The organism is Rhodoglobus galactosidasius, from assembly GCF_054957775.1.
In genome coordinates this window covers 1-57,671 of sequence record NZ_JBQIAV010000003.1, presented here as the reverse complement: position 1 = coordinate 57,671, position 57,671 = coordinate 1, and the positions used below count along the sequence as shown (strand labels likewise).

Here is a 57,671-nt window from a genome sequence, read left to right as displayed (position 1 = left end):
GACAAAGACGCAAAACCAGACTTCGGCTGGATGGATGTCGCGACTCGATCACTGGGCGAACACTTGACTCCCGGCACCCTCGTTTCCTACGAAACCACTCTGCCGGTTGGCACGACCCGAAACCGCTGGAAGCCACTGCTCGAAGAGGTCTCCGGCCTCACCGAGGGCAAAGACTTCCACCTCGTCTTCTCCCCCGAGCGCGTACTCACCGGGCGAGTCTTCGAAGACCTCCGCAAATACCCCAAACTCGTTGGTGGTCTTTCCGACGAAGGAGCCAAGCAGGCAACCGACTTCTACAACGCAGTACTTGACTTTGACGAGCGCCCCGACCTGGCTCGCGAAAACGGTGTCTGGGATCTCGGTTCGGCAGAAGCATCCGAACTCGCCAAATTGGCAGAAACCACCTACCGCGACGTCAACATTGGGCTGGCCAATCAGTTCGCTCGCTTCGCCGGCCAAAACGGCATCGACGTCTACGCGGTCATTCAGGCTACAAACTCGCAGCCGTTCAGCCACATCCACCAGCCAGGCATTGCCGTCGGTGGCCACTGCATCCCCGTCTATCCGCGTCTGTACCTCTGGAATGACCCTGACGCCACCATTGTGCGTGCCGCGCGCGAAGCGAACGCAGCAATGCCCGACTACACAATTGGCCTGCTCGAGGGCGCCCACGGCGACCTCACCGGTGCCCGCGTCGTCGTCCTCGGGGCTGCTTACCGCGGCGAAGTCAAAGAGACTGCATTCTCGGGCGTCTTCGCCGCTGTAGATGCGCTCAACACCCGCGGAGCAACCGTGCTCGTGCACGACCCGCTCTACACCGACGAAGAGCTCACCAAGCTTGGCTTCGCTCCGTACCATTACGGTGAGCCGATCGACGCTGCGGTAGTGCAGGCCGACCACAAGGAATACCGCACTCTGAGCGCCGAGCAGTTGCCCGGCATCCGCACCTTTGTTGACGGACGCCGTGTGAGCAGCGCCGAGCAGTGGCCCGGAGTTACCTACCGCGTTATCGGGAAGCCGACAGCTTAGTTTCTTCGCTGCTGTCGATCTCAGGTACCAGCGCCGCTGAGATCGACATCTCGCGCACCAGAATAAACACGAGACTTGCGAACGCAGCCGAGCCCACCGCCCACACGATCATTGGCGCGGGAGCTCCAGACCAGAACCATTCCGCACCGGAATTCAGGTTCCACCCGGGTACGTCATTGCCCGTGATGTAGCGCCGCATATTCATATGCAAGGCCACCAAATAGGCAGCGGCCAGCGACAAGACAACAGCTGCCGACTGAACGCGCCCGAGCACGAACCGCTTGCGTCCGGCTTGCAGAACTAAGAGGCCGCCAAGAAGCACAATCAGCGGCAGAATGTACCGAGGCTGAACCTGCTCCCCGACCTTATCGCCGCCCGCCGTCAACACATAGGCAGGAAGCGCCCAGAGCACAAACGCGACGCCCGCGACTACGAACGCCTTTCGGCCATTGAGCACGCTAAGACCGAGAAAGCCGACACCAATAAACACCGCCAACGCCAAAACCATGACGAGCGCGGGCATGGCAGTGTCGATCCACCCCAATCCCCAGCCTCCAAAAACGCCAGTCCACAATGACGGAACATTGAGGATGTTGTATGCCAGCAGACCGAAACCAGCCAAATTGTCGATGGTTTCCGCAGTGCTCGGGCCTCCGACAGAGGCGTTTGAACCACCGCTAAATCCCGTGAGGCCACTGGAAGTCTGACGCGAGGTGAGGAAGAAGACCACGCTTACGAGGAGCATGACCACAGGCAGCGCCGAACGCACGACAAACCGACGCGAGCGTTCAAACGCGAGCACCCCGACGACACCAATTGCTCCAGCGACATACAGTGCTGAGTCACCACGAGAACCGGCGGCCATGAATACTGCGAGCGCAAATAGAGCCCCGAGCGCAATAGTCTTGCCACGGCCCGTCGTCTCGTAATAGCCCAAAAGCGCGAGCCACGCAGTTCCGACCCCGGCGATTGCCCAACCACTGGGATTGTTCGATGCGATCAAGAACAGCCCGAGCGGCATCGTAGTGATCAGCCAGCCCCACACCAGTGCGGGGCGGCGCTGAATAGGAAGCAACACGTAGAGAGCAGTAGTTATCCCCACGAAAAGGAGGATGTTAAATAACCGCATCAGCATGACGGAAACAAGAATGTTGTCCCCCACGAATACACTCATCGCCGAGTAATACAGGGGTGGGTAGGCCCCGACAAAATTGCCGCGTGCGGTTTCAACGAGTGCGTCAGTCTCAAAATCGAGACCGTCCTGACACACAGCACTAGAGGTTGAGCGGAACGCATAACATGGCGATTCCAACACTGCTTCGGGGACAAAGCGCGACTTCTCGACCGAGCCGGGCTGACAGTAAGCGTCATCGCCCGTTGAACACCAAATACTCACCAGGTGGTAATCGTCATCAGGCGATGATCCCATCGGCGAGGCAAAAGCCCATGCCGATAGGGCGATGAGCGCCAGCACAGGAACAAGCACGATGAGACGAAGGCGCTTGAAAATTGGGGTGCGCACGGACGCAGGAGACGGTTGAGAGCGTCCGGGTACCATTCGTACAGGCTATATCAGAGAGCGCGAACGTGGTCGGAGGCCTCAGTGAGGTTTATGGGCTTGATGTCAGCGGTGATTCGGTGGCTCGGCAGGAGAACCGCAAGTGCGGCCGCGAAACACAGCGAACCAACAATCCAGGCGATGTTTGGAGTGATCAGTAGCGCCCACCACCATTCGCGCCCGGCGTCGAGATTCGCGTTTAGCGCGTCAATGCCGGTCACGTACCTGCGGATATTGAGGTGGAGCGCAATGAACTGTGCACCAGAAAGCGCCGAAACCACCAACCACACCTGTGCGCGCGACAATCGAATGGCCTGATCGCGCGAGGTGAAAAATACTGCGCCAATGAATACGATGATCAACGGAAGCAGGTATCGGGGCTGAAAATCTTCACCCACATCTTTGCCCGCGAGCACAAGCAGTGTCACCGGAACAGCGGCGAGAGCAGTCGCTCCCAAGATCATGACTATTGATTTGCGCAATGACGAGGCGCGGGCTGCGGCGAAACCAACACCAATAAGCGCAGCGAGCGCGCTCCCCCACACGAGTGAGGGCATCGAAGTATCGAGCCAGCCGAGGCCCCACGACTGACCAAAGATTCCGGTCCAGATCGAGGGCACCTCAGTGAGGTTGTATGCGATACGGGGAATGAGCACGCCAAGCGTCAATTGCTCGTCCAGACCACCCGTCACAACATCCACTGATCGTGACGAGCGAAATAGCACCGCACAAATTACAAAGCCCGCAACCGGCAGCAGCGACGACAGCCAGTAACGTCGCGTGCTCTGGAACGCGAGAATAGCTGCCGCGAACACCGCCAACACGAAGAAGATCGTGGCATCACTGCGAGAACCGGATGCCATCACCGCGGTGAGCAAGAACACCGCGCCCAGCCCAATCCGCTTTCTGCCGTATGCCTCATAGAAGCCGAGCAGCGCAAGCCAGCCGTATCCAATACCCATGAGAGCCCAGGCGCTCGGGTTATTGGACGACAGCACAAAGAGGCCAAGCGGTACGGTCGTGAGCGCCCACTGCCACACCAAAATTTGGCGACGGTTGACCGGCAACAGCAGGTAGAGGGCAACGCCGAGCCCCACAAAAAGTGTGATGTTTATGAGGCGCATCACGAGCACGGAGGCGTGGACATCCGACCCCACAAACAGGCTCATGGTGCCGTAGTAGACCACGGGATATCCGCCGGCGAAGTTGCCTCGTTCAGTCTCTTCTGTGGCGCCTGCGGTGAAGTCGATTCGGCTCTGGCATCCAGCGCTCTTGTCGGCGTCGTAGGCGAAGCATGCGGGGTCGGCGACGGGGGGTGGCACAAGTCTGGTGCCAGGGTCGCCACTGGGCGCGCAGTACTCAGAATCGCCTGTGGCGCACCAGATGCTGGTCAGATGAAAGTCATCATCGGGGCTAGAACCGACGGGCGACGAGAGCGCCCACGCCGCGAGCGCAGCGAACACCAGAAAGGGCGCCACGAGCAGGCCGATTCGACGGTCTGAGCGTGACAACACGGAGCGCACGCCAGTAAACATTGGATAAAGCTAACGCGAACAAACTCAGAGTCTGCTGTGAGCGACCGCTAACGGCGCAACCGCGCGAACGCTTTGTCTACTGTCGCCTTCACTCCGGTGTGCCGAAGGTGGTGCCACGCCATGCGCAGGTCGTGCAGAAGCCCATACGGTTTGCGCACTTTTTGGCCCAACGTGACGCCACGGCGACGAGTTGCTTCGTGGTCGGCCGCATGCTGCGGGTTGGCAACAAAATTCACAAGTGGAGCAAGTGTGCGCTGCCAGTAGAAGTCTTCACGCACTCGAGCGACATTGCGTTGGCACTCGACGATGAAGGCTTCGTCATAGAGCACGCGGTCGAGAGCTGCGGCAAGAGCATCCACATCCTGCGCGGGCACCGTGAGGCCGAGTCCTTCTGTTTCGATGAGGTCAGCAAAGCTGTCGCCCTCGGTAACCACCATGGGCAGTCCGGCCCAGAGGTAGTCGAGAATGCGCGTGCGAAACGAGAACGTGGTTTCGATATGCGACATGTGGGTGCTGACTCCGGCATCCGCTTCGGTCAGATAGTTCTGGCGGTCGGCGTAGTCGACCCACTCTTCGTTGAAGAACACCGATGTGTTGAGCGCACCGAGTCCACTAGCGAGATCGTGCGACTCACGCACGATGCCCATCTGGTCTACGCCCGGATGCCGGGTGCCCAGAAAATAGAGTTTGGCCGTGTCGCGAGTCTCAGCCAGTTTCGCAACCGCGCGGATCAGAGTTTTGGGATCAAACCAGCTGTAAACCCCGCCGCCCCAGATCATGAGTTTGTCATCGGCATCGATGCCCGGCAGCACGCCCTTGAGAGTGTCGCGGGTGTGAGCGGGCGGCGTGCCCTCGAGCCCAAACGGCACAACGCTGAGGAGGCCTTCGAGGTGCGGATCGTTCTCGTACGTTGCGGGGCTGAGCCGCCCCAGAGCGGCAAGCTGACCGAAGTAGAAGAGTCGTTGGCGCTCAGAGGCACACATAAAGAAATCGCCGAGGGCGAGTTGCTCGTTCAGCACCTCGGTTGCCGTTGTGACGCGCAGCTCCCAGGTCGCGCGCGCGAGCTCACGACCCTGTTCGAGCATTTCGAGGTGCATGGGGTCATAAATGTCGACGACGGTGACCTTGTCGGTCGTGCGCAACACTTCAAACTGGCGCATTGCGTGACCCTGGAATACGACTACGTCGCACCACTGTTCACGCTTTGCGAACGCGTCGTTCTCCCCCGGAGTTACGAGCGTGAGCTCGAAGGGGGCATCCACCTGCTGAAGCTTGGTGGTGGTCATGAGCGTGACCTCGTTGCCCGCTTCTGCGAGCGCGAGCGCCATATTCCACGACCGGATGGCCGGGCCTGCCATCCGCGGCCCGATGGGGTCACCCGTGATGATCAGTACGCGAGTCACCGTGCGGCCGCCAGCAGTCCTTCGAGGTATACGCCGTAGCCGCTCTTGACGAGGGGTGCTGCGAGGGCGGCGAGCTGGTCATCCGTGATCCACCCGGCACGCCACGCGATTTCTTCGATGCAGCCAATCTTGTAGCCCTGGCGGTCTTCGATGACGCGCACGAACTCGGTGGCCTGCACCATTGACTCGAACGTTCCGGTGTCGAGCCATGCAGTACCGCGATCGAGCACGTTCACTTGCAACTGACCACGGTTGAGGTAGTGCTCGTTAATGGTCGAGATCTCGAGCTCGCCGCGAGCACTTGGCGTGATCGACTTGGCGATCTCGATGACCGAGTTGTCGTAGAAATAGAGGCCGGGTACCGCGTAGTTGCTCTTCGGCTCGAGCGGCTTCTCTTCGATCGACTGAGCAATGAAGTTCTCGTTGAACTCAACAACGCCATAGGCGCGCGGGTTGCGTACGTGGTATGCGAAGATCAGGGAACCGTCGACGTCGTTGTGCGTGCGCAGATTCGATCCGAGTCCAACGCCGTGAAAGATGTTGTCACCAAGAACGAGGGCAACCTTTTCGTCGCCGATGAACTCTTCACCAATGATGAACGCCTGAGCCAGACCATCGGGTGACGGCTGTACGGCATACGTCAACTCGATGCCGAGTTCGCTGCCATCGCCCAGCAGCCGCTGGAACTGGGACTGGTCATCCGGTGTCGTGATGATCAAAATTTCGCGGATGCCCGCACTCATCAGAGTCGACAGGGGGTAGTAGACCATTGGCTTGTCGTAGATCGGCATGAGTTGCTTCGAGATGCCCTTGGTGATTGGCCAGAGGCGTGTTCCACTGCCGCCGGCCAGAATGATTCCGCGCATTAGTTGCGTTCCTTTCGGTTCGCCTCGTAGTGCTCCGTGACCGCAGCGTAGGACGGCAACGAGCCGTCTGTTAGTCGCTGGGCGAGAGTGGGCGCTACTTTGTCTTTGGGTGAGAGCACGAGGTCGCCAAGTTCTGGCGGAAATTCAAGACCGATCTCGGGGTCGAGCACGTTTATGTCGTGTTCGGCACCCGGCTTGTAGACATCACTCACGAGATAGGTGAGAGTGGCGTCGTCGGTGAGCGCAATAAAGGCATGGCCGAGGCCCTCAGCGACGTACACGGCACGACGATCAACAGTGTCAAGAATGACCGAGTCCCACTGGCCAAATGTGGGCGAACCCACACGAATGTCGACCACGAAGTCGATGCCGGCACCGTGCGTCACGGTGACGTACTTGCCCTGCCCGGGAGGAACATCCGCATAGTGGATGCCCCGCACAACGCCGCGCTGAGAGACCGAAGTGTTGGCCTGCCGAAGGTCGAGCGAGTGGCCAACTATCTCTTCGAGTTTGTCGAAGCGGTACCACTCCAAGAAAACGCCGCGGTCGTCAGCGAATTGTTTGGGGGTGATTTCGTAGGAATCAGGCACCGAGAGTTCACGTATCTGCACACCCGGAATCCTACCCGGCGAGCCTTGGAAGTCAGTTCAGGACGCCCACGGAGCCAGTTCTGCGGCGCAAGGCGTCAATCGAGGTCAGCCCCCGCGTCAGTCGACGGGCTGCAGAACGTCGCGCACGGCGTCGAGCGTGCCACGCGAGAAGTGACCGTAATCGCCGGCGAAGTAAGCGCGAGCAACGGCGGGAATTCGCCGCATCCGAGTTTCGGGCAGAGCGTTGCGCATTCGTTCGTGATCAAGCTTGGCCAGCGCGCGGTGAACTTTGTCATCGCTCACGCGCGAACCGAGTCGCTGCAGCCGGTCGACCAGCACCGAGATATTGGTTTCGAGCCGAGCGTTACGGGCGCGACGAGGCTCCATCATGCGCCCGAACTTGCCCCCAAGCGTCAGCTTCGTCGCACCGATCTGGTTGGCCCCATGCTGGCGATAGTCAATGGTGGGCTGCTCGATAAAGTCGGTCGAGGCGACTGCTGCGGCGATCAGGCCCAGCCATTCGTCGTGAACCCACGACGAAGGGAACGGTGCCGCATACTCCACGAGGCTCCGACGAAACACAGTGCAGGCGCCCGTCACTAGGTTGCGGCGAAGCAGTGCCGAGAACGCGTCGCCGTTGTGGATGCTCGCCACCTCGCCTCCGCTCACACCGAGTGCCTCGGCGAGCGTGTGGCCGAGCGGCCGCCCCACGGCATCGACGAGTCGTGCATCACTGTGAAGGAGGGCGACTGTGGGCCGCATGGCAAACCCTGCCTCAAACAGCGCAAGCCGCCCCACATGCCACACGTCATCCTGATCGCTCAACGCGATGAGATCGCCGGTGCACGCACGAATTGCTTGCTCAAAGTTCTTGGTCACGCCACGTGGCGTGGTGTTTTCGAAAACCGTGAGTTCAACGGCGGGATAGCGTGCCGCAACCTCGCGAACGCGCGCAATAGTGTCGTCGCTGGAGGCGTCATCCGACACCACAAGCTGCTGCGGCGCTGGCACTTGCTCGAGGATGCTGACGAGCTGTTCTTCAATGTAGGTGACGCCATTGTGTGTGCACAAAGCCACCGAGATGCTGGGGGTGGGCTCGGGCGCGCTCATTGCTCCAGCCTACGGTGGGGAGGGTGCAGCATTGCGCAACGCCAAGCCAACTATCATTGTGGAGTTATGCCTGCCGATTCCTCCTCCGGAGTTCTCCCCCGCGTCGCAGTGCTGCTGGCGACCCACAACGGTCGCCGTTGGCTTCCCGAGCAACTCGACAGTGTGCTCGCGCAGTCCGGGGTAGAAGTCGAAGTGTTCGCTCGCGATGATGCCTCGACTGATGGCACCGCCGAGTGGCTTGCCGAATGTGCCGCCTCCGAGCCCCGCCTGACAGTCATCCCGAGCGATGGTGCTTCGGGCAGCGCCGCCGCCAACTTCTATCGCCTCATTCAGTTGGTGCCTGCTGATCGCGAGTTCTACGCGTTCTGTGATCAGGATGACATTTGGGTGCCCACAAAGCTTGCGTCACATGTTCGATTGAGTGCCGCGCTCGCGGTTGACGGTGTCTCGTCGAATGTCATGTCATTCACGCCAGACGGCGAGCAGAGTCTCGTAAAGAAAGACTTTCCGCAGCGCCGCTTCGACTACCTACTTGAGAGCCCTGGGCCCGGCTCGACCTTCCTGATGTCGAATCGACTTATTGCGTTGGCCCGCGACTACCTCAACTCCCCCGAGACGACTAAGCCGCCGCAGTACCACGACTGGTTGCTGTACGTGTTGGCGCGGGCACACGGTTGGATGTGGCACATCGACTCGGTGCCAACCGTTGAGTACCGCCAACACGACGCCAACGTTATGGGTGCCAATGTCGACGCCCGCTCCGCCTTCTCGCGGCTCGCACTCGTACGCGAACAATGGCACCGCGGTCAGGCGCGCCTCTTGGCACGCATCGCCCTCAGTGTGGCCGACAACGAACTTCGCCCAGAACTGCTCCGGATGCGCGACCTCGTCGATCAGCGAAACCTTCGTGCTCGCTTTGCTTTGGCTCGTCGCGCGTCACAACTCAGGCGACGCCCAAGAGATCAGTGGATAATTGCGCTATTGATTGGCGCTGGTGTGTGGTGAACGGACAATCTGACGTGAATGGGCAATCTGTCGGGAACGGACAAGGCAATTCTATGAAGATTCTCGTCGTCGGCGGCAGTGGCTTTATCGGCACTCGCCTCCTCGAAACCCTGCACGAGCAGGGGCACGAATTCACCAACTTTGACCGTCATGTGTCACCACGCTTTCCCGAGCAATCAGTGACCGGGGATGTGCGCTCTGCCGAAGAACTTACTGCAGCAGGCGCCGGCCACGACGCGATCATCAACCTCGCTGCCGAGCACCACGACGACGTTTCTCCCCTGAGCCTCTACACCGAGGTCAACGTAGGTGGCGCACACGCTCTTGTCGCTGCAGCGGAAGCCAATGGCATCCAGCGCATCGTGTTTACAAGCACGGTTGCGCTATATGGGCTCGACAAGAACAATGCCTCAGAAGACTCGGTGCCCGAGCCGTTCAACGAATATGGCCGCTCGAAGCTCGCAGCCGAAGGTGTGTTTAGCGCATGGGCCAACGTGGATGCCGCACGCTCGCTGGCCATCGTTCGCCCCTCAGTTGTGTTCGGCGAGGGCAACCGCGGCAACGTCTATAACTTGGCAAAGCAGGTTTCTTCTGGCCGCTTCATCATGGTCGGCAAGGGCGGCAACAAGAAGTCAATGGCGTATGTCGGCAACATCGTCGGCTACATCGCCAGCCGTCTTGACGCACCTGCCGGTATCGAGATCCGCAACTTCGCTGACAAGCCCGACCTCTCATCGAGCGAGCTCATTGCAATCTTGCGGGAAGAAATGAACGTACACGGCGCCAGCGGCCTGCGTTTGCCACTCCCTCTGGGGATAGCTGCTGGCTACGTTTTCGATGCTGCGGCTAAAATCACCCGACGTACTTTTCCGATTAGTGCGGTGCGCATTCGCAAGTTTGCGGCCGACACCACGGTGAACACTGACCGTCTTCGCGACTCCGGCTACACCGCCACCTACAGCTTGCAAGAAGCACTCAAGCGAACACTCGCCTCAGAGTTTCCTGCCACCGGCGCTTCAGCACCGACCACAGGCTCACTACCCAATACCGACAGGAACCCTTCATGAAACTTCTCGTGACCGGTGGCGCCGGATTCATCGGCTCAAACTTTGTTCGACGCACCATCGAAGACACCTACCCCGGGCTCGCCGGTGCAGATGTCGTGGTGCTTGATGCGCTGACGTACTCGGGCAACCTCGAGAATCTCGCTCCCGTGGCCGACTCCCCCCGGTACACGTTCGTTGAGGGCGACATCCGCGATGCTGACCTGCTCGATCGGCTGCTCGGTGACATCGACGCCATTGTGCATTTCGCTGCGGAGTCACACGTCGACCGTTCGGTTCGCGATGCCAGCGCATTCGTAGAGACCAACGTGCTCGGCACCCAGCGCCTGCTCGATGCAGCGCTGCGTGCAAAAACCCCCCGTTTCGTTCACGTCTCTACTGACGAAGTGTACGGCTCGATCGCAGAAGGCTCCTGGGATGAACTACAGCCGCTTGAGCCCAACTCGCCATACTCTGCGTCGAAGGCCGGTAGCGATCTGCTTGCCCGCAGCTACTTCCGCACGCACGGCCTCAACCTGTCGATCACGCGCTGCTCTAACAACTACGGGCCGTACCACTTTCCTGAGAAGCTGATTCCGCTGTTCGTCACCAATCTGATCGACGGCAAGCACGTTCCCCTCTACGGCGAGGGCAACAACGTGCGTGACTGGCTGCATGTTGACGACCACTGCCGCGGCATTGCGCTAGTCGTTACCAGCGGTCGCGCTGGCGAGATCTACAACATCGGCGGCGGCACCGAGCTCACCAATAAAGAACTCACCCAGATGCTCCTCGATCACACCGGCACTGACTGGTCGTCCGTCGACCGCGTTGAAGACCGTCTCGGTCACGACCTCCGCTACAGCGTCGATATTTCCAAGATCAGCTCCGAACTCGGTTACGCACCCCAGGTGCCGTTCGAGACCGGGCTTACCGAGGCCGTGCAGTGGTACCGCGACAACCGCCAGTGGTGGGAGCCGCTGAAGGCTAAGGCTGCCCTGTGACCCGAATTGCAGTTGTCGGCGCCGGCGGAATGCTCGGCACCGACCTCATGCATGCGCTCAGCGGTCGCGACGCTACCGCGCTGACGCGCAACGAACTCGACATCACCGACCGTGAGGCCGCTCTCGACATTCTCAGTGGCTATAACGTCATCATCAACACCTCGGCGTACACCCGAGTGGATGACGCAGAAGCCGATGAAGAGAACGCCCACCTCGTCAATGCCGTTGGCCCTCACAATCTCGCCCTCGCTGCAGCTCAGCACGGGTCACGACTCGTGCAGCTCTCGACCGATTACGTATTCGACGGCACGGCCACAGAACCGTACGCGGAAGATGCACCACGGCATCCAGTGTCTGCCTATGGACGCACCAAGGCTGCGGGCGAACTGCTCGCGCTTGAGCACAACCCTGGTCGCACCGCAATCGTGCGCACGGCGTGGCTCTATGGCAAAAACGGCTCGAACTTTCCGCGCACCATGCTGCGGCTTGCTGCCGATCGCGACACCCTCGAAGTCGTTAACGACCAGAAGGGGCAACCCACGTGGACCGGCGATCTTGCCGCCCAACTGGTGGCTCTCGTCGATGCTGGCACTCCGTCGGGAATTTTCCACGGCACCAACGGCGGTCACGCAACGTGGTTCGACCTAGCGCAGGCAGTTTTCGTTTGTGCTGGACTTGATCCTGATAGGGTCAAGCCGACCGACAGTTCAGCTTTTCAGCGCCCTGCGCCCCGACCAAGCTTCTCTGTGTTGGGTCATCAAGCGTGGCTCGATGCGGGGATTGAACCAATGCGTAATTGGAAACAGGCGCTTCACTCCGCCTTTGATTCAGGAGCATTGACTGCAGAATGACCACTCTCCGCGTCATCATCGACGAGATGCTCTCGCCGACTCACGGCAGTGTCGCCCGGTATGCAGAAGAGTTGACACGGGGGCTCATCGCGAGTGCGCCAAGCAACTGTTTTGTTGAAGCATTTGTGTCGGCGTCGACCGAAGACGAGTACACACTCATCGCCGAGCGCCTGCCGAACCTCGCCAAGCTTCACAAGAGCGCCCTCGGCCGTCGCGAACTCCGCGCATCATGGCAACACGGGTTCACTAAGGTTCCCGGCAATGGGATGTTGCATGCACCCAGCTTGCTCGCTCCGCTCCGTCGCCACGATCGACTCAACCGCGGTGATCAGATCGTCGTAACCGTGCACGATACGGTGGCCTGGACTCGGCCGGAATCCCTGGGAAGCCGCCGGGCCGGGTGGAGTCGCGCGATGCTCAAGCGCGCAGAAAAGTATGCGGACGCAATTATCGTTCCCAGCCACACCGTCGCCCAACAGCTCGAGGGTATTGCAAATTTTGGCGACCGCGTACGTGTCATTAGCGGCGCGGCCAGCACGAGTCTGCATATCCCCGACAACGTGGATGAGCGCGCCAACGAACTCGACCTGCCATGGCGATTCCTGCTGGCCATCGGCGGGCTGGAGCCACACCGCGGAATCGATTACCTCATCCGTGCTCTTCACGAACTTGAGGACGATATTGCGCTGCTCCTCGTCGGTCCCGAGCCTGGCGACGAAACAGTTGCAGAATTTGTAGCAGCAGAGAAGATCAGCCCCGAACGCGTTCGTTGCATGGGCACGCTCAGCAACGACGATCTGTCGGTTGCCTTCGATCACGCCGCCGCCTTCGTTTACCCCAACCTCGATGTTGGCTTCGGAATGCCCGTGCTTGAGGCACTCTCGTTCGGTATTCCTGTCGTGCATTCTGATGCACCCGCGCTTGTGGAACTAGCTGCGGATGCCGGTGTTGTTGTAGAGCGAGAACCTGCTGAAGGCTACCCCGAGGCGCTTGCCGACGGCATCAGGCGTGTGCTCGATGACGCCCCATTCGCAGAACGCTTGTACTATGCGGGCCAGGATCGTGCTCGCGCGTTCAACTGGCGCATGTCTGCGGAGAAAGTCTGGCAGCTTCACGCCGACCTGTAGAAACGGGGCTAGCTATTCGGTGCTGTCGTCCACGACTGTGGGCGCTGTGGCTCCGGCAACGAGCTGACGAACGTAGTCAAAATCGGGGTACTCAGGATCGATGTCGTTTGCCGGAACCAGCTCAAGCGACCCGATGGGCAGTGCGCGGGTCTTGGAGGCGAGGTTCACGAAGTACCCGAGGCTTCCCTGCGGAATATCGGTCTTCACGACTTTCGCGCTGGCGGCGGCGATGGCCTGAACTTTGGTGAGCACGTTAGACGGCGTGAACTGCTCAATAACCGCCTGCTGCAGTTGCCGCTGGCGCTTCATGCGGTCGTAGTCGCTCGTGTCGTGCCGCGAGCGCGCGTACCAGAGGGCGTGGTAGCCATCCATGACCTGTACGCCCGCTGGAATCCATTCGGCGACGATCGTAAATTCGGCATCCGCGTGAATCGGCACGGCTTCTTCCACATTGATCGTGACACCACCGAGCGAATCGATGAGGTCTGAGAATCCCTGCATGTCGATGAGCGCGTAGTACTGGATGCCGAGCCCCGTAATGCCTTCAACGGCGTCGCGCATCGCCTCGATGCCGGGCGTACTGCCGTTGGCTACTGCGTCTGGGTACAGTTCTGGGGTTTTGAGTTCAACCTCGGTGTAGATAGAGTTGAGCATGCACACGTCGACGGCGCAACCGTATGCTCCATAGCCGTCAGGGTATATGTCCGCGAGCGGCGACCCTGCAACGAACGGGGCGAGCTGGATGTCGCGCGGAAGGCCGATCAGTACTGCCTCCCCGGTTTCAGCATCAATGCTCGCCACGGTAATGCTGTCGGGTCGCAGACCGTCCCGATCAACTCCGGCATCCCCACCGAGCAGCAAGATGTTGTAACGCCCATCGATGGGCTCTTTGGTCGGTGCAGCAATGAAGACGTCGCTGAGGAAGGAATTGGCGGTCGTCGCAACGTAGGCGCCATAGCCAGCGGTTCCTGCGACGACGACGAGAACCACGGCGCTGAAGGCGGCAACGGCCGAGCGGCCGACGGTCGTGGCACGCCCCAGGTTGGCCAGTGACCAAGCGTTGACGGTAAGAATGAGCCACAGAACTGCGTAGAAGGCCAAGATGAGCGCAATCGCTGACAGCCCGAGCGTGCTGCTGCCCACGGTAAGCAGCACCGTTGGTGCGGCAAAGGAAAGAACCACGCTGATGGCCACGATCAGCAGAAACAGAAAGCTTGCAACCACACCGAAGCGTCCGAGCTTTCGGTTGCCGGCGAGCAGTTGAGCCGAACCAGGAATGAGCACGTTGAGGCCGAGCAGCCACCACGCGCGTTTTGTCATCGTCTGCGGCGACCGATCGGCCGGCTGACGGAGGGAACTCGCTGCGCTCACAGGCTCGCGTTCAGTGCGGCGTTCTTGTCGTCAACGAGCGCGTCAAGTTGCGCTGCATATTCGGCAAGTTTTTGGGTGAGCTCTGCGTCACCAGATCCAAGAATCCGGGCGGCCAAGATTCCGGCATTGCGCGCGCCGCCGATCGACACCGTCGCAACAGGGATACCCGTGGGCATCTGCACAATCGACAACAGCGAATCCATACCATCGAGGCGAGCCAGCGGAACCGGAACACCAATAACGGGAAGTGTCGTCACCGAAGCCAGCATCCCGGGGAGATGAGCGGCACCACCGGCACCAGCAATGATGACCCGGATGCCGCGACCAGCCGCTTCTTTGCCGAACGCGATCATCTTCTCGGCACTGCGATGCGCAGAAACCACACTGACTTCGTGGGCGATACCAAAATCTTTGAGAGCAGCGGATGCCTCGACCATGATGTTCCAGTCAGAGTCTGATCCCATTACGACGGCTACTTGCGGTTGAGTCACGGAACCCATGCTAGGTGTCAATCCTTCAGAATCGCTGCTGCGGCACGCGCGCGGTAGACCACGTCATCGAGGTCGTCACCGCTCACATTGACGTGTCCAACCTTGCGGCCGGGGCGGGGCGCTTTGCCATATTCGTGAAACTTCGCGGTCGGCTGGTTGGCGAATGCTGCGGGGTAACGGTCGGCGATAGTTCCGGATGCTGGTCCCCCGAGAACGTTAATCATGACCGTCCACGGCGAGCGCGCATCGGTCGCACCGAGGGGCAGATCGAGCACGGCACGCAAGTGTTGTTCGAATTGGCTCGTCACCGCGCCATCCATTGTCCAATGTCCGCTGTTGTGGGGGCGCATCGCGAGTTCGTTGATGAGTAGGCGTCCGTCGGAGGTTTCGAAGAGTTCTACGGCCAGTACGCCGGTGACGCCCAGTTTATCGGCAACGGTGCGCGCGATGGTGGCTGCGGCATCCGTTAGCGACGCTGAAAGCGACGGTGCGGGTGCGATGACTTCGGCGCAGACCCCGTCTTGCTGAATCGACTCGACAAGCGGCCACAACGCGACTTCACCACCCGGGCTGCGGGCGGCCAATTGCGCGAGTTCACGGGTGAACGACACGAGTTCTTCAGCCAAGAGCGGGTTGCCTGCCTCGAACCAATCCGCGACCTCGCTTGCGGCTGACACCACGCGAACGCCTTTGCCGTCGTAACCGCCGCGAGGCGTCTTTACGATCACTCGTCCACCATTTGCAGCCAAGAATCCGTCAAGCTCGGCCGGCGTCGACACACTCGCCCACTCAGGAACCGGTAGGCCCAGTCGGGTCAACTCCTGGCGCATCAGAATCTTGTCTTGCGCAACAGCCAAAGGTGCTGGGCCCGGATGCACAGAAACTCCAGCCTCGATGAGCTGAGCCAGCACATCCTGAGGCACGTGTTCGTGGTCGAAAGTGATGACGTCAACATCGCGCGCAAAAGCGAGAACGGTGTCAGCATCCGTGTAATCGCCGACGGCCGTTGCCGCCAACTGCGCGGACATTCCGTCGCTCTCGGCAAGCACGCGAAGCTCAATACCGAGCTCGATTGCGCGCGGGATCATCATTCTGGCCAGCTGGCCTCCGCCAATTACGCCCACGATCGGTGGCACTAGTGACTCCTGCACTGTCTAAGATGATGCCCAGCTTCGGGCCTAGCTTGGCGGGTTAGACTTCCAACCGCCCTGCCCCATTCTTGTCTACTGCGGAGATCACATGCGAAAGCTGCTCGGCCAATTCTTACGTTTCGGCGTAGTGGGGCTCGGCGGGCTCGTGATCGATGTCGCAGTATTCAATCTGTTGCGGATCACAATTCTCTCACCGGACGTTCTTCACGAAGGACCAGTGATCGCCAAGATCATCTCGACGACTGTGGCGATCGGCGCCAACTGGGTGGGCAATCGTCGCTGGACTTTCGCTACTGCCGGGCGTACCCGTGCGGCTCGTGAGGGCGTTGAGTTTGCCATCGTCAGCGTTGCCGGGATGGCAATCGGCGTTCTGTGCCTGTGGGTGTCTCACTACGTGCTCGGTTACACCTCGCTGCTGGCCGACAACATCGCCACCAACGTTGTGGGCCTCGCTCTCGGTGCCTTCTTCCGTTTCGCCCTCTACCGCTGGTGGGTTTTCAGCCCCAGCCGTGGCGTACTCGCAGCCGAGGCAGCGCTAGGGGCGACCCAACGCGCGATAGGTCCAGCCGGCTTCACGCCACTGCACCGGGTTCAAGCAATTTCGACCGTCGAGGATCGCGCGCACCGAAACGACTGAGCCGAGTTCGCTCGGGTCGATGTCGCGATATTCTCGCCATTCGGTGAGCACTAGCACGACATCAGCATCGCGAGCCGCTTCCTCGGCGCTAGCGACGTAGTCGAGCTCGGGGCGTAGGCGGCGCGACGTGTCAATCGCCTGCGGATCGGTGGCCCGAACGTGCCCACCCAACTCGGCCAGGCGAGCCGCGACATCGAGTGCCGGGGAGTCGCGCACGTCGTCAGAGTCTGGCTTGAATGCGAGTCCGAGCACCGCGATCTTCGCACCTTCGATCGTTCCACCAAGCACTTCGCGACACAGGTCGACCATTCGTTCACGTCGACGGAGGTTAATCGCGTCAACTTCCCCAAGGAAGTTCAGGGCATCTCCGGCGCCGAGTTCCGAAGCACGCGCCATGAATCCGCGGATGTCCTTCGGCAGGCAGCCACCGCCGAAACCGAGGCCAGCATTGAGAAAACGGCGGCCAATGCGCTGGTCATAACCGATTGCATCTGCGAGCTGGGTGACGTCGGCTCCCGTAACCTCTGCTACTTCCGCCATTGCGTTAATGAATGAGATCTTGGTGGCCAGAAAGGCGTTGGCCGCAACTTTGACGAGCTCAGAAGTGGCGAAATCGGTGATCACGCGCGGAATGTCTTGAGCGAGCACCGTGGCGTACACCTCATCAAGCACGGAGACTGAGTGGTCGTCGCCGGGACGAACTCCATAGACGAGTCGATCGGGGCTAATGGTGTCCTTGACGGCATAGCCTTCGCGCAAGAATTCTGGATTCCACGCCAAGTGCGCGCCGACTGCCTCGATGCGTGCGGCGAGCCGCTGAGCGGTTCCGACTGGCACTGTCGATTTGCCGACTACGACATCGCCCGGTGAAAGGTGGGCAACAATTCCGTCGAATGCGGACTCGACCGCACTGAGATCTACCGCGTTTGAGTCTTCTTGTTGAGGGGTGCCCACCGCGATGAAGTGCACAGTTGCCCCGTGCGCGAGGCTCATGTCGGTACTGAAAGTGAGCTTGCCCGCTGCAAGCGTTTCGCTCAAGAGTTCTGGCAAGCCAGGCTCATAGAACGGGGCCTTGGCCAATGCCAAGAGGTCAACTTTTGCTTGGTCAATGTCGATGCCAACAACATCGTGGCCAAGTTTTGCAAGCGAGGATGCATGAACGGCACCGAGGTAACCACATCCGACAACTGAGATCTTCACGCTGCGCACCCTATCTGATCAGAGTTAATAGAAAGTAGCGTGCGGTCGCTCCAGAGTCGAGAAAACAATCTCCATGAGGGGCAACGATCCTAACGAGTGCCCCACACTGTGGTCTCGTCTGAGGCCTGAGACTCGTCGCGTTGGCGCCGCATCGAGACAATATTCTGGTTGTTCTCCATGAGGTCATGCAGTGCCGCTTGAGTGATCGATACGGAGGGAATGTCGCGCAAAATGACCGGGTAGTCATGACCGGCGTTGATCAAGAGGTCACCGCTGCCGAACATCCGCTGCACCCAATTTTGGCGCACCGTCACGTCATAGCCGCGGCTATGCAGCAGCTCTTGCCTGACACGAACGAACACCCCGCTCGAGAGCACTACTCGTCGTGTGGTGATTGTGTAGTTTCTGGCGAGCCACCCAAAGAACGGCAAAAACCAAGCCACCACACTGAGCAGAAGGCCGGCGGCAAGCACGGCAAGGTTCTGCCAATCTTCCGCGAAGCTGCCAAAGAAGTAGCCGAGGGCCGCTGCGGTCGCCACCAAAACGATGCCGGGAAAGATCAGCGAACGCGCGTGTGACCGAACACGGGCGACAATCGCCTCGCGTTGAACGCTCACCGTCTCATTTGGCATAGCTCATTCATACCGCAGGTGAGTGACGTCCCCTGCCGCGACGTGCTGCAAGCTGCCGTTCGCGTCCTCCCTCACCACCAACTGACCCTGGTCGTCGACGGTTTCTGCAGTGCCGAAAATGCGCCCACCGTCTGGAAGCTCTACTCGCACGCGTCGACCGATCGTTCCGCATTCGGCGCGCACGGCATCCGCAATTCCGCTGCGCACGGCATCGAGCCCGCCTCCGAGGTACTGCTCATAAAGACCGGTAAGTTCCGTCAGATAGCTACTGAGTGCCAGATCAACACCGGGATCGGTGCCCTCCAACAGCAAAGACGTCGATACGGATGTCGGCAGCTCGTCGCGCTCAATAGTGAGGTTCAGCCCCGCACCTACGATCACGCCCGAACCGTCCGCCACGAGTTCTGAGAGCAGCCCAGAAATCTTCATGCCTTCGATCTGAACATCGTTTGGCCACTTGAGGGTGACTTCGCGATCACGCACCAGACTGCGCACGGCTCGAGCCATCGCCAGACCGCCGAGAAGCGGCATCCACGCCAAGGATCCAATGGATGCCTCAGCCGGCGCCAGCAACACCGAGACAGCGAATGTCTTGCCTGGGGGCGCGATCCACTCCCGGCCGAGTCGGCCACGACCCGCAGTCTGATTTGTCGTCACCACAGCGGAGAGGTGTTGCGCTTCACCGCGCGCGGCTCGCGCCATCAGCTCCTGATTGGTCGATCCGACCTCATCGAGGTACTCAAGCAGCGGGAGAACAGCGGAACTCAATGGAAGGTGCATCGCTTCAGCGTAAGGGCAGCGATATGTCTCTAGTGTTTCCTCAATGAAACCGGCCTCAAACTTGTGGGTTCCGCCAACCACACAAGCGGTCGATGGGTGGGTAAAGTGACACAGTGACCGAAGACAATACGACTCCAGACATGTTCACGACCGCCGGCCGGATCGCCGATCTCAAGAACCGCTATCACGAAGCTGTGACTGCCAGCGGTGACGCGGCGATCGAAAAGCAGCACGCTAAGGGCAAGATGACTGCTCGCGAGCGCATCGAACAGTTGCTCGATCACGGTTCATTCGTCGAGCTCGATGAGTTTGTTCGTCACCGCACTCACGCCTTCGGCATGGAAAAGAATCGCCCCTATGGGGACGCGGTCGTCACCGGTACCGGCACGATCCACGGCCGTCAAGTTGCCGTCTACGCTCAAGACTTCACGATCTTTGGTGGCTCGCTTGGTGAGGTTGCCGGCGAGAAGATCATCAAGATTATGGATCACGCGATGAAGACGGGCGTTCCGATCATCGGCATGTTCGACTCTGGTGGAGCTCGCATTCAAGAGGGCGTTGTGGCTCTCGGCAAGTATGGCGAAATTTTCCGTCGCAACACTCAGGCGTCGGGCGTCATCCCGCAGATTTCTATCATCATGGGCCCGGCCGCCGGTGGAGCGGTCTACTCCCCTGCGCTGACCGACTTCATCATTATGGTCGACAAGACCAGCCAAATGTTTGTTACCGGGCCCGATGTCATCAAGACGGTTACCGGCGAAGACGTCGGCATGGAAGAGCTCGGTGGCGCGCTCACCCACAACAAGGTGTCGGGCGTTGCCCACTACCTGGCGAGCGATGAAGAGGATGCTCTCGACTACGCCCGCACCCTGGTCGGCTTCTTGCCAGACAACAACCTGTCGGATGCTCCCGTCTACGAGAGTGAAGTTGAGCTGGAAATTACGGATGAGGATCGCAAGCTCAACACGATCATTCCCGACAGCCCCAACCAGCCCTATGACGTGAAGACGATCATCGAGCACATCGTTGATAACGGCGACTTTCTCGAGACGCAGCCGTTGTTTGCGCCCAATATCGTCGTAGGTTTCGGTCGCGTCGAAGGGCGCTCGGTCGGAATCATCGCCAACCAGCCGCAAGCGATGGCAGGAACCCTCAACATCGAAGCTGGTGAGAAGGCCGCCCGCTTCGTTCGCTTCTGTGACGCTTTCAGCATCCCGATTCTTACTCTCGTGGATGTTCCCGGTTACCTTCCTGGCACCGACCAGGAGTGGACCGGCGTGATCCGCCGTGGGGCAAAGCTGCTCTATGCGTATGCCGAAGCAACCGTGCCGCTGGTTACCGTCATCACTCGTAAGGCGTATGGCGGGGCCTACATCGTGATGGGTTCCAAGCAGTTGGGTGCAGACCTCAACTACGCGTGGCCGACGGCTGAGATCGCTGTTATGGGCGGCCAGGGCGCCGTCAACATCTTGTACCGCGGTGAGATCAAAGCTGCAGAGGCCGCCGGCGAGGATGTCGCTGCCGTTCGCACGCGCCTCGCCAACGAGTACACCTACAACGTTGCGAGCCCGTTCTTGGCTGCGGAGCGAGGCGAGCTCGACGGAGTTATCGAGCCTGCTGCTACTCGTGTGCAGGTCGTGAAGGCTCTGCGCGCGCTCCGCACCAAGCGTGCGAGCATGCCACCCAAGAAACACGGGAACATTCCACTGTGACCGGCACAGAGTCGAACGACGAGCCAGCCGACATCCGCATCGTCTCCACCAGCGTCACTCCGGAGGAAATCGCGGCAGTCACCGCAGTCGTGCGTGCTGCTCTTGCAGAGTCCGCAGAGCTGGCCGGGGTGGATGAGACGGCACCGGTCTCTGCGTGGGCACGCAGCCAGCGCCCCATACGCGCACCGGTACATCTTGGACTGGGCGCCTGGAACGCAAGCGCCCGACGCTAAAGTTTCTCTGTTCGCGAGGGCCTGATCATTTCGCAGTCGTACCCCAATTGCGGGTCACGGAATTGGTTGATGTCCACAAAAATAGAGTGATTTCCGCACCGTTTCGAGAATATTGTCCCCCGAGAGTCCCCCAAAGAACCGACTTTGCACATCATGTTCTTAGTGCAGAATATTAAGTGCTAGGTGTCTCTCCATAGGAGTTACACCGCCAAAGGTTGGCCGACTAGGGTAAGCGGGCCAATTCTTTGGGGGCGGGTCAGGACGGTATTCGGGTTATCGTCCTGACCCGGGTTCTAGCGAAGAGTCGGAGAAGTGCTTCTATAGCCACTCCGGCTCTTCCGCCGTTAACCGACTCTACGCCCAGTTTGGTGACCAAGCCGGCTTGGTCACCAAGGTCAGTGCGTGAGCTAAGCGTCGTGTGCACTCGCTGAGCGGCGAGCTAAACAAGCGCGGCGTCGACGCGGGGAATCTCAAGCCAAATGTCGACGACATCCTCTTCAAGCGAATCCTGGCCGAGTGCTCTTGATTCGCCATCGCCAACGCTGTGGAGACCGACGACCGTAACTGCGACATCGGAGCCCTCTGGAACGGTACGGGCGATCACCCTGTCTGCGCTGGTGGATTGAATCGCTAGTGCCAGCCGATTGAGCACTCTGTCTAGATCGGCGTCAGACAGATCGTCGATGCCGCCCTCGTCGAGCAGGGTTACCGTCGCACCGCGACGTCGCGCAATCATCACCTGATCACGCACTGCGTCGTTGAGCAGCTTACGGCCGCGGATCTCATCCCGAATAGCGCCCTCAAGGTTGAGACACTCGCGGCGTTCTGCTTCAGAGAGGTCGCCATTGGACTCCCGAATGCGTTCAAGCATCGTCAAGGCCATCGCGCCAGTCTGTTCGAGCCGGAACTGCCGCTCATGCACATGGGCGTCTTGAGCCGCCTGCCACTCAGTTGCTTCCTGCTCAGCCAGAATGAAGCGCTGGGCGTCTTTGGACGCCTTGGCAAGGCCGCTGCTGAGTACGTGCGATACCGCGACCCACGATGCACTGCCGACGATACCCAGGCTGAATAGTCCTGCCGGACCAACTGGGCCAAGACTGAAGGTATGCGCGATCAGGAATCCGATGCCCAACCACGCGAAAGTGTGACGACCTCGAGTAGAGGTAATTGTGAGCAGCGTTCCACTGGCTGCGACGTACCACGTTGCGTACCCGGTGCCCCCCTCACGGTCGAAGTCGAGTTCGTTGGCTACGAGGAGAGTAATCGCAACGACCGTTGCAAAGTTGAAAGTTGCCATCCAGATCGGCATCCGGACCGTGCCGAACGGGAGAAGACTGATGATCGTTGCGACGCCGTAGAGCGCCATCGCAACGTAGATCGGGCCCGGTCGAGCGGGAACATCAATCGTATAGAGGGCCAACAGGATGTGGTACCCGGAGAACAGTGCGGCCATTCCGACGATGAGATAACGCGGTACTCCGATATTCATTGGGCACCTTCTTCGCCGATATCGTCAGGGCCCAGCGGCTCATCATTCTCGTTATCGTGCGGCCACTGAATACACACTTCGGTGCCAGCGCCCGGTATTGAAGCGATTGCGGTGCGACCACCAGCGTTTGCCACTCGCTCCACGATTGATACCCGCACGCCCAAACGCTCTTGTGGCACACGGTCAAGGTCGAATCCTCGGCCGGTATCTGTCACGAGAACTTCGATTCCGTTGCCTTCAAGCCCGCGCACTTCGATGCTGCGTTCGGTGCCCGCACCGCCGGCATGCTGGAGGCTGTTGACCATCGCTTGCACGGCAGCGGCATGAACGGCTTCGGCCGCGACTGCGGGTAGCGACCTGGCACCAACGCTTCGAACGGAGAACTGGAAGTTTGACGCGAGCAGTTCAGCCGATGTCACAATACGCTGGGCAAGCTCTGTCGCCTGCACTGTCGAGATGTCATCTGGCGAACTTGATGCTGCTTCCTTCAGGTGGCTGATGGCGTTTCCTGCCATCACCGCGCCGAGCCGCTGCGCCTCTGGCAGGTACGCTCGCGCAGCCGAAATCAGCGTGGTCAGCACACTGTCGTGCACAATCGAGTCGACCTGAACACGCTCCACTTCGGTGGCGTGTTGCCGCACCGCGTTGCCATAGCGCAGCAGCGCCGTTGCTTGTGCATTGTCGACGTTGGACGCAGCTTGGCGAAGCATCGTCACAATGATCATGATCGCGCTGCCCAAAATGAGTGCGTAGAAGGCTTCCAGCACAGCCAGCTGCCGGGGGGCATCGCCACCGACGGGAAGGTTTCGCACGATGAAATAAACGAGCGGAGCCGCGAGAAGGTAGATGGTGGCGAGCACTCGACCGAAGGCAATCGCTGCCATCGCGGTCCCAACGGTAATGAGGTAGTTGAGCCAGTGGATGCCGCTGAATACTTCGCCGTCAGGAATGACCGTGAATGGCCAGCTCAGCAGTGTCAAGAAATAGACAACAGCAAAGGTGCCATGCGCCCCTCGCACCCACCGATTCGAGAACGAGGCAATTGCCGCGAGAAGCAGCGACCCAAAGAGTGCTGGCACAAACAGCCACAGCCACCATGGCTCTGCGTGGTGCATTTGGTCGAGCAACCACGGCACGGTCTGTGCACCGAAAACGAGCCCAATCACAGCAACCGAACGCGAAATTACCCGTTCAACCTGTTTACGGCTGATCGGGTTTCGTGGCTGCTTCGCCGATGGCGGTTGGCGCGCCGAGACGAGGCTAGTGGCCATCGCCGCCTTCCGAGTCCAAGCCCGGAAGGATTCCGTCTTCGACGGCGCGACGCAGAAGATCGACCTTCGTCGGTGCGGGGCGGCCTACTTCGACGTACTTGACACGGATGCGGTCGAGATATTCGCGCGCAGTCGAGTAGCCAATTCCTAGTTGCTCTGCCGCAAGCTTGAGAGGCAAACCCGAAGCATAAAGGTGGAGAATCTCTCGTTCGCGGCGACCCAGTTGCGCTTTCGAGAAGTCGCGGTCTGCGTCGATCGCGGTTGCCCACTCAAGGTTGTTGAGCACGTCGCCGCGCGCAACCGTTGCTGCGGCTGCGAGCACAGTTTTGGTGGCAGACGATTTAGGGATCACTCCTGCCGCTCCCGCGGCGAGTGCCTCACGAACGCTGGCGACGCGGTCCGCAATGCTGTGCACGAGCACTGCCGAGCCTGTGGCTTGAACGTTCTTGACGTTGTCGGTGACGGTTGAGCCGTCGCCAAGTGAAAGGTCGAGCACGACAACGTCTATCTCGCGACCATTGAGACCATCAACGAGCTCTTTGACGGTCGCGGCGGCGAGAACGAAGTCGTAGCCTTCGTCGATAAAGGCTGCTTTGAGCCCGAGTCGAACGGATTCGTGATCGTCAACAACAGCAACGGTGATTTTGCTTTGCGCGCTTTCATTGGGCGATGCGGTCCCGGATGGTCCTGCCTGGGCCATGTGGCGTCCTCCTGAGTTTCTGCCCCCATCGTAGTCACGATACGGGGAAATCACGCCCGAATGGGGGCTAACACGCGCGCTTAGTTGCGCGTAAATGTCCCGACTGCTTCCACGTGATGCGTGTGCGGAAAGAGATCGAATGCCTGAACTTTAGCGAGTGTGTAGCCCTGTTCGCCGAAGAATGCGACATCCCGTGCGAACGCAACAGGGTCGCACGCCACATAGACCACTTGAGCGGGTTTCGCTGCGCCGACCAACTCAACCACTTCGCGGCCTGCTCCTGACCGCGGTGGGTCGAGCACAATGGTGGCGCGTTCCAGGCGAGCACGCTCGGTGCTCGTGGCGTTGCTGACCAGCTGACGAAGCCAGCGATCGACGCGGCCCGTCTCTGCATGTGCGCCTAACCATTCCGAGAGATTCTTGGCGGCGTGATCGGTAGCGGTGGACTCCGCTTCAACGGTGGTGATCTTGGTTGCGGGGCCAAACTTGTCACCCACCGCTGCAGCGAACAGGCCGACGCCACCATAGAGGTCCAAGTTGGATGCTGCTGGATCAAAAAGTTCGGGGTCGATCGCGTCTTGCACGGCAGCGGTCAGCACTTCGGCGGCGCCGTGGTGCACTTGCCAGAATCCGGAGTCGAGCAAAGAGAATTCGCGCTCCCCCACTAGCTCGGTGATCACTTGTGGCTTCTGCTTGCCCATGATGAGGCGTACTCCGCCGCTGCTGGGGTTGAGCACGTCTACGCGCTCGAAGCCGTCGAAGTTCTGGCTGAGCGGGGCTCCTGCAGAAAGTTCGGGGGTTGCCAGTGGAAGGTCGGCAACCGGGATTACCCGATGGGAGCGAGCCGCGAATGGGCCAACGTTGCCGTGTTCGTCGACGTGGAGGCTCACGCGGGTGCGCCATCCGAGTCCATTGCGTTCATCGTCCCCGGGGACAGCTTCAACGACGGGCGCAAGCGTGACTGCGGCCATGCGTTCAAGCGATTCGGCAAGAATTTGCGCTTTGAGGGCACGCTGGTGGTTGAGGTCGATGTGCCCGAACTCGGCACCACCGGCTCGGTTGCCTGGATCACGGTCGATGCTTGCCGCCGACCACACGTGGTCTCGACGGTGTTCACTCGCCGTAACAACTTTCACTGTTTCTGCGCGCCAGAACGACTTCTTCTTGTCGTCGGTGATGCGCACAAGTACGCGTTCACCGGGGATCGCGTCGGAAACAAAAACGACACGACCATCGTGACGCGCAACACTCACACCCCCGTGCGCAATGTTGGTAACGTCTACTTCGATCATTTGGCCAAGCCATTCACCCATCCCTAAAGCATAGGAGCCCTGTGCGCCTTTATCTTGCGTCAACCTCTCCCGCACGGCTCGCAACGTTGCGTGCCGCCGGTGTTGACCCGGTGCTCGTGGCCTCCGGCGTAGATGAAGAAACTGTTACTGCTGCAGCGCCTGGACCCCTCGACGGCCCCGCACTTGTTGAGTTATTGGCCCGCGCGAAGGCTGAGGCGGTCACCGATTCACGCATCAACGGTGAGCCGATTAACGGATTCATTCTCGGCGGAGATTCTGCGTTCGAATTAGATGGCGAATTGTTCGGAAAGCCGCACGAACCTGACATCGCTAAGCAGCGCTGGCGTGCACAGCGGGGGCGCACTGGTGTCTTGCACTCGGGACATTGGCTCATTGATCACCGTGGTGGCGAGATTCGCGGTGCGACAGGGGCGGTGTCAAGCGCGAGTGTCACGTTCGCTTCCAACATCACGGATGCCGAGATTGACGCCTATGTCGCGACGGGCGAGCCGCTGAAGGTCGCCGGAGCGTTCACTATCGACAGCTTGGGCGCCGCGTTCATCACGAGCATTGAGGGTGACCCGCACGCTGTTGTCGGGCTTTCTGTCTCGCTGCTGCGCCAACTCATGCGCGAGTTCAATGCGGAATGGACTGATCTCTGGAACATGGAGCGCCCCAGTCTGTAGGCATCCACAGTGCTTGCCCTCTTTTTTTGTGGGCAATACCTCAAGGCTTCGGCCGTAACCCCCTTAAGCTAGGTCACTATGGCTCGTATTACGAAGGTACTCATCGCCAACCGCGGAGAGATCGCCGTTCGCGTTATCCGCGCGGCTAAAGACAGCGGCATCGGTTCTGTAGCGGTATACGCCGATCAGGATCGGGATGCTCGGCACGTCAAGCTCGCCGATGAGGCATATGCACTAGATGGCGCTACGAGCGGCGAAACGTATCTCGTGATCGACAAGATCTTGTCGATCGCTCGCCGTTCCGGTGCTGACGCGATCCACCCCGGTTATGGTTTCTTGGCCGAGAACGCAGAGTTCGCCCGCGCCGTCATTGACGCTGGCATCATCTGGATCGGTCCATCACCTGAAGCGATCGAGAAGTTGGGCGACAAAGTTTCTGCCCGCCACATCGCCGAGAAGGTTGGCGCACCGCTAGCCCCCGGAACCCTGAACCCCGTTTCTGGTGCCGCCGAGGTACTCGACTTTGTTGATATCCATGGTCTTCCCGTTGCCATCAAGGCAGCGTTTGGTGGCGGGGGCCGTGGCCTCAAGGTTGCGCGCACTCGCGAAGAGATTCCCGAGCTGTTCGATTCGGCGACCCGTGAAGCCGTTGCGGCTTTCGGTCGTGGCGAGTGCTTCGTTGAGAAGTACCTCGACCAGCCTCGCCACGTCGAAACCCAGTGTCTTGCGGATGCTCACGGCAATGTTGTTGTGATCTCCACCCGCGACTGCTCGCTGCAGCGTCGTCACCAGAAGCTTGTTGAAGAGGCTCCGGCGCCGTTCCTCAGCAATGAGCAGAACAAGGCCCTCTACGAGTCTTCTAAGGCCATCCTGCGCGAGGTGGGCTACCTCGGCGCCGGCACGTGTGAGTTCTTGGTTGCCAAGGACGGCACCATTTCCTTCCTCGAGGTCAACACTCGCCTGCAGGTTGAGCACCCCGTGTCTGAAGAAGTCACCGGTATCGACCTGGTTCGCGAGCAGTTCCGCATTGCTGAGGGTGGAGTGCTCGACTACGACGACCCCATCCCGCGCGGTCACTCTTTCGAATTCCGTATCAATGGTGAGGATGCCGGACTCAACTTCATGCCATCGCCCGGCCCCGTACACGTTCTGCGCATGCCAGGCGGCCCCGGCATCCGTGTCGATAGCGGTGTCACGACGGGTGACGAAATCAGTGACGCATTCGATTCGCTGCTCGCCAAGCTCATCGTCACTGGTTCGAGCCGTGAGGATGCCCTCGAGCGTTCGCGTCGGGCCCTTGACGAGTTTGAGGTTACTGGCCTTCCCACGGTGCTGCCGTTCCACCGAAAGATCGTTCGCGATCCTGCCTTCACGAGCAGCCCGTTCACGATTTACACGCGTTGGATCGAGACCGAGTTCGATAATGACATCGAACCGTGGACCGGCTCGCTCGGTGAACCCACAGTTGCTGCTGCACGCCACAACGTTGTTGTCGAAGTTGGGGGTAAGCGGGTTCAGGTGAACTTGCCGTCGAAGCTCGTTCCGAGCACCTCAACGGGAGCAACCCTTTCGGCTGCGCCCAAGCGTCGCACCGCATCAGCGGTCAACACGATCACGGGTGACTCAGTGAAGGCGCCGATGCAGGCAACAATTGTGAAACTCGCTGTGGCTGAGGGTGACAAGGTCGTCAAAGGCGATCTGATCATCGTGCTCGAGGCAATGAAAATGGAGCAGCCGCTCGTAGCGCACAAGGACGGCGTTGTTGCGTCGATGAACGCAAGCATCGGCTTGACGGTGTCGTCAGGTCATCTACTTCTGAACATCGCCGACTAGGTTCTCCTCGCGGCGCTAGCTGTACTGAGTCATGGGGTTGGCGACGGATGCGCCAACGAAAGGATCAGCGGAACCAGGCCTGTGCCCGGGAGACCGGGGAGGGGCGTGTATAGTTTCTCCTAGTCTTCTTCTGGTGAGGCCGGGCCGATGCCAGTGAGACATAGTCGGCGATACCGATCACAGGGGGTCTGGGGTCTCGCGCCCTACTCGAAACGGAGCACTGCCGTGTTCAAGAAGACCGCGCTCATGCTGCTCGCATCCGCATCCGTGTTTCCCCTGTTGCTTACCGGGGTTGCTGCTCAGGCAAATCCACCTCAATTCGGCACAGACAGTGCCATAGAGGATGCCCCGCCCGTGGCGTTGCCCCCGATCATGGACACATATCCGCTGAGTGACTTCGTGGCAGCCGGGAAAGAACTGCCCGATGCGCTCGTGGAAGCCATCTATCGTGATCTGGACCAGAGCGCAGAAGAGTACCTCGCCGAGGCCGCGGCAGCGGTCGATGCCGCGACTTTGCTCACGACTCTGATCTCCCGAGGTGTTGACGTCGAGGGCTCGGACCTCGCCGGCGTCGAACTTCGCGTCTTCGTGAGTGACCCTGCCGATGCAGAGATTGTCGAGGCGCTGGGGGCCAGTGTTGTCGTTGGAGTGCCACCGGTAGTTGATTTCAGCGACGTGGATTTCACCCCGATGGCGGATCTGCGTGGTGGGCAGGCATTTTATGTGCCAGTCGATGACAAAGGAGGTAACCGATGTTCAGTGGGGTTCAACGGCTACAGCCAAATAGCAGGGGGTCGACAGTTTGTTGCGGCAGGCCACTGTTACGCACCACCGCCTACAGGCGATGCAAACTATGTATCGCTCAGCCAGGCGAGCCCAACCATTACGGGCGCTACGCTCACTTCTTCTGACTCCATCGGCACCGCGTACGCGGCAAGCGTGAAGTTCGGCGGCGGCTATGACTCGATGATGGTGAACATAACGAACTCCAGCCTGACGTCGAAAAATGAGGTGCTCACCTGGGGTGGAGGGCAGGGTGCCCCCCTTGCATCTACTCCGCTAGCGGTTCGTGACACTATTGTCGGGGTGCCAGGGGCACCAGTCTGTAAGTCGGGATCCACAACCGGATGGACCTGTGGGCAGATTCTGGCTGTTGACCGGACCGTTTCGCTCACCACGGGTGAAACGGTCAATGTTGTCATCGCGGATTTGTGCATGTTGCCTGGTGACAGCGGTGGGCCGGGGATCGTGGGAAGCTCAGCTTTGGGCATCAACTCTTCGGGCAGTTGGACGACCAGTTGCCAGGCTGCCGATCAAGTAGATCCCAACCCAGTCTCAGCGTTCTTCCCCATGGACTCCACAAGCTCAACCAAGCCGTCAATCGCGCGCTACGGAAATACCACGTGGGAGCTCGGCGTTGACGTCGCAGCGCCAGTCGTGACGTCGCCAGCCGGTGGCGCTGGTGCCATCAGCTCCAACGGCTCGATTTCGGGAACGCTCGCGTACGGTAATACCCGCCACAGGGTGCGCGTCTTCATCGATGGGAAAATGACAAAAACGACTGCCCCAGTGAACCCGGACGGCACATGGTCGACGAGTCTCGTCGGGTACGCTCCAGGGCAGCACACTTACCAGCTTCAAGCCGAGTGGGGCCAAACGTCCAAGTCGACGCTGGTATCTGGCTCGTTTAGCATCAGCGCCCCACCAACTGATCGCATTACGGGACAAGACCGCTATGAGGTAGCGATCAATGTTTCGAAGCGGTTGTACCCGAATGCTGCGATCGATTCGCCTAGCGTTGTCTATGTGGTGACAGGTTCGGACTACCCGGATGCGCTGAGCGCGGCTCCGGCCGCGGTGAGCGAGGGCGCGCCCCTGCTGCTGACGCGCCCAACCCTGCTGCCCGCGGCCGTGAAAGCGGAGCTACAAAGACTTAGTCCTCAGAAGATTGTCGTGGTTGGGGGAACAGGTGCGGTCACGTCGGCGGTGTTCTCCCAGTTGCAGGCGATCGCTCCTCAGGTCCTGCGGCTGGGTGGTGCGGATCGCTATATCTCGGCGCGAACTGTGGTGGACTACGCGTTCGTTAGCGCAACTACGGCCTATGTCGCTACCGGGCAGAACTTCCCAGACGCCCTGGCTGCCAGCGCCGCCGGTGGCGCAATCGGCGCCCCGGTGATTCTCGTGAGAGGAGGGCTGACCACACTTGATGCCTCGACTCGGAATCTGCTTATTTCGCTGGGGGTCACTCAGATCAAGATTGCTGGCGGCCCGGGTGTCGTATCGTCCGGCATCGCTAACGCGCTTGCCTCGATCGCGCCGGTGACGCGCTTGGGTGGGGCAGACCGTTTCCTCACCTCCGATGCCATCAACAGTGATGCGTATACGAGTGCATCGCGTGTCTACCTGACGACGGGCTACAACTTCCCGGATGCACTTGCTGGGGCTGCTCTCGCCGGCAAAGAAGCTGTGCCCATGTATTCAGTCAAGACCGCCTGCATTCCCAGCTATGTCTTGGCCGATATTGCGGCGCTTGGCGCTGGCACGGTGACACTGCTGGGTGGACCAGGAGCACTCACTCAGGCCGTGGCAAACCTCACACCCTGTTAGCGTTCAGCCGCAGGCGACGATCGCGTAGAGCCCGACCGTGCAATTCGACGGAGTGAAGTCTATGACCGTCGGGCCTTAGACCGCGGGTGGCGGGCGTTCGAAGCACGACATTAACCCTACCTGCGGGTGAAACTAGTGGTGGACCCTAGGAGATTTGAACTCCTGACCTCCTCGATGCGAACGAGGCGCGCTACCAACTGCGCCAAGGGCCCGTACTGCTGAACCAACAATATCACTCAGTGTTCGCCGAGGGGGACGTGCCGATGTCGCTCGCCACACTCCACTTTCGCTAGGGCAGGTACCCGTGTTTTCGGGCGATTGCTACCGCCGCGAAGCGCGACGAAGCATCGAGCTTTTTCATTGCGCTGCTGAGATACCCCTTAACAGTTTGCTCAGTGAGAGAGAGCAACGCCGCTGTACGAGCGTTGCTGTAGCCGAGCGCTACACACGAGAGCACATCTGTCTCTCGTGGCGACAGCCGGAGAGTCGCAGCCGTGGTTGGGAGACCCTCTGTCTGGACCCTCAGAACGTCGGCAAGTCCTCGGCTGATGTTTCGAAGCTTCTGCCTGACATCTTTATCCGAGACATGAGCAGCGAGTTGGCGAATCTGGGCAAACTGTTCACGCAGATGCTCTTCTGCCGCGGGAGAAAAGCCACCACCCTGCGTCGACCGCAACGCGACCATTCGACGCGTCACCTCATCCCGGATTGCGAGTTCTTTGCCCAGTGCATCGGCAATGGCTACAGCGGGGCGAGCGGCGAGAGTGTCTGGCATGACAAGCGAGTGAGAACCTGCATAGATCAACCCACGCAACGTTCCTGAAGCAACGATCGGAATAGCCAGAAGGGACACGACTCCTTCACCGAGCACCGGGCCGTCATAATCATGAGTGATATGCGGAGAGTTCTCGTAGTCGCGCGTGAACCGGGGGCTTCTCTGAGCCATTGCGAGCCCGCCAAGCCCGCGCTCTTTTCGCACCCGCAAGCCGTCAAGTCTGCCCGTTCGGGCCCCACTAAAGGCACTGACGGTGAGTTCGGTGCCCGAGATGAGGCCACCAAACGACAGGCTAAATCCAGTGCTGGCGGCGACCTCTCGAGTGGCTTGCTGGATCAGATCGAAGTCACTCGATTCAGATATCGGCGTCATTGCGGATTCCCAACTTTCGGGGGTATTTCGTGCGGTACACCCTCCGTAACCTGACATTAGCACGGGAATTTCTACCCCAGCAGAAATCCCACATCACACATTTCAAGGGAGAAATTGATGTCAGCTGCCCCTTTAACGGAGCGAATCTCTTCACAGGAACCTGCATCGTGCGCGCGCCAGCAAAACAACTCTTTCGCCGAAATCCAGGCCCATGCAACTCACGATCCGAACGGTTTTTGGCTGCAGCAAGCGGAACGCATCGACTGGTTCATCCCACCAACCCTTGCCACTCCCGAACAAGCCACCCAGCCAGGGAGCGACCAAGGCTGCTGGTTTGCGGACGGAACGCTCAACATGAGCGTCAACGCTCTCGACCGCCATGTGGCCGCCGGCCGAGGGGACCAACCAGCGCTCATCTCCGATTCGGCAATGACGGGGGAACAGGGTGTCGTGAGCTACGCCCAACTCCTCGAACGCGTGCGCAAATTTGCCGGAGCATTGCGCGAACTCGGAGTCGGAGCAGGTGATCGCGTGTTGATCTACCTGCCGATGATCCCTGAAGCGGTCGTGGCGATGCTTGCTTGCGCTCGAATCGGCGCCATCCACTCCGTCGTGTTCGGTGGCTTTGCCGCAAGCGAACTAGCGGTGCGGATCAACGATGCCACGCCATCCGTCATCGTCACCGCAACCGGCGGTCTCGAGCCATCCCGTGCGGTGGAGTACCTCCCGATCGTGCATCAAGCGATCGCTCTGAGCGCCGGTAGCATTCGCTACGTTGTCGTCAAAGACCGCCCTCAACTCGACGGCGATATCGCCGAATACGCCAACGGTGCCACCAGCAGAGGCTCTGTCGATGTGGCGTGGCTCGATTGGGATGAGCTCGAGGCGGCGGCACTGCCTGCCGATGCTGTCGAGATGCGTGCCCAAGATCCGCTCTACATTTTGTACACCTCAGGTACCACCGGCAGCCCCAAAGGGGTGGTCCGCGATACCGGCGGCTACGCGGTGGCTCTCCAGTGGGCCATGAGCCACATCTACGGAATCGACAACCAACACACAATCTTTACCGCTTCGGATGTTGGCTGGGTCGTTGGCCATTCCTTCATTGTCTATGGTCCGTTGATTGCCGGCGCGGCGACAGTTTTGTACGAAGGTAAGCCCATCGGCACACCCGATGCTGGCACGTTCTGGCGGCTCATTCAGGACTACAAGGTCGACGTGCTCTACACCGCACCGACAGCGCTGCGCGCCATCCGCAGAGAGGATCCCACACTCGACGAACTCGGCAAATACGACACCTCCAGTTTGCAAGCGGTCTACCTCGCGGGCGAGCGCCTCGACACCGAGACCTGGCACTGGGCCAACAACGGCATCCGTGTTCCCATCATCGATCACTGGTGGCAGACAGAGACCGGATGGCCGATCTGCGCGAACCCTCGTGGCGTGCAGCAACTCCCCTCGAAAGCGGGATCGACCGGTGTGCCGATGCCGGGCTTCGTTCCGCGGATCCTCGATCGCGAAGGCAATGACGTCACGAAGCCAGGCACAGAGGGAAACATCGCCATTCGGCTGCCCCTACCTCCTGGTGCCCTCATCGGGCTATGGGGAAGCCCGGAAAGGTTCGCGGGCTCATACCTCGAAGAATTCCCGGGCTACTACTCGACGGGCGACGCCGGCTATTTCGATGACGAGGGCTATCTCTTCGTGATGGGCCGCACCGATGATGTGATCAACGTGGCCGGGCACCGCCTCTCGACAGGATCACTCGAAGAAGTTCTCGCACAGCATCCGGATGTCGCAGAGTGTGCCGTTCTCGGTCTACGCGATGAGTTGAAAGGCCAACGCGCGGCAGGTTTCGTCACGGTGAAGCATGGTCACAACCGGATAGAAAGCGATCTCGCTAGAGAACTTGTGGCACTCGTGCGTGAGGTCATTGGCCCGGTGGCAGCATTCCGCGACGTGATGATTGTCGAGAGACTGCCGAAGACGCGTTCCGGAAAGATCCTCCGCAAAACCATTCGACAAATCTTCGATGGCGACGAAGTACGGGTTCCGCCGACCATCGAAGACGTCACGGTGCTAGATCCCCTGTTTGTCGCTGCCGGACGCACTCGCTCTCAGTAGCTCTCGATTCATCCATCCCATTAACCAATTGTTTGAGGCAAGGAGGCCCCAGATGTCTGATGAAAACTCCCCCACCAGGGACGCAACTCCCCCACCCAGCGAGCCCGCACACGCGCACGGCGTGACCGCAGGGCTCAACTACCAAGAGGAGGAGAAAGACCCTGCATTTGTGGAACTCAAACGGCGACACCGCTCGTTTGTGTTCCCCCTCACGATCGTCTTTCTGCTGTGGTATTTCGGCTACGTGATTCTGGCTGCTTACGCCCATGACTTCATGTCCACCCCGGTCTTCGGAGTTATCAACGTCGGGCTACTACTCGGCTTTGGCCAGTTCATCAGCACGTTCGTGATCACCATGACCTACGTGTCATTCGCCAACCGTCGGCTAGACCCTCTCGCCGCCCAGATCAGAGCAGACCTTGAGTCGAAGGAGTCAGCAGCATGATCGCCCTCAGCCTGAGCACACTTGCCACCGCCGTAGATGCCGAGTCCCAGAGCAATCCGGTTCTCAATATTTCGATCTTCATCGCATTTGTCGGAATCACCCTGTTCATCGTGATCCGTGCCAGTCGAAACAACGCGACCGCTGCGGACTACTACGCGGGAGGTCGCTCGTTCACAGGCCCACAAAACGGGTTCGCGATCACCGGTGACTACCTGTCGGCAGCATCCTTCCTTGGCATCGTCGGGGCGATCGCGATCAATGGATACGACGGATTCTTGTACTCCATCGGCTTCCTCGTCGCCTGGCTCGTCGCCCTGCTGCTGGTTGCCGAACTCATGCGCAACACCGGCAAGTTCACGATGGCGGATGTTCTTTCCTTCCGTCTGCAGCAACGTCCGGTCAGGATGGCGGCCGCGGCAACAACGCTCGCGGTCTGCTTCTTCTATCTGCTGGCGCAGATGGCCGGAGCGGGAGGCTTGGTCTCTCTGCTCTTGGGAATCGACGACAAGATCGGTCAATCGATTGTGGTTGCCGTCGTCGGCGGTCTCATGATTCTTTACGTGCTGATCGGCGGGATGAAGGGCACCACCTGGGTGCAAATTGTGAAGGCGTTCCTGCTGGTGGGGGCCGCAATAGCGATGACCATCTGGGTGCTCATTCTCAATGGCTTCGACCTCTCGCGCGTGCTGCAGAGTGCCGTCGACAACTCCGTGGCGACACCCGCCGACGCGATCCTTGCGCCGGGGCTCAAATACGGTTCGAATCCGCTGGACTTCATCTCGCTGTCGATTGCGCTCGTGCTCGGTACGGCGGGTTTGCCACACGTGCTCATGCGCTTCTACACGGTGCCGACAGCGAAAGAAGCACGACGGTCTGTGGTGTGGGCGATCTGGCTCATCGGTGGCTTCTACCTACTCACGCTCGTACTTGGCTACGGCGCTGCAGCCCTGGTGGGTTCCGAAACGATTCAGAATGCCCCGGGCGGCGTGAACTCCGCGGCGCCGTTGCTGGCGCTCGAACTCGGCGGGCCGCTGCTGCTCGGCTTCGTCTCGGCGATCGCATTCGCGACGATCCTCGCGGTGGTGGCCGGGCTCACGATCACGGCGGCGGCATCTTTCGCTCACGACATCTACTCGAACGTGATCAAGAAGGGCAAGGGAGACCCCGATGCCGAGGTCAAGATCGCTCGACGCACCGTCGTAGTGATCGGTGTGCTCGCGGTAGCTGGAGGCATCGGTGTTCAAGGTCAGAACATCGCCTTCCTCGTGGCTCTTGCGTTCGCGGTTGCGGCAAGCGCGAACCTCCCGACGATCCTGTACTCGCTGTACTGGAAGCGGTTCAACACTCGCGGTGCGGTGTGGAGCATGGTCGGAGGCCTCGCGGCGGCGGTTCTGCTGATCGTGTTCTCGCCCGTGATGAGCGGTACGCCGACATCGATGTTGGGAGCGGATGTGAACTTCGCGATCTTCCCCCTCCAGAATCCCGGAATCGTCTCTATTCCGCTCGGGTTTGCGCTTGGCTGGCTCGGAACGGTCACCTCACGGCGACAGGAGGACCCTGAGCTTGCAGCCGAGATGGATGTACGCTCGCTCACCGGGCACGGCGCTGAGGCTGCAACAGAACACTAGAGCGACGACGGGGCGTGCGGCTTGGAATCACCGCACGCCCCGTCGCTATGCGCACATAGGACGAGTGCCCGAGAGCTCGCGCTCCACCAACAGGAGACAACGCCTTCTGCATCAACTGCGTGGCACGCTAGCTGGCGCGACGACGACGAGCGAGTGCAGCATCCAGATCGGGTGCGCTGCCATCGATGTCGACGATGCCCATGCCTGCAAATCGGCTAGGGACGGCAGCAGCAGGAACCGCGATGGGCTTCGCCGGTGCCAGCTTGGCTTCGCGGGCAAGCTCTGCTTCGCGGGTCGCTGCGGCCATCGCGACGGTGTTGGCGCGCAGCACTTGTTCGGCAGATTCTGCCGCGGCACGAAGCTCGGTGTCGATGTCGGCAGCGTGACGTGCGGCGGCCACTGCTGCTGCTGGGGTGTTGCTGCGCGTCAGGTACATGGGTTTGGGTACGGGAACCGGGGTCCAGCTGACCTTGGAAGTGACGTCTTCTATGGGAGCCTCAGACGAGAGCACGATACGGCGACGCGGCGCGGCTGTGCGCACAGCCGCGCCGCTTTCGGCCCTTCGGGCACGCGAGCGTTCAGCGAGCCGGGAGAGCATGGCACTCGCACTGATTCCGGCGATCGTCGCGGTGGCGAGAACCAGCCAGGCACCGGAAACGATTGCAGCACCCGAGGTCACGATCAACGAGAGCTGCACCCCAACAACAATGACGCTGGCGAGGAGCACGAGAGCGGTGAGTGCTCGGGTGCGGCGAAGGCGTCGAACCGAGAGCGCGAGCACCTGCTCGCGAGTGGGCGGCGTCACAGCGCGCCCCACAGCAACAGGACCCTGCAGTGCGCGAGCTTTGGCCAGCTCAGCGGCATGACGGGCAACGGTCTCGGCACGCACTTCTTCGGGCAACTCAGAGGTCTGTGCGAGAACCCGGATCGTCTGCTGCAGTCGAACGGCATTGCGCTCGGTAGCGAGGTATTCGCGGTTCTTTAACCAGTTAGGAACCAAGTACACCAGCCAGAGCCCTGCTGCGAGCGCGATCATTACGCCGCCGCCGATGCTGGTGAATTCCATGGCTATACGGTACGAGCATCCGCGCAAGACTTGCTGTCGGCACGCGGCAGTGGAATCAAAATATGCTGAGAATTCCCCCGAATGCCCGTCGGCCGATGCCGCGAACGGATACCGCGAGCGGATGCCGTCAGCGGCGAGGAGGGGTCAGCGGGTTTGCTGCACGTGTGCGATCCACTGTCGGAATGTGGGCGTCGCCTTCTGGGGCGTCGCCTGCCTGCCAGCGACGCAGCACCCCTTGGGCAACCTCTTCAACGGTGAGCGCGAAACAGAAATGGTCGCGCCAGTCGCCGTCAATGTGGATGAAGCGACGCCTCAAGCCTTCATAGCGAAAGCCGAGCTTCTCGACGACGCGCAAGCTGGGTGCGTTCTCGGGCCGAATACAGATCTCCATTCGGTGCAAGCCGAGTTGGAAGAAGCAGTAGTCAGTGGCCAACGCCACAGCGGTTGGCGTGAGTCCTTTGCCCGCAAAGCGTTGAGAAACCCAGTACCCGATTGTGGCCGAAGCAAGCGAACCGTACGTGATCGACGACACATTGATCTGCCCGGCGACGTCACCGGCGTGCTCAATCACAAACGGGAGCCCAGCACCGGCACGAGACTGCTGCAGCAGACCCCGGATGCTCGACTTCACGTCAAAACTGACCGGCCCAACCGGGCTCGTGGCCTCCCACTGGCGAAGCCACCCTCGGTTATCGCGGAGTTCTTTCTCTAACGCACGCGCATCTCGCACCCGAATGGGTCGAATGCTGATCTCTCCGTCGCTGAGCGTCGGAATGCCATACGCCACTTATTAGTCCAGGGTTGAGCTGAACTGCTTGAGCCACGGGCGCAGATCGGGGCCCAGGTCTTCACGCTCAACAGCGAGCTGCACGATCGCCTTGATGTAGTCGAGGCGATCTCCGGTGTCATAGCGGCGGCCGCGGAACACAACACCGTAGACGCCTCCGGCAACATCGTTCTGGGTCATCTCGAGCAGGGCATCCGTCAACTGGATTTCGCCGCCCTTGCCCGGATCGGTGCGTTCGAGGATCTCGAAGATTTCGGGGCGCAGAACGTAGCGACCGATGATGGCGAGGTTGGACGGTGCAGTGCCCTGCGCGGGCTTCTCTACCAAGCCAGTGATGCGCACAACGTCGTCATCGTCGGTCGGCTCGACCGTCGCGATGCCATACATGTGGCTTTGAGCGGGGTCAACCTCCATGAGGGCGATTATCGTTGCGTTGCGGCCGTACTGTTCCTCAAGCATGCGCGAGAGCAGAACATCGCGATCATCGATGAGGTCGTCACCCAGCAGCACAGCAAAGGGCTCCTTGCCGACGTGCATCTTTGCTCGCAACACGGCATGGCCGAGACCGCGCGGGTCTCCCTGACGCACATAGTGCATATCGGCGAGGTCGTTGGAGAACTCAACCTTGGAGAGACGATCGATGTCGCCCTTTTGCTCGAGAGTGGCCTCAAGCTCGGTCATCCGGTCGAAATGGTTTTCGAGTGCGTTCTTGTTGCGCCCCGTGATCATCAACACGTCGGTGAGTCCAGCGGCAACTGCTTCTTCTACGACATATTGGATGGCCGGCTTATCAACAACCGGCAACATCTCCTTCGGCATAGCCTTCGTTGCCGGCAAGAATCGGGTGCCAAGACCTGCAGCAGGAATCACCGCTTTAGTAATCTTCGTAGCCATAGGTACAGCGTAGTCGGCCAGTCTCGTAGAATGGTTGAATGACCGACGACGTCAGTCACGATAAACGTGCACTCCGGGCCGAATTACGCGAACGCCGACGCATCTGCACCGCCAAAGAGCGGGAAGAGTCTGAAGCAGGTGTCACCGCGAATCTTGTAGAACTCGCTACACGGCTGGGATCCACCTCGGTTGCCGCCTACCTCTCCACCACTGACGAACCCCAAACTCGCGGATTCCTTCGCTGGGCGTGCGAACACGACATCACCGTGCTGCTTCCCATCTCCCGCGCAGATGGCCTGCTCGATTGGGCGCCCTATGACGGCGAAGAAGAAGACGAAGACCTCATCGGCATGCCAGCACCCACCAGCGAGGTGCTTGGCCCGATCGCTATCAACGACGTCGACCTGATCATTGTGCCCGCGGCATCCGTGGATCGCACCGGCATGCGCATGGGCTGGGGTCGCGGCTACTTCGACAAAACGCTCGGCTCCATGGAGACGAAACCTCCCGTCTACGCCGTCATTTTCGATAACGAATATGTGGAAACCGTACCCACAGAAATTCATGACCAACCAGTCAATGGCATAGTCACCCCCTCGGGAATTGTGACCATTACCGAGCACAACTAAGGATCTAGTGCCTACCTATTCCTACCGCTGTACCGAATGCGACAACGCTTTCGATATTCAGCAGTCGTTCACCGATGATTCATTGACGATCTGCCCTGCCTGCGAAGGCAAGCTGCGCAAGGTGTTCTCTGCTGTCGGTGTCACCTTCAACGGCTCTGGCTTCTACCGCAATGATTCGCGGGCCGCCAAGAGCTCGAGCGACTCAAGTTCGAGCTCGTCAAGCTCGTCGTCGGGGTCTTCGTCGGATTCGTCATCATCAGTATCTTCGGGCTCCAGCTCATCCGGCTCGACTTCGTCTTCTTCGTCGTCATCCTCGTTACCTGCGGCGGCAAAAGCGTCATAGGTGACTTATACCCACACCGAAGGAGCATGAGTGATTAGCGGATTCAGAACGTTTATTTTACGTGGCAACGTCATCGACCTTGCGGTTGCTGTTGTCATTGGTGCTGCGTTCACTGCAGTTGTTAACACCATCGTTGAGGCAGTCTTCAATCCGCTGATCGGCGCACTCTTCAATGCCGAGAACCTCGCCACGGCGCTGCCGGTGGCCATCCCCAACGCCGGTGGAGAAGATGCCGTCATCTACTTCGGTGCAGTTATTGCGGCACTCATTCAGTTCCTGCTCATCGCAGTCGTTGTCTACTTCGCGATCGTGGCCCCCATGAACTACGCCAACAAGCTGGCTGAAGCTCGCAAGCCCACGGTCATCGAGCCCGAAGCAGGCCCGACCGAAGCCGAGCTTCTCCTTCAGATCCGCGACCTACTCGCTCGAAAGAGTGTTTAGCAGCAGTCGTACACAACGCCCCACTATCGACGGGCGGCCAAAGCACTAACCCCAATGCGGAGGTTTGTCGCCCTTGAGTCGCTCGTCGTTCTCGTTAACGGGATGCCGTGGAGATTCCCCGGTCGGATGAGTGTCTGAACCCTCGGGAGGAGCAGTCGTCACGCGACGGCGCTTCTTGCCCTTCGCCGGTTGCTCGGGCGCGGGCTCGTCGTGCTGCTCGCTCGTACGCGAGTCGTCAGTGCCGCACACGAGCTACTGCTCGGGACGCGTGGCAGGGATGATCGCAATGGGCTCGGTGTCGGGAGCAGCTTCTGCTCCGAGCATCCGCGCCACCTTGTCGGCCACCTGGTCGGGATCGCTGAAGAGCTCGAAGGCGTGCACGCGCAGGTAGTGCCAGCCGAGTCGACGCAGCAGCTCGGGACGCAGACGCAGCGACTCTCGCAGGCTTGACTCGTGCACCATGGCGTCGGTTTCGATGGTGCCACAACGACCGCCGCGAGAGGCAACAAGCCCGAGCTTGGCGCGGTGGCCAAGAGCTACGCGCAGTCCACGCTTCTCGAGACGACGCGCGAGGTCAACGAGCATCGGGTCGCTGTCGTCGGGCACCGGAACTTCGGCGTAGCGGGCATCCACTTCGTCCAGCACCTCAGCGAGGGCAACGGCACCATGCTTCATGCGACCGTCGTCGAGGTCTTCTGAACGGAACGAGGTCACAATTTCGAGCGAACGGCGAGCACGCGTCATTGCGACAGCGAGTAGGCGCTCTCCCCCGGGCTCGCCGAGCGAACCGAAGTCAGAGAGCACGCGACCGTGTGGCGTGCGGCCGTATCCGATAGAGAAAATAACCCGATCGCGGCTTTGGGCCACAGCCTGATCGATCGTGGTGACCGTGAACGGTTCAGCGCGATCGCCGATGATGACATCGAGTAGCTCGGGGCGACGGCGGCTGACAGCATCCAACACTGACTGCATAACCCGAACCGAGTGCAGCGGGCTTGCCGTAATGACCATGAGCGACTCTTGTGGCCGTTTGGTGGCGTGCTCGAGCACGAGTTCAACGACGCGAGAAACCTCGGCGTCGGGGCTCTCTACAGCTCCGGAGTCGGGATCAGGCATTCCGACACCGTCTGCGACATAGCTGACAGCGAGGCTACCGTGCCCGAGAAAACTTCCTGCCCAGGGCAAGGATTCGATCTGGCCGCCGTAGAAGCGACGGTTCACGAGCTCTGCAAGCTCTTCGCCACCCGGTCGGTAGCTGCGAGTCAAGGTGAGGGTCGGCAGGAGGCCACTCAGGCGAGCGAACGCCGAATCTTCGACGAGAGCCTCGCGCACCTCATCGTCGATCGGCGGCGGCGCATCAGCAGTCGCATCGCGCACCGCAATCTCAAACGGGGTGGGCGACTGGATGACGGGGTCGCCAACAACAACAACCTGCTTCGAGCGGCGAATAGCTCCAGCCACTTCGGCCACGGTCATCGCGCCGGCATCAACGAGGAACACCGTGTCGAACGGCATCGTGTCGACGACTGAGTCGATCTCGTAGGGCGAGGCGAGCCAGACGGGGGCAATAGTGCGAGAAAGGTGAGGTGCCGACGTCTGAACGTCGAACGAGGTGAGCCGCTCTTTGGCGAGCGCGCGCTTGAGGGCGCTCGCTTCGTCGGGCCAGTCAACGAGCCCAATCTTCCAGTTTTCGGCGATCTGCCACGAAAGTTGCTTCGCGTTTGCCGAAGCGTGGGCTTCGTCAACAAGGCGGAAGTCGGCTTCAAGGCGATCCACGACGGAGGTGTTGGCGTTGAGCAGTGCTCGGTCCAGTTCGAGCATGGAGTCGAGCGCTGATTTCCACCATGACAGTTCGAGCTCCGCGGCAACCTGATCTTCGGGCACGTGTCGCCTGGCCAAGTCGTCAATCAGCGGGCTGAGCTTCAGTTCGCGCAGGCTACCCATGAGGGCTGTGCGCTCCTGCAGATTGTTGAGCACATCAGATTCTGCCGCGAGCGCCGTAACCTTTTCGAGCAAGAAGGGGATGGGCAGGCTCGACAGGTTGACGTGTGAGTCCGCAATGCCCAGCGGAATGTCGAGCGCGGCAAGGTCTTCAGACACCTGCTGGTACGAACGCTGAACTTCGCCAATGCCCACGGGTACAGCGGGGCTTGCACCTTCGGCTACGAAGCGGTGCCACAGCACGCGCTGCTTCTGGATGCGGATGAGGGCGGCATGCATGTCGTTCACACGCACGCCGGGGCGCACGTATTCGAGGGCCAGCTTCTTGAGGCGACGACGGTTCGCGCTCGTCATGTCGGGAAAGTCGCGACGCGGTGCTGTGGCAGCGATCAGTTCGGTGATCGCGCGGTCGAAAACTGTTGGCACGAATCGGTCGAGCGTTTCCCGCAGATCCACGAGAAGGCGCAGGTAAACGCCCAATTCTTCGATGCTTTGGAACGGTCGCATACGGGTGTTTGATACCAGACGGTTGGCGACGCCCAATAGCTCTGACAGCTGAGCGTCGGTGCGCTTGGCAATCTCGTGTGCCTTGAGCGCTTCGTCACCGTTGGCGAACTGCGCTCCGTACCAGGGCGAATCCCCCGGTCCGTACTTGAACTCGCCGAGCTTGGCTGCGGCAATAATCACTCCGGTCGCGGAGGTGCGATCCTTGGCAAGCTTCTCAACGGCTTCGCGCGACAATCGCGCGGTAGTCGATGGTGGGCTGGGCAGCAGTGCAAGCCGGCTGAGCTCAGAAACACAATCGAGAACCGAGACACCGAGCACATCGTCGGCGACAGACATCGACCCGCGGTAATCGAGCATGATCTTGCGCAGGCGCAGCAGGGCCTCATCCACATCTTCAATTTGTGGTCGTGACGCTTTTTCACTGCGAGAAATGGACCGGATGATGTCGCGACGCAGGGTGCGCGGTGCCACAGCAAGCCCCGGCAGACCGATGTCGCCAAAGCGGTCAGCGATCGAGTGCAGCGAAGCACGGCGCGGGGTCACCACGAGCACACGCTTGTTCTGCGCGACGAGTGCACCAACAGCGTTGACGATCGTTTGCGTTCCGCCGGTGCCTGGCAGCGTGCGCACAACCAGCGAGTTACCTGCTTCGATCTGCGCGATCACATTTTCTTGCTCAGCATCGGCGTCGAGCAGCAGGTTGTCAGTCTGCGGCGAGCGTTCATCTGCCGACAGCGCTGGTACGGGAGAGTAACCCTCCTTGATGGTCCACGCCGCTGCGGTGTTGCCAGCCAAGGCGTCGAGGATCGGATGCTGCAGCTCGGCGGCATCGTCGGCCAGACCGGGCGCGACATCCGCAAAGGATGACACCACAAGTCGTGGGCTGACAGCGAAGTTCGTGAGGTGCGAGGTGAGACCGCGCAGACGATCGATCACCGGGTTCGGCTTGAACGTGCCATCGGCATCCGTGAGTGCGACAAACGATTCGGCATCGAGGCGCAAGTGGAACTGCTCATCGAGTGCGCGAGCAAACTCTGGGTTGAGGTAGGTGCCGCCGCGCAGCTTCAGTTCAAAGTCACGACCGTGCCGACGGATGGCGAGGGGGCGCAAGAGCACTGGGGCGCAGTACTCAACGTCGTCGTGGTTCCAGCGCGCAATGCCGATGCCCAAGTGAACGGAGTCGATTCCGCGGGCCGTCGAGAGCTCAAGGCCCTTCGCGGCAACAGCACCGGCTGCGACCTTGGCCGAGCGCAAAGCAACATCGTCACGAATCAAACTCGACAGCAGTGTGCGCTTGCCGGTGATGAACTGGGCTAAACCCCCCGGATGAGTCGTAGACAGCTCAACACGAGTGCGAGGCGAATCTACGAAGTGCAGGAGCGGAGACTGACCGCCAAGCTCTGACAATTGCGAACGCCACTGCGTCCACACGGGTTCTGCAACGTTTCCGGCCATGATGTTCGGCTCACCAAAACTCAGCGTATGAGGCGCTGTTACCTGAATGTGGGGATGTGAGTGCTGGATTTCGGCGTCGTCGACGTTCTCGTCAACCGAATCTGGGTCGACCGAGAAATCATCTGAAACTTTATCTACACGCCACACACCGCCACCTTAAGCGTCTAACGGCAATAAATGGTGCAACAAGCACGAGTTTCGTCAGACTCATTCACCGGCCGTGCCCCAGTTCTCGCGGCACACCGCCGTAGAATACGAGTCATGGTGCCCCTCGCCCTCCCCCTATCGGCCGCCACCGATGCCGCCGAACTTGCTCGCGGCACCACGATCGCGGTCGTTGCGTTGCTCGTGCTTGTGCTGGCGCTAGGAGTTGGGGCCTTCATTGTTCTGTTCCGTCGCGGGGGTGATCGCGGCCGTCGTGGCACAACCTCGCAGGCAGCTCTCGACGCCCAGGCTGCCGCGTTGCTCGTGAGTTTGGATGACCGGGTGCGTAGCGCCGAAAACGAGGTCGGTTTTGCGATCGCCCAGTTTGGGGTCGAGAGCGCCCGAGATTTTGACAGTGCTCTCGCCGAAGCACGGCTGAAACTGACGGAAGCGTTTCGTTTAGGCCAGCAGCGCGACACCGCCGCGAGCGATGCCGACCAGTTACGTCGCCGCAATACCCTGCAGATGATTGCGCTGTGCGACAAAGCGTTGGCGAGTCTCGACCGGTTCGAAAGTTCGTTTGCTGAACGGCGGCGCACCGAAGTGGATGCCGCACAGACCGCCCGCGCATTGCTGGCCCGGCTGAGTGCGCTGCGGGGTCGGCTATCGAATCAGCGGCAACGTCGCGCCGAGGCGGCGGAACACTACGCCGAGGTCGTGCTCGCTGTGGCGACACGGCAGCACGTGCAAGCCGAAGCATTTCTTGAGCATGCCGAGCAGGAGTTGGATGCCGTCTCCCCCGAGATCAGCCCGACCGGCGTCAACGCCGTCGCAGACAGATTGCATGTCGCAGCTTCTGATCTGCATCTGGCAGACCAACACCTGGCGGCATCCGAACTCTCGTTGATGGAGCTGGCAGATGCCGAGGTCGCTGTAGAGCGGATGCGGGACACGAGCGCCGGCGACCTACGCGAAGCCCGTGTGGCACTGAAGCGTGCGCCCGATCCGAACTCGGGAGCCACAATCGTGGCGGCGATTGCTGCCGTGGAGACAGCTCTCACGGCGACCGCTGTGGTTCCGGGCAGCCAGAGCGATCCGTTTCGACAACTGGTAGTTCTCGGCGATGCCGCCGCCGATTTGGATGCCGCACTTGCGACGGCGCGCAACCAGCAGCAGAGGCTCGAGCATGCCCGCGCGGCCTACCGCGGAACATTGATCGCGGCCCGAAGTCAGATCAGTGTTGTACGAGAACTGATCGGGCGGGGTGGTGCAAGCGCGAGTGCGCGCACTCGACTAGCGGAGGCGGAGCGCCAACTCATGATCGCTGAAGCTGAGACAGACGCCGTGGAGGCGTTGGATGCCATCCGCCGGTCGGTGACTCATGCTCGAGATGCTGACGCTCTCGCCAGGTACTAGTTATCTAACTAGGCCTTGTCGAGTACGGCGAAGTTAACCGCGCCGTTCTCGCCGACCTCTGCGTCGAGAGTTTTGTCACTGAGGGCAATGGCTGCGTTCTCTTCGAGAAATACGCGTGCGCCGTCGGCCTCAATTACGGAATCTCCGGCCGCAGCTTCTGCAACTACTGCAACGCTCAAGTTGGGGGCACCGGGTTCTCCGTTGATGCGGAGTCCCGAAGCTTCTGTGTTGGGGTCTTGTTCAACAATCGTCTTGACGACCGTGGTGGCTGTTTCGGTGAGCGTGAGCATATGTTCGTCCTTCCAAGTTCAGCGAATTGAACAACCCACAATCCCCTACTCTGCGGCTCGCATCAACCGTGAGCGCCGATTGTGAGGCAACTCTCATGCGCAGTGGAGCGCGCGGTCAGGCGGAGCAGACGTGTGACTTCGCTATTCGTCGCACCCCGCCCGGGTACCGTAGAGCGCATGGAATGGTGGCAGGTGCTCGTCAGCGTGGCAGGAGGACTGCTTCTGCTCTGGCTCGCACTGATTGGCGTTCTCGCTTGGATATCGCGTGGTCAGTCCGAGAAGTTCAGACTTCTCGACGCCCTGCGCCTTGGCCCCGACGTCGTGCGTCTTACCCGCCGACTTGTGGGCGACCCCGAAGTTCCTCGAGGCATTCGAATCTGGCTAGTGGTGCTGCTGGTGTACTTGCTACTACCTATCGATCTGGTGCCCGATTTCATCCCCGTTATTGGGTACGTGGACGACGCAATCGTCGTTGCGCTCGTTCTTCGCTTCGCAACTAGACATGCTGGTGCTGCCGCTCTGGACCGCCACTGGCCCGGAACTCCGCAAGGACTCAGCGCCCTCCGCGCCCTCGTCGGCCTCAGCTAACGAGCACGGGTCATTGTGACGACCATTGCCCAGCCTCACACCCGGTAGAATTGTTCGCGGAGTGCCGGGAAGTCTGGTCGGCGATTGCGTCGGCGACCCCGCTGACGAACCTCAACGTCTGGAAATTTGTGACCACATCCACTAAGAAGCTGAGCCCCCGCAAGCGAGTACGCCGGTGGGTCACCATGGAGACCACCAGCGGCATCCTTCTCATGGCTGCTGCCGCGATTGCCCTTATCTGGGCAAACTCTCCGTGGCGCGAAGGCTACGCAGCCCTCGCCGAGACCGTCGTTGGCCCCGCGGCTTTGCACCTCGACCTCTCGTTAGCCACGTGGGCTGCTGACGGCCTCTTGGCGATCTTCTTCTTCGTTGTGGGTGTTGAGCTCAAGCAAGAACTTGTTGCCGGCAGCCTGCGCAAACCGCGCGAAGCCGCCGTTCCCGTTTTTGCAGCGATTGGCGGGATGCTCTTTCCCGCGTTGCTCTTCACGCTCGTGGTTCTCACGATGGGTGACTCTTCCGCTCTCGGCGGTTGGGCAATTCCCACCGCAACGGACATTGCGTTCGCCCTAGCGGTTCTCGCAATCTTCGGTCGCGGCCTTCCGCGAGCGCTGCGCACCTTCCTGCTGACCATGGCTGTCGTTGACGACCTCCTCGCGATTGTGATCATCGCGCTGTTCTACACCGACAGCATTGATCTGCTTTCGCTGCTGTTCTCGCTCATCTCGATCGTGTTGTTCGGTCTTGTGGTGCGCTCCCGTAAACCGCGCTGGTGGTTGCTGATTCCGCTCGCGCTTGTTGCATGGGCCTTCATGCACGATTCGGGCGTTCATGCGACGATCGCCGGCGTGATGCTCGGATTCACTGTTCCCGCCAAGCTCGTTCACGGAGAGAAAGACACCCGCACTCACGTTTTCGACGATGCGGTTCGCCCTACCTCATCCGGTATCGCGCTGCCCGTATTCGCATTCTTCGCGGCAGGCGTCTCACTGGGTGGCGAGGAAAGCGTCAGCTCTGTTCTGGTGCAGCCCGTTGTGCCAGCCATCGTCATTGGTTTGGTCGTCGGAAAGATCATCGGAGTGCTCGGCACAACCGCACTCATCACCAAGGTGACAAAGTTCCGGCTCGCTGACTCGATCGGTTTACGCGACCTTCTCCCCATTGGTTTCCTCACGGGTATCGGATTCACGGTCTCGTTGCTGATCTCCGAGCTCTCATTCCCCGACAACGAGCACACGACGGGTGCCAAGCTCGCGATCCTCATCGGCACAGCACTCGCAGCGGTTCTCGCAGCAATAAGTCTCCGCTGGGATTCTCGCCTTGCCCGCAGGCGCGACATGAACGAAGATGGCATCCCCGATAAGAACAGAGCACTCATCGAGGATGCAGACTAGCTAACGAGCTACTCCACACTTTCGAGGGGATTCATCGTGTCAGACCCGCTGAGCCAACACACTGACTACGGCCAAATGCCGCTCAACGACGCTGACGTGCTTGACGATCCCCGTGAACAGTTTCGACTGTGGTTATCGAACGCCAATGATTCGCACGTCTACGAACCCAACGCAATGGTGCTCTCAACAGTGGATGCCGACGGCTCCCCCAGCAGCCGCACCGTACTGTTACGCGCCATAGACGATGCCGGCTTCGAGTTCTTCACCAATTACAGCTCCATCAAAGGCCGCGCACTCATCGCGAACCCTGCGGCTGCGCTGGTATTCCCCTGGTATGCGATTCACCGGCAAGTACTCGTGCAGGGAACGGCTCGGCCCGTTGCCGCAGCCCTTTCTGACCAGTACTTCGCAACGCGACCGCGAGGCAGTCAGATCGCGGCGCACGCCAGCGAACAATCGCAACCCATCGCATCCCGAGCCCTGCTCGAACAGCGCGTTGAAGAGCTAGCGCGAGAGTTCGAAGGCCGCGATGTGCCGCGGCCGGATGACTGGGGTGGCTTCGTAGTCGAACCGCACTCGATTGAGTTCTGGCAGGGTCGCAGCTCTCGCCTGCACGACCGCGTGCGCTTCACGCGTGCTGCATCAGGCGACTGGGAGCGGATGCGGCTGCAGCCGTAGCGGTAGCGGTAGCGGTAGCGGTAGCGGTAGCGGTAGCGGTAGCGGTAGCGGTAGCGCTCTAGCTCTAGCTCGGGCGCCTAGCGCCACAACATCCAACCGTCTTGGCGTTCGTTAACGCCAAAAGAGGGACACGACCGCGATAACAGTCGTGCCCCTCCCGAGGTTGTGGGCTTTACTCAGCCGGCACGGAACCCCGTGCCTGCATTGCGTAACCCGACTCGCCGTGAACGGCGAGGTCGATGCCGGCGATTTCTTCTTCAGAAGTAACGCGGAATCCTATGGTCTTCTGAATGGCGGTTCCAATCAACCAAGAAGCGCCGAAGGAGAAGATTGCTACAGCGAGGACGCTGATGGTCTGAACAACTAGCTGGCCCGCATCTCCACCAACGAAGAGTCCGGTGTCGGTTGCGAAGAAACCGAGGTAGATCGTTCCGGTGACGCCGGCAACGAGGTGGAGTCCCACAACGTCGAGCGAATCATCGAAGCCCAAGTTGAACTTGAGTTCGATAGCGAGAGCACACAGCGCACCAGCGATGAGACCGAGAACCAATGTCCAGCCCGGAGTAAGGTTTGCCGCTGCCGGGGTGATGGCAACAAGGCCAGCAACAACACCGGATACGGCGCCCACTGCGGTGGCCTTACCGGTGCGCAGCTTCTCTACAACGATCCAGCCGAGAATTCCTGCGGCCGGTGCAGCGAGCGTGTTAAAGACGATCAATCCAGCTTCGTCAGGCGACCCTGCGGCACCAGCATTGAACCCGAACCAGCCGAACCAGAGCAGTGCTGCACCGATGAGAACCAGGGGAACGTTGTGAGGCTGCGCAATGTCCTTGTTGAAGCCAACACGCTTGCCAAGAACCAGGGCGAGACCAAGGGCTGCAGCACCAGCGTTGATGTGTACCGCGGTTCCACCAGCGAAGTCGATTACCGCCGGCAGGCCACCGAGAGTGTCTCCGAGGTTCTGTATCCAGCCGCCGCCCCACACCCACGCTGCGACGGGGAAGTAGACGAGCGTTGCCCAGACACCGGCGAAGATCATCCATGGCCCAAAGCGTGCGCGGTCGGCTATTGCACCCGAGATCAGTGCGGTGGTGATGATGGCGAACGTTCCACCGAATGCAACGTTCAGGAGGTCAGCGCCTGCGACGCCTTCTTGACCGAAGTTGCTGAACGGGTTGCCCGAGAATGACCAGATTGAGCCATCGATCGAGCTCATGTTCGCACCGATGAGGATCCAGAGAACGGCAACAAGGCCGAGAGCTCCGAAGCTCATCATCATCATGCTGACTACCGACTTCTCTTTAACGAGTCCACCGTAAAAGAATGCCAAACCGGGGGTCATAAGCAGCACCATCGCGGTGCTAATGAGTACCCATACCACTGTGTCCATCTCAACCTCTTTCGCTTTGTGCGCCTGGTGCACACGTAATGCCTTGGCGGATTTTCAGTGAGTGTCGGGTTATTCCACTCCCACCGTCCCGCACGACAAAGCATTCCGTCTTATCGTTTCGTCAGGCCCACAGTTATGTTTCGGGCACGTTAAACGTGTGCTGTAGGTGTTACATACACGTTTCGCGCACCCGGATGTGTTCGGTTAATCGACTGCCAGATGCCCGTAGAGTTGGCACATGGACGAAACCACGCCCGCGAATGCGACCGGGCCAGCAACACCGCCAGAGAAGCCTTCGGCGGTAAAGACTCGCATCCGCCAGCTAACGACACCGTGGTGGCGTCTGGTGTGGCTCATTGGCGGTCTCGTCTGGGCTGTGGTATTCAACGTGATCTATGTCACCACCGGCGGCACCGAAGAATGGTGGGGCGTCGCATCAGTCGTGCCAATCGCACTGTTACTAGTGGATGTGCTGCGCATCGAGCGAATCGAGCGCGCAGCCGAGCAGAAGCGTAAGGCGAAGCTGAAGCTCTAGTGCTCGGCGTCGGCCCCCAGGCTCTCGAGCGGGGACGTCCCCAGCCCGCCTAGACCGCACGCGCGCGCCGTGCCATCACGCGCCGCACAAACTTTTCGACTTCGATGAGCCCCAGCAGGGTCGATGCGGCGAGTGCACACCCCACCCACTCGCCGAGCGTAAGCGGCACAAGCCCCAGCACGCCCGCGCTGACCGACCAGGTCATGGCGAGCCACTGCAGTCCGAGCGAGCCGAGGGCGGTCGCGATGAGAAACGGGTTGCTGAATGGGCTGACGGTGAAGAGCGAGCGGCGCTCGGTGCGCGCGCTGCCCGCCTGGAAGAAGCTCATGAGCACAAACACCGTCATCGTGATGGTGCGCACGCGCTCGAGTTCGTAGCCTGCGGCGAGCGCCAGTTGGAAGGTGATGAGCAGCACGGTCGCCATCCAACTCGCCGAAATCACGGTGCGCACCCACAGTTCGCGCGACAGGATGCCCTCGCACGCAGCCCGCGGAGGCCGCCGAAGCTCGTCCCCTTCGGCGGCCTCGAATGCGAGCGCAACGTCTTGCAGGCCGCTCGTGACAACGTTGATCCACAACACCTGCACGGGGATCAAGAGCAGCGGCTGCTCAAAGAAGAAGCTGATGGCGACGGCGAGCATGATACCGAATCCGGTCGACAGCAAGAAGAAGGTAGCTTTGCGGATCGCCGAGAACACAATGCGCCCCTGCCGCACCGCGTCGACGACGGTGGCGAAGCGGTCATCGGTGAGCACGACATCTGCGGCTTCGCGCGCCACGTCGGTGCCCGACTTGCCCATCGCAACGCCGATCGAGGCCGCCTTGAGTGCGGGCGCGTCGTTCACACCGTCGCCCGTCACCGCGACCGTGTCGCCGTTGGCCTGCAGGGCTTGTACGACGCGCAGCTTGTCCGAGGGCGAGACACGCGCCACCACGCCGGTCTGGGCGACGCGTTCGGCTAGCGCTGCGTCGTCGAGGTCGTCAAGTTCGTCGCCCGTGATCACGTTGTCGTAGTCCGCGATGCCGAGCCGGCGTGCGATTGTGGTGGCGGTCAACGGGTGGTCGCCGGTCACCATAATGACGCGTATCCCTGCCCCGACGCAGAGTGCGATCGACTCGCGGGCTTCCGCGCGCGGCGGGTCGGTGAGCGCGACGAGCCCGAGAAACTGCAGGCCGGCGGGGTGCGGCAGCTCCGGCCCCGAAAACTCGTCGTCGGCTACCTTGCGGCGGGCGATCGCCAGCACACGGTAGCCGTCGCGGGCCAGCTGGTCGTGTGCATCGTACACTCGCTGACGTGCGGCATTGTCGAGGGTGGTGCCCCCGGCCTCTGAGCTGCACATCGAAAGCACGAGTTCGGGCGCGCCCTTCACATAGAGCATGAGTGCGGCATCGTCGCCGCCATGACCGCTACGGCGTAGTGACTGTGCGTAGCGGTTCTGCGGCTCGTACGGTAAGCGGGCCACTTGGTCGGGTACGTCGTCGTCATCGCTCGTTACCCCGAGCGAGCGCGCCAGCACGGCTAGCGCCACGTCGACGGCATCGCCGGTGAAGCCACGCTCGTCATCACCGTGAGGGTGCGCCTCGTTGACGAGGGCGCCAGCCATGACGACGTCGCTCAGCACGCCGCTCGGACGGTGGGGTATGCCCGACACCTCAAGTGCATCGCCGCCGGGTACCCACACGCGCTCGACAGTGAGCCGGTTTTTGGTGAGCGTTCCGGTTTTGTCGCTCGCGATCACGGTCGTCGAGCCCAACGTCTCCGCGGCGGGCAGCGTGCGCACGATCGCGCCCTGAGCTGCCATTCGGCGCACCCCGATCGCTAGCGCGACCGTCATCACTACCGGCAAGGCTTCGGGAATCGTCGCAACAGCCATGGCGATCGCCGACAGGAACACCGTTTCGAGATCCTCGCCGAGCAGCAGACCGGTGATGACCACAGCTACGGCAACGACGGCAACGAACAGTCCAATGCGGCGCTCGAGGCTGCTGATGCTCTGCTGCAGGGGCGTGCGCTCCGGGCTGGTCTGTATGAGCTCGTTGATACGCCCCAACTCGGTGTCGCGGCCCGTCGCGACCACCACCCCGCGGCCACGTCCGGAGGTGACGAACGTGCCGCTGTAAAGCATCCCGAGACGGTCGCCCATTGCCGCATGCTCAGAGACAGGGGCGGGGGTCTTGTGCACCTGCTCCGACTCGCCGGTCAGCATCGACTCGTCAACCTGAAGGGCGTGAGCGTCGACGACGCGCAAGTCGGCGGCTACCTGCTCGCCGCTCTCGAGCGCGACGATATCGCCGGGCACGAGGTCGACCGCAGGCAGTCGGATGACGTGGCCGTCCCGCACAGCGCGCGTAGCCGGCACGGTAAGCGAGGCGAGGGCGCGCATCTCGCGCTCGGCGTGCGTCTCTTCCCAAAATCCAATCGACGCGTTCAGCACGAGCACGATGAGGATCGCGGTCGCATCAACCCAGTCCTGCAGCAACAGAGTGATCGTCGCCGCGACCAACAGAATCGCGATAAGCGGCGACCGAAATTGTCGCACTGCCACCGCCCACGCGGGCGTCGGCTTGCGCACTTCCAGCCGATTCGGCCCGACCCTGGCGCGCCGCTCGTCGGCCTCGGCGGTGGTCAGCCCCTGCTGGCTCGCGTCGAGCTGAACAAACGCCTCGGCGGTGGCGAGCGCGTACCACGGTGTCGCCGGCTCGCCTATTGTCATGCCACCACGTTAGTGCGGGCGGCGCGGGCGCGACTAGGGCCGTTTGTCCCTAAGGCCGGGCTATTCAGGATCGGTCAGTCCAGTTTTCCGCGGAGTCATCGGGGACTCCGCGCAGGCGTGCATTCTCACCTGAGGCACCACGAACCCTTCGCGGGCTCTTCCCTTGCTTGGCATCGCACCCCTAGGCTCTCGAGTGGGAGCCTCACCAGATGTGAGGCCCGTTTGCCGATTCGTACCTGAAACATCGGAGAAACATGAAGAAGCCCATTGCTGCCGCGGCACTTGCTGCGGCGCTTGCCCTAACTACCCTGGCGCCGGCCTATGCGGCCGAGCCCTCTGCAACCATCACCGGATCCGTAGGTGAGAGAGTAACCGCAGACGGTTCCAGTCTCCGTCTGCGGTATGTCGGCGATCCGGCTCCGGCCGGATACGACGGAAATTACCAGCGCGGTCCGGCCATCCTGACTCCGTCTCCGGAGCTGACTCCGGTGACCATGGCGGGAACCCTAGACCTGTCCCAGATGAGTGAGAACGGCCAGACTGCGGTCATCGGACTGCACGATGCGGATGCCCTGGCGAGCGGCCAGACCGGCCACAAGCAGGAAGTCGGCATCTACGTCACCTATCGCACCGATTCCGGGGGCTACTACGTCGTTGGTGTGACCGATGGGGATGCCGGCGGTGGAGAGTGGGTCCAGGAGTTTAAGCGAATTCCTGTCAGTGACCTGCCCGGTGGCGTCGTCACTGTGGAGTTCGTCGTCGACGGAAGCGTCGACCCGGCCACCTGTGCCAGTGACGCGGCAGACATCGCGACGGCAGACGGTTGCATGACTCTGACGGTCAACGGCTCAACCGTGAGCGACTCCTATGGCAGCATCAGCCCCCACGGCGTAACCACAGAACTCGGTAACGGCGCACATCCCGGTTGGTACTCGGCGTGGACCACCACTGGTCCGGAAATCGGCGTGAACTATGACCTGACCATTTCCCCGGTGACACTGGTACTCACCACCAAAGACCAGTGCAAGAAGGGCGGCTTCGCCGACTTCGATTTCAAGAACCAGGGTCAATGCATCGCCAGCATCCAGACGAACGAGAAGGCCAAGAAGTAACACGGCACCCTCTCGGCAACGACCCCTCTCCCCCGCGAGAGGGGTCGTTGTGTTTCCGATGGAGATCGAGCGCAATCGGGGTCAGCTGGCGCGGCGGTGAACACCCATCCAGTGCGAAGGTCCGTAACATTCAGAATCCGCGCGAACCCACCGTTCTGGGCCGGTCAGCACAAATGCGGGTCTGGTGCGCTGATAGGTGACAACTGTCGCCTAGACGTGCAGCAGACTCCTTCGACGAGACCGGAGGACGCGTCGAAGGTGAACTGCGGTGGATCTGCGTGAGCTGGCCGGGATGGCTGAGGCCACCAGACAAGAATGGCCGGTGAAATTGGCCGACCTGATCGTGGAGATCCACAAAACCGTGCAGATCAGCAAGGTCGACGGCAAGATGGTGCTGCCGGCGCGGAGGCGTTCCTGACCGTACGCTCGTCCCTGTCCACTGCACGCAAACAAAACTAGGACGCCCTCGACGTTCCCAGAAAACTCTTCACAGACAGCGCCGGGATCCCCGCCATCGCAGGGCCGGACCTTAATCAACCTAGCCATCCACAGATCTGAACTTCTCAACCGATCCAGACGAACTCAGCGACACCTCCGAGAAATAGCGACGCCGCACACGAGCCTAGGAATGTCAGTTGTGCTTCCGTGCTGCACGAGGACGAGTCAACACCGCCACCACCAGCCCGCCAATTAACGCGAAGCCCTGTGCGATGACTGCTACCACCTTGTCTGGATACCACGCAGGTTCGTAGATCACTGGAAACCCGAGTGCGCTCAGATCCAATGGCACATAAACCGAAGCCACCAGCAGTGCGAGCCCGCCCGCCGCGATCGCTGCCGCAACCAGCCCGGTCCACCAGCGATATACCGCCAGGATCAGGACGGCTGCGAGGATGTTCACAACGCCCTGGATGCGGAACAGTGCGCCCTGACTGACGAGTGAGCCGACGATGGCATCGAATGGAGTCGCGAGGAGAAAGTGCACGTAGGCGTTTACCACCAGCGCGAGTGCGATCCAAATCCGTGCCGCTATAACGAAGATTTTCATGTCCTTGCCCTTTCTCTCAACAACTTCCCGGAAACGCTGAAGCCGGTGGGGAGCGATTCGTTCGCTCCCCACCGGCTCATTCGCGAATCGGTTTTACTGGATGCCCTTGTTGGCTGCGATTCCGCCAGCGAGTGCCTGTGCCGTCATCGGCATGTGTCCAGCAGCTTCCTTCAACAGTTCGAAGTAGGCAGGGTCACCGGCGATGTTCGCATCAATCGCTGCGACCAGCGACGAGGCGTGCGTCTCGAGCTCGGCCTGCACTGCTTCAGCGGGCAGCTCAGGAACAACTGAATTGATCAGCTGGCCGAACGACACCGCATAGCCACCCAGATCCGACATTGCCTGGTCGATGCCAGCCTGGTCATCGGTTGCCTTCGCTACCGCATAGTTCACGAAGAATGGGATGTGCGAGCGCCATGAATCGAGGAACGGCTGCTCGGCGTCCGGGTAGGCCGAGCCCACGAGGGCTGCGATCTCAACCGAGTTACTGTCGAGAGTTTCAACTGCCGCGGCGACGTCTGCCGTCGTGAGGTCACCACCATCGGCGAGCGCCTGGTCGATGGCTGCACCGGCGAGGTAGACGTGGTCGGCGAGCAGGGCGGTTAGCGTTGCACGCAACGTGGAGCCGTCGCTGTTTACTGTGTCGACGACCGTCGAAGAGGTCGTGTCGTCGGTAGCGGCCGGCGAATCTGTTGCCGCTGAGCAACCCGAGAGTGCGAGTGCCGCGGCGAGGCCCAGACCGGTGATTGCTGTGATTTTACGCATTGTTTCTTCTCCTTGTTGATGGTGTGTTGTTCGTGCGGGTTCTTACGGTTCGACCGTGATGCTTGCGTTCATGGTCAAGTGCGGTTGGCAGTAGTAGAAGTACTCGCCGGGTTCGTCGAAGGTGTACGAGAAGGTGTCGCCCTCCTGGCCCTTCGGAGCCAGGTCGTGGTCGAAGAGGCCATCGGGCGTCTGCGTGCCGCGAAGACCGGTTGACTCGTTCACGTCGCCCCAGGCTCCGGATGTCACGGTGTGACCGATCGTCTCGCCGTTTTGCCACGTGACTGTGGTGCCTACCTTGACGGTGAGGTCGTTCGGCATGAACTTCAGGCTGATGGTCTTAACAACGTTTTCGTCCGCTTCCGCAGACTGATCCGTGCCGCTGCTCGCGGACGGCATCGTTGGGGATGGTTGAGAACCTGCGCATCCTGAGAGCGCGATGAGAAGTGCCGGCAGGAGGAGCGCACCCGCGAGGGTGGCTTTCGGTGTCCGAAGTGTTCTGGTGTGTGACATGTAGATGATTCGGCGCCCTGCGCGAAGTGGATTGGTATCAATTTTTTGGGCACAGAAGAAACTTAGGAAAAGAGCGTCGCCGGGCCGCGGAATGCCCCTCGGCGGTGCGCAACCGGAAGGCATCAACGACTGACCTCTCCGGCGAGTAAAGACCAATGGTCTGATCACGATCACCAATGTCGATGAGGGACCGACCGATCGCGAACGTCTCGCGTCGATCAACTCGTGACGCGCTAGAGCGGATGCGATACAGAGAGTTGCCTCCGGGCGCCGAACTATCTGGCGCTTCTTCGCGAGGCGTGGGCAAACCGTGAGCAAATCGCTGCAAACAGGCCCGACTGCTGTTCAATTGGGTCACGTCCCTGGGAGTGGTGTAATTTCCGGCTGCTGAGCGTCGCTACGGCGACGTGAGGAGCCACCGTGTGATGGTCAGTGAGAACCGACTAAAGCTACTCACACGAAGGACACCACACGATGG

The 57,671-nt window shown here is 60.7% G+C and carries 53 protein-coding genes and 1 tRNA gene (1 of these 54 running past the window's edge); 25 read left to right on the top strand and 29 right to left on the bottom strand.

What is annotated here, in order from left to right; translation table 11 throughout:
• Positions 1-1,029 carry the 3' portion of a nucleotide sugar dehydrogenase gene (locus ACTJJW_RS04505; RefSeq protein WP_462642946.1) on the top strand. The gene continues 267 nt to the left of window position 1, outside the view, so 1,029 of the gene's 1,296 nt are visible here — the last part of the coding sequence; the start codon falls outside the window, past its left edge; the stop codon is at positions 1,027-1,029.
• Here the strand turns inward: ACTJJW_RS04505 and ACTJJW_RS04500 are convergent.
• The 6 genes from ACTJJW_RS04500 to ACTJJW_RS04475 all read right to left on the bottom strand — a co-directional run bounded on the left by ACTJJW_RS04500 (position 1,007) and on the right by ACTJJW_RS04475 (position 8,091).
• Positions 1,007-2,551, bottom strand: a complete 1,545-nt coding sequence (locus ACTJJW_RS04500) for a DUF2142 domain-containing protein (protein WP_462642945.1) — start codon at positions 2,549-2,551, stop codon at positions 1,007-1,009. The two genes, ACTJJW_RS04505 and ACTJJW_RS04500, sit on opposite strands and share 23 nt — an antisense overlap.
• A gap of 50 nt (positions 2,552-2,601) precedes the next feature.
• The gene (locus tag ACTJJW_RS04495; protein WP_462642944.1) at positions 2,602-4,122 is read right to left on the bottom strand and encodes a DUF2142 domain-containing protein; all 1,521 of its coding nucleotides are present in this window, start codon (positions 4,120-4,122) and stop codon (positions 2,602-2,604) included.
• Positions 4,123-4,169: 47 nt separating this feature from the next.
• The gene (locus ACTJJW_RS04490; protein WP_462642943.1) at positions 4,170-5,525 is read right to left on the bottom strand and encodes a glycosyltransferase family 4 protein; all 1,356 of its coding nucleotides are present in this window, start codon (positions 5,523-5,525) and stop codon (positions 4,170-4,172) included.
• The gene (gene rfbA, locus ACTJJW_RS04485) at positions 5,522-6,391 is read right to left on the bottom strand and encodes a glucose-1-phosphate thymidylyltransferase RfbA (RefSeq protein WP_462642942.1); all 870 of its coding nucleotides are present in this window, start codon (positions 6,389-6,391) and stop codon (positions 5,522-5,524) included. The genes ACTJJW_RS04490 and rfbA overlap by 4 nt, the downstream gene beginning before the upstream one ends.
• Positions 6,391-7,002: a dTDP-4-dehydrorhamnose 3,5-epimerase family protein gene (locus tag ACTJJW_RS04480; protein ID WP_462642941.1), complete on the bottom strand. Its 612-nt coding sequence runs from the start codon at positions 7,000-7,002 to the stop codon at positions 6,391-6,393. The genes rfbA and ACTJJW_RS04480 overlap by 1 nt, the downstream gene beginning before the upstream one ends.
• A 96-nt stretch (positions 7,003-7,098) precedes the next feature.
• Positions 7,099-8,091 carry a glycosyltransferase family 2 protein gene (locus tag ACTJJW_RS04475; RefSeq protein WP_462642940.1) on the bottom strand — a complete coding sequence of 331 codons (993 nt, stop codon included), beginning with the start codon at positions 8,089-8,091 and terminating at the stop codon, positions 7,099-7,101.
• Between the two features lie 66 nt (positions 8,092-8,157).
• Here ACTJJW_RS04475 and ACTJJW_RS04470 point away from each other — a divergent pair, with 66 nt between their 5' ends.
• The 5 genes from ACTJJW_RS04470 to ACTJJW_RS04450 are packed head-to-tail and all read left to right on the top strand — an operon-like array spanning position 8,158 to position 13,121.
• Positions 8,158-9,096 carry a glycosyltransferase family 2 protein gene (locus ACTJJW_RS04470; protein WP_462642939.1) on the top strand — a complete coding sequence of 313 codons (939 nt, stop codon included), beginning with the start codon at positions 8,158-8,160 and terminating at the stop codon, positions 9,094-9,096.
• Positions 9,097-9,149: 53 nt separating this feature from the next.
• Positions 9,150-10,163, top strand: coding sequence for an NAD-dependent epimerase/dehydratase family protein (locus tag ACTJJW_RS04465; protein WP_462642938.1), 1,014 nt, complete (start codon positions 9,150-9,152; stop codon positions 10,161-10,163).
• A complete protein-coding gene (gene rfbB / locus ACTJJW_RS04460; RefSeq protein WP_462642937.1) occupies positions 10,160-11,143 on the top strand; it encodes a dTDP-glucose 4,6-dehydratase in 984 nt (327 codons plus the stop codon). Before ACTJJW_RS04465 ends, rfbB begins: the two co-directional genes overlap by 4 nt.
• A complete protein-coding gene (rfbD, locus tag ACTJJW_RS04455; protein WP_462642936.1) occupies positions 11,140-11,994 on the top strand; it encodes a dTDP-4-dehydrorhamnose reductase in 855 nt (284 codons plus the stop codon). The genes rfbB and rfbD overlap by 4 nt, the downstream gene beginning before the upstream one ends.
• Positions 11,991-13,121, top strand: coding sequence for a glycosyltransferase family 4 protein (locus ACTJJW_RS04450; RefSeq protein ID WP_462642935.1), 1,131 nt, complete (start codon positions 11,991-11,993; stop codon positions 13,119-13,121). The genes rfbD and ACTJJW_RS04450 overlap by 4 nt, the downstream gene beginning before the upstream one ends.
• A 12-nt stretch (positions 13,122-13,133) precedes the next feature.
• On the opposite strand, the gene ACTJJW_RS04445 is transcribed toward ACTJJW_RS04450, so the two are convergent.
• Genes ACTJJW_RS04445 through ACTJJW_RS04435 form a run of 3 tightly spaced genes read right to left on the bottom strand, consistent with a single transcriptional unit; the run spans position 13,134 to position 16,119 of the window.
• Positions 13,134-14,441 carry an LCP family protein gene (locus ACTJJW_RS04445; RefSeq protein WP_462642934.1) on the bottom strand — a complete coding sequence of 436 codons (1,308 nt, stop codon included), beginning with the start codon at positions 14,439-14,441 and terminating at the stop codon, positions 13,134-13,136.
• 47 nt (positions 14,442-14,488) lie between these two features.
• Complete coding sequence (gene purE / locus ACTJJW_RS04440; protein WP_462642933.1) at positions 14,489-14,992, bottom strand: 5-(carboxyamino)imidazole ribonucleotide mutase; 504 nt, start codon at positions 14,990-14,992, stop codon at positions 14,489-14,491.
• A gap of 8 nt (positions 14,993-15,000) precedes the next feature.
• Positions 15,001-16,119, bottom strand: coding sequence for a 5-(carboxyamino)imidazole ribonucleotide synthase (locus tag ACTJJW_RS04435; protein WP_462642932.1), 1,119 nt, complete (start codon positions 16,117-16,119; stop codon positions 15,001-15,003).
• 103 nt (positions 16,120-16,222) lie between these two features.
• On the opposite strand from ACTJJW_RS04435, the gene ACTJJW_RS04430 reads away from it, so the two are divergent.
• The gene (locus tag ACTJJW_RS04430; protein ID WP_462642931.1) at positions 16,223-16,771 is read left to right on the top strand and encodes a GtrA family protein; all 549 of its coding nucleotides are present in this window, start codon (positions 16,223-16,225) and stop codon (positions 16,769-16,771) included.
• Here ACTJJW_RS04430 and ACTJJW_RS04425 read toward each other — a convergent pair.
• The 3 genes from ACTJJW_RS04425 to ACTJJW_RS04415 all read right to left on the bottom strand — a co-directional run bounded on the left by ACTJJW_RS04425 (position 16,670) and on the right by ACTJJW_RS04415 (position 19,383).
• Positions 16,670-17,971 carry a UDP-glucose dehydrogenase family protein gene (locus ACTJJW_RS04425; protein ID WP_462642930.1) on the bottom strand — a complete coding sequence of 434 codons (1,302 nt, stop codon included), beginning with the start codon at positions 17,969-17,971 and terminating at the stop codon, positions 16,670-16,672. The genes ACTJJW_RS04430 and ACTJJW_RS04425 overlap by 102 nt on opposite strands.
• An 89-nt stretch (positions 17,972-18,060) precedes the next feature.
• The gene (locus ACTJJW_RS04420) at positions 18,061-18,603 is read right to left on the bottom strand and encodes a PH domain-containing protein (RefSeq protein WP_462642929.1); all 543 of its coding nucleotides are present in this window, start codon (positions 18,601-18,603) and stop codon (positions 18,061-18,063) included.
• Positions 18,604-18,606: 3 nt separating this feature from the next.
• Entirely contained in the window at positions 18,607-19,383 is a 777-nt protein-coding gene (locus tag ACTJJW_RS04415) for a biotin--[acetyl-CoA-carboxylase] ligase (protein ID WP_462642928.1), read from the bottom strand.
• Positions 19,384-19,523: 140 nt separating this feature from the next.
• On the opposite strand from ACTJJW_RS04415, the gene ACTJJW_RS04410 reads away from it, so the two are divergent.
• Positions 19,524-21,095 carry an acyl-CoA carboxylase subunit beta gene (locus ACTJJW_RS04410; RefSeq protein ID WP_462643206.1) on the top strand — a complete coding sequence of 524 codons (1,572 nt, stop codon included), beginning with the start codon at positions 19,524-19,526 and terminating at the stop codon, positions 21,093-21,095.
• Entirely contained in the window at positions 21,092-21,328 is a 237-nt protein-coding gene (locus tag ACTJJW_RS04405; protein WP_462642927.1) for an acyl-CoA carboxylase epsilon subunit, read from the top strand. The genes ACTJJW_RS04410 and ACTJJW_RS04405 overlap by 4 nt, the downstream gene beginning before the upstream one ends.
• Positions 21,329-21,767: 439 nt before the next feature.
• On the opposite strand, the gene ACTJJW_RS04400 is transcribed toward ACTJJW_RS04405, so the two are convergent.
• The 4 genes from ACTJJW_RS04400 to ACTJJW_RS04385 form a co-directional block, all read right to left on the bottom strand.
• Positions 21,768-22,817, bottom strand: coding sequence for a hypothetical protein (locus ACTJJW_RS04400; protein ID WP_462642926.1), 1,050 nt, complete (start codon positions 22,815-22,817; stop codon positions 21,768-21,770).
• A complete protein-coding gene (locus ACTJJW_RS04395; protein WP_462642925.1) occupies positions 22,814-24,088 on the bottom strand; it encodes a sensor histidine kinase in 1,275 nt (424 codons plus the stop codon). The genes ACTJJW_RS04400 and ACTJJW_RS04395 overlap by 4 nt, the downstream gene beginning before the upstream one ends.
• A complete protein-coding gene (locus ACTJJW_RS04390) occupies positions 24,078-24,788 on the bottom strand; it encodes a response regulator transcription factor (protein ID WP_462642924.1) in 711 nt (236 codons plus the stop codon). Before ACTJJW_RS04390 ends, ACTJJW_RS04395 begins: the two co-directional genes overlap by 11 nt.
• An 80-nt stretch (positions 24,789-24,868) precedes the next feature.
• Positions 24,869-26,101 (bottom strand): class I SAM-dependent RNA methyltransferase, encoded by a 1,233-nt coding sequence (locus ACTJJW_RS04385; RefSeq protein WP_462642923.1) that lies wholly within the window; start codon positions 26,099-26,101, stop codon positions 24,869-24,871.
• A 20-nt stretch (positions 26,102-26,121) separates the two neighbouring features.
• On the opposite strand from ACTJJW_RS04385, the gene ACTJJW_RS04380 reads away from it, so the two are divergent.
• The 3 genes from ACTJJW_RS04380 (at position 26,122) to ACTJJW_RS04370 (ending at position 31,206) form a co-directional block, all read left to right on the top strand.
• Positions 26,122-26,766 (top strand): Maf family protein, encoded by a 645-nt coding sequence (locus ACTJJW_RS04380; protein ID WP_462642922.1) that lies wholly within the window; start codon positions 26,122-26,124, stop codon positions 26,764-26,766.
• A 78-nt stretch (positions 26,767-26,844) separates the two neighbouring features.
• Positions 26,845-28,599, top strand: a complete 1,755-nt coding sequence (locus ACTJJW_RS04375; RefSeq protein ID WP_462642921.1) for an acetyl/propionyl/methylcrotonyl-CoA carboxylase subunit alpha — start codon at positions 26,845-26,847, stop codon at positions 28,597-28,599.
• Positions 28,600-28,824: 225 nt separating this feature from the next.
• Positions 28,825-31,206, top strand: a complete 2,382-nt coding sequence (locus tag ACTJJW_RS04370) for a cell wall-binding repeat-containing protein (protein WP_462642920.1) — start codon at positions 28,825-28,827, stop codon at positions 31,204-31,206.
• Between the two features lie 136 nt (positions 31,207-31,342).
• On the opposite strand, the gene ACTJJW_RS04365 is transcribed toward ACTJJW_RS04370, so the two are convergent.
• A tRNA-Ala gene (locus tag ACTJJW_RS04365) sits at positions 31,343-31,418 on the bottom strand.
• A 77-nt stretch (positions 31,419-31,495) separates the two neighbouring features.
• Complete coding sequence (locus tag ACTJJW_RS04360; protein ID WP_462642919.1) at positions 31,496-32,353, bottom strand: LuxR C-terminal-related transcriptional regulator; 858 nt, start codon at positions 32,351-32,353, stop codon at positions 31,496-31,498.
• Positions 32,354-32,554: 201 nt separating this feature from the next.
• Between ACTJJW_RS04360 and ACTJJW_RS04355 the strand changes: the two genes are divergently transcribed.
• The 3 genes from ACTJJW_RS04355 to ACTJJW_RS04345 are packed head-to-tail and all read left to right on the top strand — an operon-like array spanning position 32,555 to position 36,550.
• A complete protein-coding gene (locus ACTJJW_RS04355) occupies positions 32,555-34,477 on the top strand; it encodes an AMP-binding protein (RefSeq protein WP_462643205.1) in 1,923 nt (640 codons plus the stop codon).
• Positions 34,478-34,529: 52 nt separating this feature from the next.
• Positions 34,530-34,922 (top strand): DUF485 domain-containing protein, encoded by a 393-nt coding sequence (locus tag ACTJJW_RS04350; RefSeq protein WP_462642918.1) that lies wholly within the window; start codon positions 34,530-34,532, stop codon positions 34,920-34,922.
• On the top strand, positions 34,919-36,550 hold the full coding sequence (locus tag ACTJJW_RS04345) for a solute symporter family protein (protein WP_462642917.1): 1,632 nt from the start codon (positions 34,919-34,921) through the stop codon (positions 36,548-36,550). Before ACTJJW_RS04350 ends, ACTJJW_RS04345 begins: the two co-directional genes overlap by 4 nt.
• A 127-nt stretch (positions 36,551-36,677) precedes the next feature.
• Here ACTJJW_RS04345 and ACTJJW_RS04340 read toward each other — a convergent pair whose 3' ends face one another.
• From ACTJJW_RS04340 to galU, 3 genes are all read right to left on the bottom strand, one after another.
• Positions 36,678-37,616 (bottom strand): hypothetical protein, encoded by a 939-nt coding sequence (locus ACTJJW_RS04340; protein WP_462642916.1) that lies wholly within the window; start codon positions 37,614-37,616, stop codon positions 36,678-36,680.
• A 127-nt stretch (positions 37,617-37,743) separates the two neighbouring features.
• Positions 37,744-38,403 (bottom strand): GNAT family N-acetyltransferase, encoded by a 660-nt coding sequence (locus ACTJJW_RS04335; RefSeq protein ID WP_462642915.1) that lies wholly within the window; start codon positions 38,401-38,403, stop codon positions 37,744-37,746.
• Positions 38,404-38,406: 3 nt separating this feature from the next.
• Positions 38,407-39,297: a UTP--glucose-1-phosphate uridylyltransferase GalU gene (galU, locus tag ACTJJW_RS04330; protein WP_462642914.1), complete on the bottom strand. Its 891-nt coding sequence runs from the start codon at positions 39,295-39,297 to the stop codon at positions 38,407-38,409.
• A gap of 38 nt (positions 39,298-39,335) precedes the next feature.
• Between galU and ACTJJW_RS04325 the strand changes: the two genes are divergently transcribed.
• From ACTJJW_RS04325 to mscL, 3 genes are read left to right on the top strand one after another with little or no spacing between them, the layout of a single operon-like run.
• Positions 39,336-39,926: a 5-formyltetrahydrofolate cyclo-ligase gene (locus ACTJJW_RS04325; protein WP_462642913.1), complete on the top strand. Its 591-nt coding sequence runs from the start codon at positions 39,336-39,338 to the stop codon at positions 39,924-39,926.
• Between the two features lie 7 nt (positions 39,927-39,933).
• Positions 39,934-40,269 carry an FmdB family zinc ribbon protein gene (locus tag ACTJJW_RS04320; RefSeq protein ID WP_462642912.1) on the top strand — a complete coding sequence of 112 codons (336 nt, stop codon included), beginning with the start codon at positions 39,934-39,936 and terminating at the stop codon, positions 40,267-40,269.
• 30 nt (positions 40,270-40,299) lie between these two features.
• Positions 40,300-40,710, top strand: a complete 411-nt coding sequence (gene mscL, locus ACTJJW_RS04315) for a large conductance mechanosensitive channel protein MscL (RefSeq protein ID WP_462642911.1) — start codon at positions 40,300-40,302, stop codon at positions 40,708-40,710.
• Between the two features lie 45 nt (positions 40,711-40,755).
• Here mscL and ACTJJW_RS04310 read toward each other — a convergent pair whose 3' ends face one another.
• Together ACTJJW_RS04310 and ACTJJW_RS04305 are read right to left on the bottom strand one after the other, a co-directional pair.
• Positions 40,756-40,959, bottom strand: coding sequence for a hypothetical protein (locus tag ACTJJW_RS04310; protein WP_462642910.1), 204 nt, complete (start codon positions 40,957-40,959; stop codon positions 40,756-40,758).
• 3 nt (positions 40,960-40,962) lie between these two features.
• Positions 40,963-44,760: a DEAD/DEAH box helicase gene (locus ACTJJW_RS04305; RefSeq protein ID WP_462642909.1), complete on the bottom strand. Its 3,798-nt coding sequence runs from the start codon at positions 44,758-44,760 to the stop codon at positions 40,963-40,965.
• A gap of 114 nt (positions 44,761-44,874) precedes the next feature.
• Here ACTJJW_RS04305 and ACTJJW_RS04300 point away from each other — a divergent pair, with 114 nt between their 5' ends.
• Positions 44,875-46,173: a hypothetical protein gene (locus tag ACTJJW_RS04300; RefSeq protein ID WP_462642908.1), complete on the top strand. Its 1,299-nt coding sequence runs from the start codon at positions 44,875-44,877 to the stop codon at positions 46,171-46,173.
• A gap of 8 nt (positions 46,174-46,181) precedes the next feature.
• On the opposite strand, the gene ACTJJW_RS04295 is transcribed toward ACTJJW_RS04300, so the two are convergent.
• On the bottom strand, positions 46,182-46,463 hold the full coding sequence (locus tag ACTJJW_RS04295; protein WP_462642907.1) for an iron-sulfur cluster assembly accessory protein: 282 nt from the start codon (positions 46,461-46,463) through the stop codon (positions 46,182-46,184).
• 132 nt (positions 46,464-46,595) lie between these two features.
• Here ACTJJW_RS04295 and ACTJJW_RS04290 point away from each other — a divergent pair, with 132 nt between their 5' ends.
• The 3 genes from ACTJJW_RS04290 (at position 46,596) to pdxH (ending at position 49,120) form a co-directional block, all read left to right on the top strand.
• Positions 46,596-47,051: a YkvA family protein gene (locus tag ACTJJW_RS04290; protein WP_462642906.1), complete on the top strand. Its 456-nt coding sequence runs from the start codon at positions 46,596-46,598 to the stop codon at positions 47,049-47,051.
• A gap of 128 nt (positions 47,052-47,179) precedes the next feature.
• On the top strand, positions 47,180-48,442 hold the full coding sequence (gene nhaA / locus ACTJJW_RS04285; protein ID WP_462642905.1) for a Na+/H+ antiporter NhaA: 1,263 nt from the start codon (positions 47,180-47,182) through the stop codon (positions 48,440-48,442).
• A gap of 36 nt (positions 48,443-48,478) precedes the next feature.
• Positions 48,479-49,120, top strand: a complete 642-nt coding sequence (pdxH, locus tag ACTJJW_RS04280) for a pyridoxamine 5'-phosphate oxidase (RefSeq protein WP_462642904.1) — start codon at positions 48,479-48,481, stop codon at positions 49,118-49,120.
• Between the two features lie 172 nt (positions 49,121-49,292).
• Here the strand turns inward: pdxH and ACTJJW_RS04275 are convergent, their stop codons facing one another.
• Complete coding sequence (locus ACTJJW_RS04275; protein WP_462642903.1) at positions 49,293-50,510, bottom strand: ammonium transporter; 1,218 nt, start codon at positions 50,508-50,510, stop codon at positions 49,293-49,295.
• Between the two features lie 238 nt (positions 50,511-50,748).
• Here ACTJJW_RS04275 and ACTJJW_RS04270 point away from each other — a divergent pair, with 238 nt between their 5' ends.
• Positions 50,749-51,045 (top strand): hypothetical protein, encoded by a 297-nt coding sequence (locus tag ACTJJW_RS04270; protein WP_462642902.1) that lies wholly within the window; start codon positions 50,749-50,751, stop codon positions 51,043-51,045.
• A 49-nt stretch (positions 51,046-51,094) separates the two neighbouring features.
• On the opposite strand, the gene ACTJJW_RS04265 is transcribed toward ACTJJW_RS04270, so the two are convergent.
• Positions 51,095-53,758: a cation-translocating P-type ATPase gene (locus tag ACTJJW_RS04265; protein WP_462642901.1), complete on the bottom strand. Its 2,664-nt coding sequence runs from the start codon at positions 53,756-53,758 to the stop codon at positions 51,095-51,097.
• Between the two features lie 254 nt (positions 53,759-54,012).
• Here ACTJJW_RS04265 and ACTJJW_RS04260 point away from each other — a divergent pair, with 254 nt between their 5' ends.
• Together ACTJJW_RS04260 and ACTJJW_RS04255 are read left to right on the top strand one after the other, a co-directional pair.
• Entirely contained in the window at positions 54,013-54,870 is an 858-nt protein-coding gene (locus ACTJJW_RS04260; protein WP_462642900.1) for a hypothetical protein, read from the top strand.
• 268 nt (positions 54,871-55,138) lie between these two features.
• Entirely contained in the window at positions 55,139-55,288 is a 150-nt protein-coding gene (locus ACTJJW_RS04255; RefSeq protein ID WP_462642899.1) for a hypothetical protein, read from the top strand.
• A 213-nt stretch (positions 55,289-55,501) separates the two neighbouring features.
• Here the strand turns inward: ACTJJW_RS04255 and ACTJJW_RS04250 are convergent, their stop codons facing one another.
• The 3 genes from ACTJJW_RS04250 to ACTJJW_RS04240 form a co-directional block, all read right to left on the bottom strand.
• On the bottom strand, positions 55,502-55,918 hold the full coding sequence (locus ACTJJW_RS04250; protein WP_462642898.1) for a hypothetical protein: 417 nt from the start codon (positions 55,916-55,918) through the stop codon (positions 55,502-55,504).
• Between the two features lie 93 nt (positions 55,919-56,011).
• Positions 56,012-56,683: a hypothetical protein gene (locus ACTJJW_RS04245; protein ID WP_462642897.1), complete on the bottom strand. Its 672-nt coding sequence runs from the start codon at positions 56,681-56,683 to the stop codon at positions 56,012-56,014.
• Between the two features lie 42 nt (positions 56,684-56,725).
• Entirely contained in the window at positions 56,726-57,193 is a 468-nt protein-coding gene (locus ACTJJW_RS04240) for a cupredoxin domain-containing protein (RefSeq protein WP_462642896.1), read from the bottom strand.
• Positions 57,194-57,671: the final 478 nt, after the last annotated feature.

Coding starts and splice junctions, on each gene's coding strand:
- ACTJJW_RS04495 (WP_462642944.1), bottom strand. CDS start 4,122: ATGTTTACTGGCGTGCGCTCCGTGTTGTCACGCTCAGACCGTCGAATC.
- rfbA (WP_462642942.1), bottom strand. CDS start 6,391: ATGCGCGGAATCATTCTGGCCGGCGGCAGTGGAACACGCCTCTGGCCA.
- ACTJJW_RS04475 (WP_462642940.1), bottom strand. CDS start 8,091: ATGAGCGCGCCCGAGCCCACCCCCAGCATCTCGGTGGCTTTGTGCACA.
- ACTJJW_RS04470 (WP_462642939.1), top strand. CDS start 8,158: ATGCCTGCCGATTCCTCCTCCGGAGTTCTCCCCCGCGTCGCAGTGCTG.
- ACTJJW_RS04465 (WP_462642938.1), top strand. CDS start 9,150: ATGAAGATTCTCGTCGTCGGCGGCAGTGGCTTTATCGGCACTCGCCTC.
- rfbB (WP_462642937.1), top strand. CDS start 10,160: ATGAAACTTCTCGTGACCGGTGGCGCCGGATTCATCGGCTCAAACTTT.
- ACTJJW_RS04450 (WP_462642935.1), top strand. CDS start 11,991: ATGACCACTCTCCGCGTCATCATCGACGAGATGCTCTCGCCGACTCAC.
- ACTJJW_RS04445 (WP_462642934.1), bottom strand. CDS start 14,441: ATGACAAAACGCGCGTGGTGGCTGCTCGGCCTCAACGTGCTCATTCCT.
- purE (WP_462642933.1), bottom strand. CDS start 14,992: ATGGGTTCCGTGACTCAACCGCAAGTAGCCGTCGTAATGGGATCAGAC.
- ACTJJW_RS04430 (WP_462642931.1), top strand. CDS start 16,223: ATGCGAAAGCTGCTCGGCCAATTCTTACGTTTCGGCGTAGTGGGGCTC.
- ACTJJW_RS04420 (WP_462642929.1), bottom strand. CDS start 18,603: ATGCCAAATGAGACGGTGAGCGTTCAACGCGAGGCGATTGTCGCCCGT.
- ACTJJW_RS04415 (WP_462642928.1), bottom strand. CDS start 19,383: ATGCACCTTCCATTGAGTTCCGCTGTTCTCCCGCTGCTTGAGTACCTC.
- ACTJJW_RS04410 (WP_462643206.1), top strand. CDS start 19,524: ATGTTCACGACCGCCGGCCGGATCGCCGATCTCAAGAACCGCTATCAC.
- ACTJJW_RS04400 (WP_462642926.1), bottom strand. CDS start 22,817: ATGAATATCGGAGTACCGCGTTATCTCATCGTCGGAATGGCCGCACTG.
- ACTJJW_RS04395 (WP_462642925.1), bottom strand. CDS start 24,088: ATGGCCACTAGCCTCGTCTCGGCGCGCCAACCGCCATCGGCGAAGCAG.
- ACTJJW_RS04390 (WP_462642924.1), bottom strand. CDS start 24,788: ATGGCCCAGGCAGGACCATCCGGGACCGCATCGCCCAATGAAAGCGCG.
- ACTJJW_RS04385 (WP_462642923.1), bottom strand. CDS start 26,101: ATGGGTGAATGGCTTGGCCAAATGATCGAAGTAGACGTTACCAACATT.
- ACTJJW_RS04375 (WP_462642921.1), top strand. CDS start 26,845: ATGGCTCGTATTACGAAGGTACTCATCGCCAACCGCGGAGAGATCGCC.
- ACTJJW_RS04360 (WP_462642919.1), bottom strand. CDS start 32,353: ATGACGCCGATATCTGAATCGAGTGACTTCGATCTGATCCAGCAAGCC.
- ACTJJW_RS04350 (WP_462642918.1), top strand. CDS start 34,530: ATGTCTGATGAAAACTCCCCCACCAGGGACGCAACTCCCCCACCCAGC.
- ACTJJW_RS04345 (WP_462642917.1), top strand. CDS start 34,919: ATGATCGCCCTCAGCCTGAGCACACTTGCCACCGCCGTAGATGCCGAG.
- ACTJJW_RS04340 (WP_462642916.1), bottom strand. CDS start 37,616: ATGGAATTCACCAGCATCGGCGGCGGCGTAATGATCGCGCTCGCAGCA.
- galU (WP_462642914.1), bottom strand. CDS start 39,297: ATGGCTACGAAGATTACTAAAGCGGTGATTCCTGCTGCAGGTCTTGGC.
- ACTJJW_RS04325 (WP_462642913.1), top strand. CDS start 39,336: ATGACCGACGACGTCAGTCACGATAAACGTGCACTCCGGGCCGAATTA.
- ACTJJW_RS04300 (WP_462642908.1), top strand. CDS start 44,875: ATGGTGCCCCTCGCCCTCCCCCTATCGGCCGCCACCGATGCCGCCGAA.
- ACTJJW_RS04295 (WP_462642907.1), bottom strand. CDS start 46,463: ATGCTCACGCTCACCGAAACAGCCACCACGGTCGTCAAGACGATTGTT.
- ACTJJW_RS04275 (WP_462642903.1), bottom strand. CDS start 50,510: ATGGACACAGTGGTATGGGTACTCATTAGCACCGCGATGGTGCTGCTT.
- ACTJJW_RS04270 (WP_462642902.1), top strand. CDS start 50,749: ATGGACGAAACCACGCCCGCGAATGCGACCGGGCCAGCAACACCGCCA.
- ACTJJW_RS04265 (WP_462642901.1), bottom strand. CDS start 53,758: ATGACAATAGGCGAGCCGGCGACACCGTGGTACGCGCTCGCCACCGCC.
- ACTJJW_RS04260 (WP_462642900.1), top strand. CDS start 54,013: ATGAAGAAGCCCATTGCTGCCGCGGCACTTGCTGCGGCGCTTGCCCTA.
- ACTJJW_RS04250 (WP_462642898.1), bottom strand. CDS start 55,918: ATGAAAATCTTCGTTATAGCGGCACGGATTTGGATCGCACTCGCGCTG.
- ACTJJW_RS04245 (WP_462642897.1), bottom strand. CDS start 56,683: ATGCGTAAAATCACAGCAATCACCGGTCTGGGCCTCGCCGCGGCACTC.
- ACTJJW_RS04240 (WP_462642896.1), bottom strand. CDS start 57,193: ATGTCACACACCAGAACACTTCGGACACCGAAAGCCACCCTCGCGGGT.